We start from the raw sequence: 57,671 nt of genomic DNA, 5'->3' as shown, positions 1-57,671 counted from the left end.
CTCGGCGCAGGAAATCCAGGACCTGCTGCATTATCAGATTGGCGCGCTCGATGGCGTCTGTCGTGCCCAGGGCGGGCGCGTCAGCTACGTCAAACCTCATGGCGCGATGTACAACGACATGATGGCCAACCCGGCTCAGCTGCGTGCGGTTGCCGAAGGCATCGCCCGTTATGACCCGCAATTGCCGCTAATGCTGCTGTCCATGCGCAACAACAGCGCAGCCCAAGCCATTGCCGATGAATTCGGCATCACGCTCTGGTTTGAAGCCTTCGCCGATCGAGCCTACGACAGTGTTGGCCGGCTGGTTTCACGGACTTTGCCAGGCGCGGTGCATCATGACCCGGCGCTGATCGTTGGTCAGGCCCTTACCTTGTCCCGTGGGCAGGCCCTGATTGCCAGCGACGGCAGTGAACTGCTACTAAAGGTCGATACCCTTTGCGTTCACGGCGACAACGCCAGTTCCATCGCGGCGGTGCAGCGCATACGCGAGGCCTTGAGCAAGACGTCCGGTTCATGAATCTGCGTATTGAAGTCGTCGCGATCGATTGCCTGATGGTGCGTCTGTTCGATGCCATCGCTGAGGCCAACATGCCGTGGATGCTCGCCGCCAGAATGCGCCTGCGCGAGGGCTTTGGTGCGCATCTGATCGATCTGGTACCGTCCTACACCACCTTGATGGTGCATTACGACTTGATGGCGCTGAATCCGCAGCATGCCCGTGAAATCATCGTCAAGGCGTTGCACGACCTGTCGCCCGACGCCTTGGCGAGCGGTAGGCAGCACGTGTTGCCGGTCTGGTACGACGTCAGCGTCGGGCCAGAGCTGAGCTTGCTCTGCGAACGCAGCGGCTTGTCAGTGGGCGAAGTGATCAAGCGTCACAGCCAGCGCGAGTATCAGGTATTCGCCCTGGGTTTTGCGCCGGGCTTCGCCTTCATGGGGCTGGTCGAAGAAGTCCTTGCCGCGCCAAGAATCAAGACCCCGCGCAAACGGGTCGCGGCGGGGAGCGTGGGCATCGCCGAACGGCAGACCGCCGCCTATCCGCTGGAATCGCCAGGCGGCTGGAATATCCTGGGCCGTACCCCGACCATATTGTTCGACCGCCAAATCGACGGCTACAGCCTCATGCAGCCCGGCGATACGGTGCGTTTCGCGGCCATCGATCACGGCGAATTCATTCGTTTGGGCGGCGACGACACGCCATTGGAGGCGCTGGCATGAGCCTGTTGACGGTCAAAAGCAGCACGCCGCTGTGCCAGTTGCAGGACGCCGGCCGCTTCGGCGTGCGTCATCTGGGCGTGACCCAAGGCGGCGCACTGGATTGGGTGTCGATGTCCTGGGCCAACAAACTGCTGAATAACCCGCTCGATGCCGCAGTGATCGAAGTAACGCTGGGCGGCATGACCCTGATTGCCGAAGACGACTGCTGCCTGGCACTGGCAGGCGCAGACCTGGACGTCATGCTCGACGACCGCCGGATCGCACCGTGGCGCAGCTTTTTCATGCGCAAAGGCCAGCAACTGCGCTTCATCCAGCCGACTTGCGGCGTGCGGGCCTACCTTGCAGCGCCCGGTGGTTTCGACGCCGTCGATGTATTGGGCAGCCGCGCTACGGTCGGCAGGGAAGGGCTGGGCGGATTGGAAGGTTCCGGCAAGGCGCTGCGTGAAGGTGATCAGCTCAGGTACTCGGGCACTTCATTCCAATTGCATGTCCTTTCCGATCAACTGATCCCCGAGCTAAACGACCATCGGCCGCTGGACGTCGTACTCGGCGCGCAAATCGGCCAGTTCAGCGGAATGAGCCTGTTCGACGCTTTTAACAGTGACTGGACCCTCGACAGCCGCGCCGACCGCATGGGCATGCGTCTGCTGGGGCCGGAGCTAATCTACCAGGGCAAGCCGATGATCTCCGAAGGCATCCCGCTGGGCGCCATTCAGGTCCCCCCGGATGGCCAGCCCATCGTCCTGCTCAATGACCGCCAGACGATCGGCGGCTACCCTCGACTCGGCGCAATGACGCCCCTTGCACTGACGCGCCTGGCGCAGAAGCTGCCCGGGGCAGTGGTGCGGATGAGAGCGGTGGTGCAGGAAGTGGCGCATCGGGAGCAGGCGCACTGTCTGGATCAGCTCCACCGGACATGGTAGAAGCGCGCTTGCCCGCGAGAGCGCCGTGCCAATCAGCCCGGCACTGACCGGACGCCATCGCGCGACGGTCTCACGTCACTTCGCCAGGTACCGCATCCCTTCCTCCAGCCCGCGCAACGTCAGCGGATACATCTGATCCTCGATCAGGTCGCGCACGATGTTGGTCGAGGTGGTGTAGGCCCAGGCATCCTTGGGGTAGGGGTTGATCCAGATGATCTTCTTGAACTTGGCCATGAAGCGCTGCATCCAGACGTAGCCCGCTTCTTCGTTCCAGTGCTCGACGCTGCCGCCAGGTTGGGTGATTTCATAGGGCGCCATGGCGGCATCGCCGATGAAGATCACTTTGTAGTCGGCGCCGTATTTGTGCAGCAGATCCTGGGTGGAGGTGCGCTCGGAGGTGCGGCGCAGGTTGTTCTTCCACACCGATTCGTAGATGAAGTTGTGGAAGTAGAAATACTCCATGTGCTTGAACTCGGTCTTGCAGGCCGAGAACAACTCTTCGCAGATCTTCACGTGGGCGTCCATCGAGCCGCCGATGTCGAACAGCAGCAACAGTTTGATGGTGTTGCGCCGCTCCGGGCGCATCTGGATATTCAGCAGGCCGGCATCACGGGCGGTATGGTCGATGGTGCCTTCGATGTCCAGCTCGTCGGCGGCGCCTTGGCGGGCGAATTTGCGTAGCCTGCGCAGCGCGACTTTTATATTGCGCGTGCCGAGTTCGACCTGATCGTCCAGATTCTTGTATTCGCGCTGATCCCAGACCTTGACCGCCTTGCCCTGGCGCTTGCCTGCGTCGCCGACGCGAATACCTTCAGGGTTATATCCACCGGAACCGAACGGGCTGGTGCCGCCGGTGCCGATCCACTTGTTGCCACCGGCGTGGCGTTCTTTCTGTTCTTCCAGACGCTTCTTGAATGCTTCGATGAGTTTGTCCAGACCGCCCAGGGACTGAATCTGCGCACGCTCCTCGTCGGTCAGCGAACGCTCGAACTCCTTGCGCAGCCAGTCTTCGGGGATCAACGCTTGCAGATGATCGTCGAGCTTCTCCAGCCCATTGAAATAGGCGCCGAAGGCGCGGTCGAATTTGTCGAAGTGGCGCTCGTCCTTGACCAGAATGGTGCGCGCCAAGTAATAGAACTCGTCCATGTCGGCGAAGGTGACGCGCTGTTTCAGCGCATTGATCAGGTCCAGCAGCTCGCGCACCGAGACCGGCACCTTGGCTGCGCGCATTTCATTGAACAGGTTGAGCAACATGGCAAACGCCCTTATCGACTGCCGCGGCGGCTCATGAACGCCAGACGTTCCAACAGCTGGACGTCCTGTTCGTTCTTGACCAGCGCCCCGGCCAGCGGCGGGATGGCCTTGGTCGGATCACGTTCGCGCAGTACCGCTTCACCAATGTTGTCGGCCATAAGCAACTTCAGCCAGTCCACCAGCTCGGAGGTCGAAGGTTTTTTCTTCAGGCCCGGCACCTTGCGCACGTCAAAGAACACGTCCAGTGCTTCGCTGACCAGATCCTTCTTGATGTCCGGGTAGTGCACATCGACGATCTGCTGCAGTGTGTTTCGATCCGGGAAGGCGATGTAGTGAAAGAAACAGCGACGCAGGAAGGCATCCGGCAGCTCTTTCTCGTTGTTTGAGGTAATGATGATGATCGGGCGTTTTTTGGCTTTGATCGTCTCGTCGATCTCGTAAACGTAGAACTCCATCTTGTCGAGTTCCTGCAACAGGTCGTTGGGAAACTCGATGTCGGCCTTGTCGATTTCATCGATCAGCAGAATCACCCGCTCTTGGGCCTCGAAGGCCTCCCACAGCTTTCCTTTTTTCAGGTAGTTGCGTACATCGTGGACCTTGTCGACGCCCAGCTGTGAATCACGCAGACGGCTGACCGCATCGTATTCGTAGAGCCCCTGGTGCGCTTTGGTGGTCGACTTGATATGCCAGGTGATCAGCTTTGCGCCAAAGGAAGCGGCCAGTTGTTCGGCTAGCATGGTTTTGCCTGTGCCCGGTTCACCCTTGACCAGCAGTGGACGCTCAAGCGTGATGGCGGCATTGACGGCAAGCTTCAGGTCGTCAGTGGCGACGTAGGCGCGGGTGCCTTCGAACTTCATCGAAAAATCCTCGAACAGGGCGTGCGGACACGGGCCGGACGCCGAAAAGAATGCAGCGACTATAACGCGCACGCTGCTCGGCTGTGAACGCACACGCTTTATTCAGTCGCTGAATGGCGGGTCGCGATTTGACTGCCGGGAAAATCGTGACGATCGTTGCTGCGCAGTGGAGTGAGCCTGGATATCCAGATCGGTGCCGAGACGCTTTATCTCGACGCACAGGCATAGGCGGCGACGGCTGAGAATATTCAGTTGGCCTGGGCGTGTATCGGATGGGAATCGCTGCAGAACCAAGGGCAGGGCGGCAGTCTTGGTGAAGAAAGCCGCCTCGCTTATAGCGTTGAATCACAGAGCAAGACGCAATGACAGGCGGTCACTTCGCCTCGCCTTTGCCACTGTCATACCGCGTGTTGAAGGCCTGGACGAAAGCGTTGCGCAGAATCTGCAGGAATGCCTGAAAGGCGCTGATGTCCTGCTTGTGCACACTGCCGCTGAGCTCGACGCGGGTGGCAAACTGGTTCTTGCTCTGATTCTTCAAGAGGGTCTGGCTGCCGCCGACGATGGCTTCCCAGACCGAGCGGAAGAAGCCCTTGTTCTGATTCTCGACGTCTTGTTGCCAGTTAAAGATATCCACATCGCGCAGCAGCGGTTTGATGTAACCGCTGAGCTGACCTTTGTTGGCCTGGGCTTCGATGATGAGGTCGCCGTTGCCTGCGTTGAAGTCGAACTTGCCGTAGGCCGAGGCGAAATCGTTCATGCGTTTGAGCTGCAGACCGGTCACCCGCAGTTTGAAGTCGAAGTCCTCGAAATTGCTGAACGGGTCGAACGTGGCATTGGTTTCCAGCGGTGCATGGCCCAGTAAGAGGGCCTTGCCCTCGAACCGTGCGTCGCGCTTGCCAGCGGTGTCGACGACGTTGGTCAGGTTATAAAGACTGGCGTTGATCTTGTCGGCCTCGATTTTTACCTTGGGCGTAGACGTGAAGTTGCTGAAGGTGATTTTGCCGTCGTCGATACGGACTTCGTTGAGGGTAATCGGCAGCAGCTTGTTCAACTGCTCGCGCCAGTCGGTACCGGCACCGGTCTGCGATTGTTGCTTGTTGGCGCCCCCGTCGACGAAGTTAAGTTCGGGACTGATGAACGCGACCTTCGCCACCACCGCATGGTCGTACCAGAGTGAATGCCAACTGACTGCGATGTCGATGACCGGTGCCTTGAGCAGCGGAACAGGCACTTTGCCGTCAACCTTGACGATGTTCAGGCCATTGATCTTGTAGGCGCCGCGCCACAATGCCAGATCTACATCCGTCACCTGACCGCGGTAGTCGCCCATGTCGGCAAGTTTTTCGTTGAGGTAGTTGCGCACCACGTAGGGCAGCGCAATGTGCAGGACAATCAGCAACACAACCAGACCCAGGACTGTCCACAGTGGCCAGCTATAGCGACGTTTCATGGCGGTACTCTCCGGTATTCCTACGTTTGTTGACTACCGTCGCCGGCGTCCGTTCGCTATGACTGGACGCAATATGTACCCAAGGCATAGGCTTTGCGTTTTTCCATACCTGCACAAGGACCCGGTCATGAGCCGTATTTACGCAGACAACGCCCATTCCATCGGTAATACGCCGCTGGTGCAGATCAACCGTATCGCGCCGCGCGGGGTTACGATTCTGGCCAAGATCGAAGGGCGTAATCCGGGGTATTCGGTCAAGTGTCGCATCGGCGCGAACATGATCTGGGACGCCGAGAGCAAGGGCAAACTCAAGCCGGGCATGACCATCGTCGAGCCGACCTCGGGCAACACCGGCATCGGTCTGGCGTTCGTTGCCGCCGCCCGCGGCTATAAACTGGTACTGACCATGCCTGCGTCCATGAGCATCGAGCGGCGCAAGGTGCTGAAGGCGCTGGGCGCCGAACTTGAGCTCACCGAGCCTGCCAAAGGCATGAAAGGCGCGATCGCCAAGGCCGAGGAATTGGTGGCTAGCGACCCGGGTCAATACTTCATGCCATCGCAGTTCGAAAACCCGGCCAACCCGGCGATTCACGAAAAGACCACTGGCCCGGAAATCTGGAACGACACCGACGGCGCGGTCGATGTGCTGGTGGCGGGCGTCGGCACCGGCGGCACCATCACCGGCGTGTCGCGCTATATCAAGCACACCATGGGCAAGCCGATCACCTCGGTAGCCGTCGAACCGCTGGTTTCACCGATCATCACCCAAACGATGGCCGGCCAGGAGATCACGCCAAGCCCGCACAAGATTCAGGGGATCGGGGCGGGATTCATCCCGAAGAATCTTGACCTGTCGATAGTCGACAAAGTCGAGTTGGTCAGCGATGAGGAAGCCAAGGCCATGGCGTTGCGACTGATGCTAGAGGAGGGGATTCTTTGCGGCATCTCCTGCGGCGCGGCGATGCAGGCGGCGGTGCGTCTAGCCGAGAAGCCGGAAATGCAGGGCAAGACCATTGTCGTGGTCCTGCCGGATTCTGGCGAACGTTACCTGTCGAGCATGCTGTTCAGCGACCTTTTCACTGAACAGGAGCTGACCCAATAGCCCCGTTGGCAGATTCTTCGGCTTTTTACCTGGCCGACGAAGGCTTATGATGGCCCACATCCAGCCCTGCCGAAGATGTGACGTATGTCATTTGGCTGGGCGTTGTAGTGATTAGAATGCCTGGCCTCGCGCTGCCCCCGACGCCGGGCGCGGCCCGCAGGCGTGGTATTAAGCGCTACAACGGTTATTTGCCTGTTCCAAGGAGAGCTTCATGACCTTTTCCTTCGCTGCCAAGGCGGCGATTCTGCTCGTGTTCATCGGCAGTACGTTGTATGTACACCTGCGCGGCAAGGCGCGTCTGCCGGTGCTGCGCCAGTTCGTGAACCACTCCGCACTGTTCGCGCCGTACAACGCCTTGATGTATGTGTTCTCCAGCGTGCCGTCCAGACCCTACCTGGACCGCAGCAAATTTCCCGAGCTTGATGTGTTGCGCGACAACTGGGAGACCATTCGCGACGAGGCCATGCACCTGTTCGACGAGGGTTACATTCGCGCCGCCGCCAAGGACAACGACGCCGGCTTCGGTTCTTTCTTCAAAAAGGGCTGGAAGCGGTTTTACCTCAAGTGGTACGACAAACCGCTGCCGTCGGCCGAGGCCCTGTGCCCGAAGACGGTCGAGCTGGTCAGCCGGATTCCCAACGTCAAGGGCGCGATGTTCGCGCTGTTGCCCGGTGGCAGTCATCTCAACCCGCACCGCGACCCGTTCGCCGGTTCATTGCGCTACCACCTGGGGCTGTCGACGCCCAACTCCGACGACTGCCGGATTTTCGTCGATGGCAAGGTCTACGCCTGGCGCGACGGTGAGGACGTGATGTTCGACGAGACCTATGTGCACTGGGTCAAGAACGAAACCGACGTCACCCGCGTGATCCTTTTTTGTGACATCGAGCGTCCGTTGAGCAACCGCTTCATGACCTCGATCAATCGCAGCGTCAGTGCCTTCCTGGGCCGAGCCACCGCGCCGCAAAACACCGATGATGAGCGTGTCGGCGGCATCAACCAGGCTTACGCGTTCAGCAAGCGTTTCAGCAACGCATTCAGCGGTCAGGTCAAACAGTTCAAGCGCGCCAATCCCAAGGCCTATCGCATCCTGCGTCCGGTACTGGCAGTCATCGTGCTGGCCCTGCTGGGCTACTGGCTGTTCGGCTGATAACTAAACGTTGCATCCTGCACCGCGCGCTGGTTATATTCAGCGCCGGTGTTCTGAAACAAGTCGAAACATTCCTCCTCATTCCGAAGAAGATCAGTGCATGCCTGCTTGCCATTCGCCAATCGTGTTCGCTGCCGCAGCGTCTGCTGTGGGTGAGCCGTGCGGGTGCCAGCAAGCGTTCTACATCACGCGCTATCCACCTCCCTCTCCTGTGACCGGCCCGGTTGCGTGCGTTGTTTCGCCGCCAGCCGCGGTCGTGCTGGGCTGATCGACTGCGCTGACGCCGTCGAATCACGCCTGCAAGCCCCAACAAAACATCAGTGAATCCGGTTTTGCGCCGGGTCCGATTTTGTCTGAATCACAGGTGACACCATGTTTGCTAACAAAGCCCTGGCCTCGATGGCCACCACTACCCTGTTCGTATTGCTCTGGAGCAGCGGCGCGATTGTCTCCAAGTGGGGACTGGCCCACGCTTCGCCTTTTGCGTTTCTACTCTTTCGTTTTTTGCTGGCGCTCATGGCGCTGGCAATCCTTATCCCCGCTCTGGGCTACAAGCTTCCCGCCACGCGCCAATCGATGCGCTATGCCCTGGCCACCGGCGCGGTCCTGCTGGGCGCTTACCAAATCTGTTACTTGCTTGCGCTTAACATGAAAGTCGCACCCGGGGTCATGGCCACCATCATGGGTGTGCAGCCGATCCTCACGGCTGTCCTGGTCGAGCGCAGCCGCGCCTGGTCGCGAATGTTCGGACTGGGCTTGGGGCTGGCAGGGTTGGTGCTGGTGGTGTTTCAAGGGATCGGCGATGGCGGCTCGCTGGCCGGAATGCTGTTCGGAGTGTTGGGCATGTTGAGCATGACCGGCGGTTCGATCATGCAAAAGCGCATCACCGATAACCCCCTCGGCACGCTGCCGGTGCAGTATTTGGCCGGTACAGTCGTGTGCGCGGTGTGCCTGCCCTTTCAGCCGTTTCACTTCGAGTACAGCCTGGGCTTCTATGTACCCGTTGTGTATATGGGATTGGTGGTGTCGGTGCTGGCGACCTTTCTACTGTATCGGCTGATCGCTCAGGGCAATCTGGTCAATGTCACCAGCCTGTTCTATCTGGTGCCAGCGGTGACCGCGATCATGGATTACCTGATCTTTGGCAACCGCCTAGCATGGCTGAGCATGCTGGGGATGGTGCTGATTGTGGTGGGCTTGGTGTTTGTGTTCAGAAAAATCAAATAGCAGCAGCGGCGATATTTATAGCCTGGAACACTGGCCTGCAGCACACGGTTGGTCGGCAGCAGCGCCCATGGGGGCGCCGCTGCCAGCAAGCCGGGCTGCTGAAGGGGGCGCTTTGGCTCGTGCGTTTTAAAGTACGAACCGGGTGACCAGCCCGTTCAGATCCATCGCCAGCCGTGACAGTTCCTGGCTGGCGGCGGAGGTCTGGGTCGCGCCCGCTGCAGTCTGGGTCGACAGATCGCGGATGCTTACCAGGCTGCGGTCCACTTCCCGTGCCACCAGCGACTGCTGTTCGGCGGCACTGGCGATCACCAGGTTGCGCTGGTTGATCTGGGAAATCGCTGCTGTGATCTTCTCCAGCGCCTGGCCTGCGCTGCTGGCCCGTTGCAGAGTGTGTTCGGCCTGACTGGCGCTGTTCTGCATGGCGCCAACCGTGTCCTGAGTGCCGCTCTGGATACCGCTGATCATCTGCTCGATTTCCTGGGTCGAATCCTGCGTCCGCAGGGCCAGGGAGCGCACCTCATCGGCGACCACCGCGAACCCGCGTCCTGCCTCACCGGCCCGTGCCGCTTCGATGGCCGCGTTAAGCGCCAGCAGGTTGGTCTGCGCAGCGATGCCACGAATTACCTCCAGCACCTTGCTGATGTCCTGCGCCTGACTCGCCAGGCCCTGAGCCTGTGTCGACGCGTTCATCACTTCGCCCACCAACCCTTGAATCGAATCGATCGTCTCGCTCACCTGACGCTGCCCGTGCTGGCTGTCGGTATCGGATGCTTTTGATGCCTCGGAAGTGGCCACAGCGTTGTTCGCCACCTCATCCACCGCCGTGCTCATCTGCGTCACGGCCGTTGCGGCCAGTTCGATTTCGTCGTTCTGCGCCTGCAAGCTGCGCGTACTTTGCTCCATCACCGAGCTCATTTGCTCGGCGGCCGATGCCAGCTGCTGCGATGATTCACTGATGCCGTGAATGGTCGAGCGCAAATTTTGCTGCATGGCTGACAAGGCTTTGAGCAGGTGCGCGGGCTCGTCACTGCCCTGATGCTCAAAGGCGACGGCGAGATTGCCGCCGGCGATGGTTTGCGCCACCTTCAATGCCTGACTGATGGGCTGGACGATGCTGCGGGTCAGCGCCCAGGCGAGCCACAAGGTCAAGAGCAGCGAGAGAACGATGACGCAGGCCAGTATGGTTTGCGACCGGTCATACAGGCTCGCGGCATCTTTGGCGGCGGCGTCAGCGCCTTGCTGATTAAGGGTTATCAGCGATTCCAGCGCGGAATTGAGCTTGCCGCCAATCGGTGCCAGTTGCGTGTTCAGCAGCGTATTGGCCTGGTCGGCCTGACCGGCGTCGACATGGGCGATGACCTGATCGAGCACGCGCTGATAGTCGTCGAACACGCGCTGCACGCCGGTAAGTATTGCCAGTTCCTCTGCGGAATTGCCCAGGCGCTTGTACTCGCCAAACTGCTTGCTCCAATCGGCGCGCTCCTCGGCGATCACGGCCTGGCTTTTTCGGTGGCTGGCAGGGTCATTATTGGCGATCAGGCGCAAAGCTTCGATGCGGATGGTCATGACATTGTCCGCAGCGTCATGCACAGCCTCGATCTTCGGCATCCAGGACTCTTCGATCACTTCGGCGCTGGTGCGCAGCGCGGCCATCTTACCCAGGCTGAATACACCGACCGACGCCAGCAACAGGCCAATCACTGCGAAACTCAACCCGGCTCTGATTCCAATACGCATCTTTCTGATGAACATCTGCTGCTCCTTTGGCATTCAAAATTCAAGGATCTCCACGTCTTTTTATTGTTCAAGGAGTGGCGGTGCCGGCCTGTATATCAAATGGCTATTATCTAAAAAAGGGCGTTGTCGCTGCACTGGAAAGGTTTTACAGGAGGCAGGCGGATCCGGAAATGCCACGCAGCAGCACGTCACCCACGCGATATTTCCGCAGACGCCAGCAATAGCGGGTGCGGGCAGCGTATTTATTTAACGCGGGGTTGACGAAACGAGCGTTTATTCCTGGCCGAACGGTCGAGCAAAAATAAATGTCTGGACACACATTTTCGCCAAGTGGCGCCGATACGATGCCTGAAGGGTGCTGACCCGCACGCCGCTCGGCCAAACGGCGGTGACAGCCTTGGTGTCGAAACCGCTGACCGCCAAAACGCAGTTGTTGATGAATCCTCGCTTCGGGCTAATTCAAACTCACATGGCGACTCAACAATGCCCGCAATGCAGCGGGCTTGACAGGTTTAGCCAGGTATTCCAGCCCCGCCGCGTGCACCTGCGCCACCAGTTCGGGCCTGCCATCGGCGCTGATCAGCACACCGGGCACCGGTTCAGCCAGTTGGGTGCGCAGCCAGGCCATCAGCTCAGTGCCGATCTCGCCGTGGTCCAGATGGTAGTCCACCAGTGCCAGATGCGGACGAACGCCGTCGTCGAGCAACGCTTGGCATTCCTGGCGATTGCGCGCCGTCCATACCTGGCAACCCCAGCGACTGAGCAGGCTGTTCATGCCAATCAAGATGCTGTCCTCGTTGTCGACACACAGCACCTGCGTCCCAGTGAGCGCGGCACGGTGTGGCTCCACGCTGGCGGGCGGCGGCAGGGTCTGGCTGCGGGCCAGCGGCACGGTGACACTGAATACGCTGCCCTTGCCCGGCCAGGAACGCACCTGCAGCGTGTGACCGAGCACTCGACACAGCCCATCGGCAATTGCCAGGCCCAACCCTAAGCCTTTTTCGGCACGGGTCTGGTGACTGTCCAGACGTTTGAACTCCTCGAAAATCACCTGGCGCTTGTCTTCAGGAATGCCCGGCCCGCGGTCCCACACCTCCAGGCTCAGATTCGCCCCTCTGCGCCGTACCCCCAAAAGGATCGGGCCTTTGGCATAGCGAAATGCGTTCGTCAGGAAATTCTGCAGCACCCGGCGTAGCAGTTTTGCATCGCTGGCAATGCGCAGCTGGCTGCCCCGCACGCGAAAGCTCAAACCCTGTTCCTGGGCCAGCGCCTTGAACTCGGCGCCCAGGGTGTCGAACAGATTGTTAAGGGGAAATGGTGCGATGGTTGGAGTGAATTTTCCGTTTTCCAGGCGGGAAATATCCAGCAGGTCGCTGATCAGGTCCTCGGCCGAGCGCAGCGAACTGTCCAGGTGTTGGATCAGCTTTTGCGCTTCGTCGGGGATGCTGTCGTCCACATGCAGCAGCGCGGCAGAAAACAGCCGCGCGGCGTTCATGGGCTGCATCAGGTCATGACTGACCGCAGCCAGAAAGCGTGTCTTCGACTGGTTGGCGGCTTCGGCATGGGCTTTGGCTTCGGTGAGCGCAACGTTCAATTGCCACAGCTCGCGAGTACGCTCGGCGACGCGCTGTTCCAGGCTTTCGTTGACGCCCTTGAGGGCTTGCTCGGCCTCGCGGAAGGCAGTGATGTCAGTGAAACTCATGACGAAACCACCGCCGGGCATAGGGTTGCCGATCAGCTCGATCACCCGGCCATTGGGGAACAGCCGTTCGGAGGTGTGGGCACGGCCCTGGCGCATCCAGTGCAGGCGCCGGGCGACGTGCACCTCGGCCTCGCCCGGCCCAAGCAGACCACGCTCGGCGTTGTAGCGAATAATATCGGCGATGGGCCGGCCCACGCTGATCAGCCCTTCGGGATAATTGAACAACTCAAGATAGCGGTCGTTCCAGGCCACCAGTTTGAGCGACTGATCGACCACGCTGATGCCCTGGGTAATGTTCTCGATGGCGCCTTGCAGCAGGGCGCGGTTGAACTGCAACACCTCGGAGGCTTCGTCGGCGATGCGCACCACATCTTCCAGCTGCATGTCGCGACCCTCGATGGCGGCCTTGACCACGGCGCGGGTCGACGAGGTGCCCAGCACACCGGCCAGCAGGCGCTCGGTGTGCGCAATCCAGTCGCCATTGGCGTTCTGGTTCGGGTTGAAGCCCTTGCCTTGCCGATAGGCGAAACGGATGAAGCTCTGCTGCGCGCGTTCCTCGCCGACAAAGCGCGCAGACAGTTTGAGCAGGTCTTCGATCTGCACTGCCAGCAGCGAACGGTTGTTGTGCCGGGCCTGCAGTTCCTGACCGATGAAGCGCCCGGCTTGCCAGTGCTCCGAAACCCGCGTGCGCGACAGCAGCGAGACCCAGACGAACAGGATAAAGTTGCCCGCCATCGACAGCACCACACCCTGGGTCAGCGGGGTGATGGGCAGGTTGAGCGGATTGCCGTGCAGCCACGCCAGCAGCGGAAAACTGCTCAGCGACCAGCCCATGCTGTGGGCGGTCAGCGGCAGTACCAGGGTGTAGAACCAGATGAACACGCCAGCGGCCAGGCCGGCGAATACGCCTCGGCGGTTGGCCGGTTTCCAGTACAGGGCGCCAATCATCGCCGGGGCCAGTTGAGTGATGGCGGCAAAGGCGATCTGGCCGATGGTCGCAAGACTCGCCGTGGAGCCAAGCAACCGGTAGCTGACATAGGCCAGCAACAGGATCGCCACGATGCTGACCCGGCGCACCGAGAGCATCCAGTAGCGGAACACTTCGAACGGACGCTCGGCGGTTTTGCGTCGCAGCAGCCACGGCAGCAGCATGTCGTTGGAGACCATGGTCGACAGGGCAACGCTGGCGACGATCACCATGCCGGTGGCCGCCGATGCGCCACCGATAAACGCCAGCAGCGCCAGCGCCGGGTGAGCATGGGCCAGCGGTACACTGATCACGAAAGAGTCCGGCAGCACCGAGCCGGGCAGCAGCATTTGCCCGGCCAGCGCGATGGGCACCACGAACAGCCCGGCCAGCAGCAGATAGGTCGGGAAAACCCATTTCGCCAGGCGCAGATCCTGTGGCTCGATGTTCTCGACCACGGTCACGTGAAACTGTCGTGGCAGGCAGACGATCGCCATCATCGCCACACCGGTCTGCACCACCATCGAGGGCCAGTTGATGGTCTCTTTCCAATATTCCTCCAGACGCGGTGCGAGCATCGCCTGATTGAACAGGTCGTCGACTCCGTCATACAGGCCGAAGGTCACGAACACACCCACCGCCATGAACGCGAACAGCTTGACCAGCGCCTCGAAGGCAATGGCCAGCACCATACCGCGATGGTGTTCGGTGGCGTCAAGGTTGCGCGTGCCGAACACGATGGTGAACAGCGCCAGCACCAGCGACACGATCAGCGCTGTGTCTTGCGCACGGGTGCCGGTAGCGTCCGCGCCCGCGCCGATCAGAATGTTCACCCCCAGGACAATGCCTTTGAGCTGCAGCGCGATGTACGGCAGTACACCAATCAGACAGATCAGCGCGACCACGACCGCCAGCGTCTGCGATTTTCCGTAGCGGGCGGCGATGAAGTCGGCGATGGAAGTAATGCTTTCCTGCTTGCTGATCAGCACCATTTTCTGCAACACCCAAGGCGCCAGCACCATCATCACAATGGGCCCCAGGTAGATCGGCAGGAACGACCACAATTGCTCGGCGGCCTGACCCACTGCGCCGAAGAAGGTCCAACTGGTGCAGTACACCGCCAGCGACAAGCTATACACCCACGCACGCAATCGCGGCGGCAACGCGCCGCTGCGACGATCACCATAGAAGGCAATCGCGAACATGATGGCCATATAGGCCAGGGCGACGGCAGCGATCAGCCCGCTGGACAGCGACATGGGAACTCCAGACTCTAGCGAATAACGGTTCGGCTGCGATCCGTCGCAGGCCACACAGTCTCGCACGCCCACTCTCGTTCGTCTTTGTCGACCAAGGTCTGAGCGGCGTGGTGTCGAAGTGCGATTTCGTCCACGGGCGCGCTTGCCTGCAATTGCTTCAGCTCCGTGCCGTTAATGGAGAGCGCGCTAGCGTCATCGCGGGCAATCGCGCTCCGGGAGGTGTAATGCTGGACGCGTTCTTATATCGGCTAAATCTATTATGCATAGCGAAATTACCCGCTTAATAGATATCAGATCCCGCCATACCATGAGCCTCACCTCATACGAGGAGAGGAGCACGCCATGAACCCTTTTCATTTCATCCCCAATAAACCCTTTAGCCGACTGACTCATTCCCGGGAAGTCATTCGCCAATTCACGCCCAATTGGTTCGCCGCAACCATGGGAACCGGCATTCTGTCCGCCGTTCTGCCCCAACTGCCAATGCACATTCCTGGCCTGTATCAAGTGGCCGAAGCCCTGTGGATGCTCAACATAGTTCTGTTCCTGACGTTCAGTTTTCTGTACGCCGCTCGCTGGGTAATGTTCTTCGAGCAGGCGCGGCGCATCTTCGGGCATTCAACGGTTTCGATGTTCTTAGGCACGATCCCCATGGGGCTGGCCACGATCATCAACGGCCTTCTGACCTTCGGCCTGGCGCGCTGGGGCGAGGGCGTACTGCCCCTTGTCGAGATGTTGTGGTGGCTGGATGTTGCGATGTCGATGGCGTGCGGGGTGCTCATTCCGTTCATGATGTTCACCCGTCAGACGCACCGCATCGACCAGATGACCGCTGTATGGCTGCTGCCGGTGGTGGCGGCAGAGGTGGCGGCGGCCAGCGGAGGTTTACTGGCCCCGCATATGGCTGACCATTACAGCCAGTTCAGCATACTGATTACCAGTTTTGTGCTGTGGGGATTGTCGGTGCCCGTGGCGTTCAGCATTCTGACCATCCTGCTGTTGCGCATGGCCTTGCATAAACTGCCTCACGAAAGCATGGCGGCATCGAGCTGGCTGGCCCTGGGGCCGATCAGCACCGGGGCCTTTGGCTTGATGGTGCTTGGCGCCGACTCACCGACGATCTTCGCCGCACATGGGTTGCGCGCGGTAGGGGAGATTGCGTCCGGGTTGGGCTTGATCGCGGGCATCGTGCTATGGGGCGTAAGTATGTGGTGGCTGCTGATGGCCGGGCTGATCACAGCGCGCTATTTGCGTGACGGCATTACGTTCAACCTTGGCTGGTGGGGTTTCACCTTCCCGCTGGGCGTCTTTGCCTTGACCACGCTGAAGCTGGGCGCTGCGCTGGATCTGGCATTCTTCGCTGTGTTCGGCAGCCTGCTGGTGGCAGGATTGGCTGCGCTGTGGCTGGTGATCATGAAACGCACACTGGCAGGTGCTTATAAAGGAGAGCTGTTCGTTTCCCCCTGCATCGCCAGCGCAAAGGGTTGATAAATCATCTGCAGCAGTCCGGCTTGCCAGCGGTGGCGACCAGTAAGGTGCCACCGCTGGCAGGCCGTGTTGCTATTGGAGCCTGCACAAAAGTCCGTACGGGATATCGACATCTGCGCCTTCAGCGTCTTCAATGTCGCTCGGCGTCGAGGCGCCAGCGTTCCAATTCCAAAAGCCGATAACGGCGTCATTCAGGGACACGTTTGATGAGTCAGTCGCAATTCAGTCTGTTGGGCAAACGGCGCTTTTTGCCGTTTTTCGTGACCCAGTCCCTCGGGGCGTTCAACGACAACATCTTCAAGCAATCGCTTATCCTCGCCATTCTCTACAAGTTGGCCATCGACGGTGACCGCTCGATCTACGTCAACCTGTGCGCTCTGTTGTTCATCCTGCCGTTCTTCCTGTTCTCGGCGCTCGCCGGGCAGTTCGGCGAGAAGTATCCCAAGGACCGGCTCATCCGCATGATCAAGATGCTTGAGATCGGCATCATGCTGCTCGGCGCGGTAGGTTTTCTGTTCAATCACCTTTCGCTGATGCTGGCGGCGTTGTTCGCCATGGGCACGCACTCGGCGTTGTTCGGCCCGGTGAAGTACTCGATCCTGCCGCAGCACCTGCACGAGGACGAGCTGGTGGGCGGCAACGGGTTGGTGGAAATGGGCACCTTCCTGGCGATTCTGGCCGGGACCATCGGCGCCGGCATCATGATGTCCGCCACGCATTACGCACCTATCGTCTCCGGCGCCATGGTGCTGGTGGCATGCCTGGGTTACCTGGCCAGTCGCGGCATTCCCCCGGCCGCAGCCGCCAGCCCGGACATGCGCCTGAACTGGAACATCTTCAGTGAATCCTGGGCCACGCTGAAACTGGGCCTGGGTCAAACCAAGGCGGTGTCGCGCTCCATCGTCGGCAACTCGTGGTTCTGGTTCGTTGGCGCGATCTACCTCACGCAGATTCCGGCGTACGCCAAGGAATTCCTCTACGGCGATGAAACGGTCGTAACGCTGATCCTCACCGTTTTTTCCATCGGCATCGCGGCAGGTTCGATGCTCTGCGAGCGGCTGTCGGGGCGCAAAGTGGAAATCGGACTGGTGCCGTTCGGTTCGATGGGCCTGACCGTATTCGGGCTGTTGCTGTGGTGGCACTCGGGGGATTTCCCGCAGAGCGTCCAGGCCAATGACTGGCTGGCGGTCCTCGGCCACGGCCAGGCCTGGTGGGTGTTGCTGGATATTCTCGGCATCGGTGTTTTCGGCGGCTTCTATATCGTGCCGCTGTACGCACTGATTCAGTCGCGCACGCCGGAGAAAGAGCGCTCCCGGGTGATCGCGTCGAACAACATCCTCAATGCGCTGTTCATGGTGGTATCGGCGGTCGTGTCGATCATCTTCCTAAGCTTAGTGAAGCTGTCGATCCCGCAGCTGTTCCTTGTCGTCTCGGTGATGAACATCGCGGTCAACACCTACATCTTTAAGATTGTTCCCGAGTTCACCATGCGCTTCATGATCTGGCTGCTCAGCCACTCCATGTACCGCGTCAAGCACCGCGATCTGGAGCAGATTCCCGACGAAGGCGCGGCTTTGCTGGTGTGCAATCACGTGTCGTTCGTCGATGCGCTGCTGATCGCGGGGTCGGTGCGTCGGCCGATCCGTTTCGTCATGTACTACAAGATCTTCAACCTGCCGGTGCTTAACTTTATCTTCCGCACTGCCGGAGCCATACCGATTGCCGGGCGCGGCGAGGACCTGCTGATCTATGATCAGGCGTTCAGGCGCATTGCCGAGTATTTGAAGGACGGCGAACTGGTGTGCATCTTCCCGGAGGGCAAGTTGACCACCTCCGGCGACATTAACGAGTTCAAGAGCGGTATGACCCGGATACTGCAAGAAACCGAGGTGCCGGTGATTCCAATGGCGTTGCAGGGGTTGTGGGGCAGCTTCTTCAGCCGCGACCCCGATAAGGGCTTGTTTCGTAGACTGTGGTCACGGGTAACGCTGGTGGCGGGGCCTGCGATCACAGGCGATCAGTCGCGGCCTTCGTTGGTGCGCGAGCGGGTGGCAGCGTTGAGGGGGACCGTGCGCTAACTGACGTGTGCATTGAACCACCGATGCACCGTCTCCCCTGCAGCAGTTGGGCGCGTCAGCGGCGGCGACCTTGAATCGCTACCGCCGACAAGCCGAAAGGCTACAGGCATTCGAGGGCGGCGTGTTCGCTTAGCCCACCGCCGGCTCGTCTTCCGCTACCACTTCATCCGGCGTCATCTTCCTGAAGTACGTCGAAAGCAGCGCACCGGAAATGTTATGCCAGACGCTGAACAGTGCGCTTGGCACTGCCGCCAGCGGTGAGAAATGCGCGGCGGCGAGCGCGGCGCCCAGGCCTGAGTTCTGCATGCCGACTTCCAGCGACAGCGACTTGCGCTGGGCCAACGGCAGTTTGAACAGCTTGCCGGTGAAGTAGCCCAACAGGAAGCCGAAGCTGTTGTGCAGGATCACTACAGCCATGATCAGCAGGCCGGATTCGGCGATCTTCGCCTGACTGGCCGCGACCACTGCGCAGACGATCATCACGATGCTCACCACCGAGATCAGCGGCAGTACGTCCACCGCGTACTGCACCTTTTCACCCAGCAGCCGCTGGGCCACCACGCCGAGCACGATCGGCAGCATGACGAATTGCAGGATCGACCAGAACATCTCCATGAAAGAGACCGGTAACCACGCCGACGCCAGCAGCCAGATCAGCGTCGGGGTCAGCAGCGGGGCGAGCAGGGTGGTGACAGCGGCGATGGCCACTGACAGCGCAAGATCACCTTTCGCCAGCCAGGTCATCACGTTGGATGACGTGCCGCTTGGGCAGCAACCTACCAGAATCACACCCACGGCAATTTCGGCTGGCAAATGGAAAGCCTGGCACAGCAACCAGGCCACGCCCGGCATGATCACGAAATGCGCGACCACGCCCAACGCCACACGCCACGGATGACGCACAACTTCAGAGAAGTCATCCAGTTTCAGGGTCAGCCCCATGCCGAACATCACCAGCCCCAGCAGCGGCACGATCAGGGCCTTGAGGCTGATGAACCAGCTTGGGAACAGGAACGCCAGCACCGCAAACAGCAGCACCCAGTACGCAAAGGTATTACCGACAAAACGACTCAATGCAGCCAGCGCACGCATGGCTTGCTCCTTCTTATTGCGATTACATGAATGTGCGGCGTTCACTGAGAAGCCGGCGAACACCGCAGTTGTAGCCGTCCGACTTGCCGGCGGGTGCGATCTTGAGCACGCCACCGCCGACAAGCCGCGCTGCTACAGGCTCCATGCTGCCAGACAGGTTTGCGTTCAGGATCAGATTCCCTGCGGAATCTCTTCGCCGCCCAATGCTTCGAACAGCTCGGGCAAGAACTCGCCGAAGGTCAGCATCATCAGGGTGAAGCTGGCATCCTGCTGGCCCAGTGCATCGTCACCGCCATCCTGTTCGGCCTGATCCTGGAGCAGGTCTTCGAACTTCAGACGCTTGACGCCCAGTTTGTCGTCCAGCACGAAAGACAGCTTGTCCTGCCAGGCCAACGACAGTTGCGTCACGACTTTGCCGGTGCTCAGGTGCAGCTGGATTTCATCGCTGGTCAGGTCCTGACGTTTGCATTTCACGATGCCGCCGTCTTCATGGGTATCGCGCAGTTCGCATTCATCGAGAACGAAGAAATGCTCGGCGGTCTGACCGGACTTGACCCACTCGGTCATGACTGCGGTCGGTGCGGTCTTCACCGTGACCGGGCGTACGGGCAAGGAGCCAACCACTTCACGCAGCGTGGAGAGCAGGTCTTCGGCGCGTTTGGGGCTTGAAGCGTTGACCAGAATCACGCCTTGCTTGGGCGCGATGGCAGCGAAGGTCGACGAGCGACGGATGAAGGCGCGCGGCAGGAAGGCCTGGATGATTTCGTCCTTGAGCTGGTCGCGTTCCTTCTTATAGACCTTGCGCATTTGCTCGGTCTCGATCTCTTCGACTTTCTCTTTAAGCGCATCATTAACCACGCTGCCCGGCAGGATACGTTCTTCCTTGCGCGCCGAGATCAGCATGAAATCACCGCTGACATGCACCAGCGGCGCGTCTTCGCCCTTGCCGAACGGGGCGATAAAACCGTAAGTGGTCAACTCCTGGCTGGCACAGGCGCGTGCGGGCTTGGTCGCCAATGCGGTTTCCAGCGCCTCGGCGTCAAATGGCAGGTCCTGGGTAAGGCGATAGACAAGCAGGTTTTTGAACCACATGGGGTACATCTCTCCTTTATACAAAGGGGGGCATTATTCGCTGCCCGGACCCTGCGGCCAACCCTGATGTAAGCCTTTGGTTGGATTATAAAAATTATTTGAAAAAGTGCTTGCCAGAGTTTTGATCGCTCCGTAGAATGCGCGCCACACCGAAGCGAAGGGTGATTAGCTCAGCTGGGAGAGCGTCTGCCTTACAAGCAGAATGTCGGCGGTTCGATCCCGTCATCACCCACCATTCGTTTCAAGTGTTACGCGCAGCGGTAGTTCAGTCGGTTAGAATACCGGCCTGTCACGCCGGGGGTCGCGGGTTCGAGTCCCGTCCGCTGCGCCATATTAAGTTACGAGGCCTTGAACTCCCCGTAACGACAAAGAGAGCGACCTTAGGGTCGCTTTTTTTGTGCCTGGAATTTGTGAAGACGCATTATCGGATTTCGATTCCGAGAGACCGGATGCTTCGTTTGACCATGTGAAATCCATATCGATTGTTGCAGCAGTGATTTTTCTCGGTAATGTATGAGCCATGAAAACACTCGACATTGATGCGGTTCATGCGTTTGTTCTGGTCGCTGAGCTCAGGAGTTTCACGCGTGCTGCCGAGGCGATCAACGGCACGCAATCGGCCGTGAGCCTGAAGATCAAACGCCTGGAACACACCCTTGGGCGCCGCCTGCTCGAGCGCACCCCGCGACGCGTTCAATTGTCTGCCGATGGCAGCGCGTTTCTTGCCTCGGCGCGTAACCTGGTGGCAGCTCACCAAGGTGCGATCGGCTCGTTCGACATGCCGCAACGGCGTCTGGTGATCGGCATCAGCCATCACATCGTCGGCGCCGAACTGCCGACCCTTCTTAAGTACCTGAAAACCGCGCACCCCAATCTCATCGTCGAGCTGCGTGTTTCGACGTCTCGCGCTCTGCTGGATGCTTTCGATCAGGGCGACATCGAAGGGGTCCTCGTATTGCGTCACGACAATCGGCGGCTCGATGGCGAAGTGCTGTTTCAGGAAGGTTTCGGCTGGATGGCCTCCAGAGACTTCATTCATCAGCACGGTCAACCCTTGCACCTGGCGACTCAGGCAGCGCCTTGCAGTGTGCGCAGCATGGCGATCACTGCGCTGGACGAGGCAGGCATTGCGTGGACGGAAGTCTTCGTCGGCGGTGGGGTGATGACCATTGGTGCAGCGGTATCCGCAGGGTTGGCGGTCGCGGCAATGGCTCGGCGGGTGGCCCCTGAAGGGCTGATCGACGTCGGACCACAGCTTGGACTGCCAGCGCTGCCGTTGCGTGAGGTGGTGCTGCATTCCAGCGCATCCAGCGCGCAAAGCCGCACCGTTCTCGCCACGCTGGCCGCTGCCCTGCGTTCGACAGCTCTCTGAGCGTGTCAGACAGAGCCAAGCCCGTGCAGGGCCATGGCCATGGCGATCGTCAGACTCATGATCAGCGCCGCGCCGATGGCCAACCCCATCAGATGCGCCGCGAGAACATCGACCGCGGTTTGTGCATCCGATAGATGAGTCACCTCTTGCGCCGAGAGCGCGCTTCTCACGACAAATGCTCCAGCCCCGGTGCTGCCAGATGCAGCACTTGATAAACCGTAGCGTCGGACGATGTTTTCACCGGACCGGCAGACAGCCGAAAACGCACCAGTCGCCATTCTTTCGGATCAAGCACGCTCCACGCTGCCACGGTTTCGGGCTGCGCAGTGTGGTGCCGGTTATGGGCTGACTCCTGGATGCCTAGCGCTGTCACATCGGCCCCTGCGCTCAGCAGCATTTCTTCACGATACAGCCAGGCCGCGGTGATGGCCGGGCCACGCCGAGCATCCAGGGGCAGCCAGGTTTCGATGGCGGGGCGACCGAACGAGTCGATGACGCCGACGAACTTGTCGCTAGTCAGAAAGCTGGCTGCCGCCGTCGGGTTTAGCCAGAGATAGACCGAAGCATAAAGGTTGCCCAATGCGCCGTTTTGACCCCGCTGCTGTGACACGAATGCCTTGAACACCAGGCCCTCGGCGACGTCCCAGATGGACGCGCGTTGGCGTGCGCGATCGCGAATGACCTGCATGTCGTAGTCCGATGGAAGTCTGTGAAAATACTGCATGGCGAACATGGCTTGCTCCTGTTTCTCGGGGGACAGGTACAAGCTTGCGTTGCAAGGTGCCTGGCAAACAGACCGGCAACAATATAGCTGTGATGGGGTTCGGCAATGATGGTCATCGCGAAGCTGTCTGTACCAAAACTGAACGAGTTTCTCGATAGAACGAGAAAACCTTTGGATACCTGAACTTATCTGCCTTTTCCCCCTCTCATGCCGGTAGCCATTGATCGCGGCGGCCTGATAAGCTCGCGGCTTTACTCGTTTGCCCTATTGGCGCATGAACAAGGAAACAGGATGAAACAGCATCGGTTGGCAGCGGCGATTGCCCTGGTCGGTCTGGTACTCGCGGGCTGCGATAAGCAAGCCAGCACCGTTGAGCTGAAAACCCCGGCACAAAAAGCCTCTTACGGCATTGGCCTGAACATGGGCAAGAGCCTGGCTCAGGAAGGCATGGACGATCTGGATTCCAAAGCCGTAGCGCTGGGTATCGATGATGCCGTCAGCAAGAAAGAGCAGAAACTCAAGGACGACGAGCTGGTAGCGGCGTTCGCTGACCTGCAAAAGCGCGCTGAAGAGCGCATGGCCAAGCTGAGCGCAGAGTCGGCAACCGCAGGCAAGAAATTCCTGGAAGAAAACGGCAAGCGCAAGGAAGTCACCACCACCGCTTCCGGTCTGCAGTATGAAATCATCAAGAAAGCCGACGGCCCGGTGCCCAAGCCGACGGATGTCGTGACCGTTCATTACGAAGGCAAGCTGACCGATGGCAAGGTGTTTGACAGTTCTGTCGAGCGCGGCAGCCCGATCGATCTGCCGGTCAGCGGTGTGATTCCGGGTTGGGTCGAAGGCCTGCAACTGATGCACGTTGGTGAGAAGATCAAGCTCTATATCCCTAGCGATCTGGCCTACGGCGCACAGAGTCCAAGCCCGACGATCCCTGCCAATTCGGTTCTGGTTTTTGATCTGGAACTGCTGGGCATCAAGGATCCGGCCGCAGCTGGCAACGATGCCGCTGGCGCTGCTGGCGCGGACGAGGAAGAAGAGGCTGCACCGGCAGCTGAACCTGCCAAGCCTGCTGCCAAGAAGTAATCGTTACGCCGATTATCGCTTGCAGGAAAATGCCCCGTTTCGACGGGGCATTTTCATTTCTGACGAAAAAAATCGAACCGGGCAAGGCAGTTACAGTCCCAATACCGTTAAGACTCAGCGCTAAAGTCGGGATTTGTCAGTGTCACCTCAGCGTCAGCTACCATGCTCATCTCGGAACGGGTAGCTCCGACACGCGCGCGAGTCAACGCAATTTTGCGTTTTTTTTAGTGAGTAAAAAACGCGCGATCTAAGTCAAACCCCGACGGTACGGGTGTTTCAGAGCCCTGAGCTCGCTCTGTTCACAAGGTTATCCACAATTTGTGTGGATAACCTTTCGCGTAGGCAGGGTATGGCCACCGGCCGGGTTCTTCCATCAATGGCGATTGACCGATGGGTCGATTTTTATCGAATATCGCTGGAGCGAATATGAAAGCACCCTGGAGTTTCATTCGGTATCTCCCGATGGCCAAACGGCTGATAGCTGCAGGTCGGTTACCTGCCTTGCTGTTTGCGGTAGCGGGGAAGGCCGCAAGTGAAGGGAACCGGCTGGGCAAGCTCAAGGACGATCTCAAACTGCTGCAGGCCTTGTGCCTGGCATACTGGCGCGGAGAGTATCGTGCCATTAGTGGCAAGGCCATCTTGTCGGTGGTCGCAGGTCTGATGTACTTCCTCAGCCCTTTGGACGCCATTCCTGATTGGATTCCAGGTTTGGGCATGCTCGATGACATCGCAGTGCTGGCGTGGGTGATGAAGACTCTTGAGGCCGAGCTCAGTGCTTTTCGCGCTTGGCGTGAACAGCAGAATCCGGAGAAGCTGGCCGTTGTCGAGCGTTTACCCGATACGCCGAAGTTGCTGGAACACGAAAAAGCGCTGATTCCCGTAGACACAAACAAACCGACACCGTAGCCCTCGCAGGCCTCATTCGTGCCCGGCGTTTGCACTGCTTTCGCTGAAGGGCATCTGCGCGGGCTTGCCTGCAGCACCCTCGACGGAGCAGGGCAGGTGTCTTGAACCACCTGCTTCGATTCCCCGTAAAACCAATTGCTTTGGAACTCCGTTCTTGCGGCGTACGCCCTTGCCCTTCATCCGCTGGTAAGATGGCCCCAATTCAAGAAAAAAAGACTCGAGCGGCGGCTTTTTGTCTTACAGGGGGTGGTATGGATCTTCAGGTTATTTCTCGCGATGGAGAGCCGGAGTACGCGGTGTTGCCGTGGGCGCAGTATCAAGCGTTGTTGCAGTTGGCTGGTATGACTGACGTGCATCACGCAGCGCCCGCTGTTGAGTCAGCTGAGGCCAGCGCTGCTTGCGACGATTTTCCCCCGTTCGGCCAACTCGGTTCATTGCGTCAAGCCAAAGGGATCGAAGGGGCCAAGCTGGCCCGGGCGGTCGGCATCAGCCCTACCTATCTTGAATTGATCGAAAATGGCACACGGCAGCCCGATGCCGCGATCCGTAGAAGTCTGGCCTGGGAGCTGGGTGTGCCTGGCTGGCGGGGTGAGCCATGAGCGTGCGGATCAGCCGTCAGCATTGGGAAGCGTTGCTGGCTGAGCTGGACCTGGCTCGTCGGCAGCGTCATCTGGTGACCTACCGCGCGCTGCTCGAACGCCTTCAATTGCCCACCCCGGCGATGCAGACCCTGACTGCCGCACTCGAACACCTCGCCGCCCTCGATGCCCGCGCCGAACGGCCGCTGCGCAGCTCGCTGGTCATCAGCCAAGGCGCCAGCCGTTTACCGCGCACCGGGTTCTTCGAATGCGCCGAGCGCCTGAACCGCTTCAGCGGCCCCTCCGACGGCATTGCTGCCGCCTCTTGGCACGCCGCCGAAGTGGTGCGGGTGTTTGAGTTCGAATACCCGAAAGAAAACTAACGCAGCGTAATCAACTCGTCGCCTGGGAGGTGAAGGTGACGGCTGCGGTATCGATCACATGCACGCTCGTGCCGCTGACATCCTTGGCGCAGTGCTTGGCCTTTGATGCCAGTTCGGCCAATTGGCTGGCGTCCAGCGTATTACAGGCTTGCGCATGCAAATGCACCACGCCCACCGACAGCGACAGCAGGGGGAACTCCTGGCGTTGACCCTGGCGGTTCAGTGCGATGAAGCAGCCTGCCTCCAGGTGTTCGGCACGGTAAAAACGGCGGCATTGGTGCTGGAAGTCTTCCAGCAGCATGTTCAACCTTTTTTGCCAGTCCTCGGAGCCCAGTACCATCAGGAAATCATCTCCGCCGATGTGGCCGACGAAGTCGCGCGTGGGGTCGATTCGATCGTTCAGGCATTGCGCCAGGCACAGCAGCACCTCATCACCCCGGCCGTAGCCATAGATGTCGTTGAAGGGTTTGAAACTGTCGATGTCGACATAGCAAATCATCGACTCTCGCTCCTGTTGCAGCAACCGAGTGAGACACTGCTGAATGGGCACGTTGCCCGGCAGCAGCGTCAGTGGATTGGCATAACGCGCTTGTTGAATCTTCAATTCGGTGATCAGTTTAAGCACATCGATCACCCGGCCCAGCCCGAGGTAGGTGCCGTTTTGCATGATGATGAAATCCTCCTCGATGCGCTGCCGTGCGCGGCTGGTGATCAGGCGGCTGACCTGCTGCAGCGACTGGCTTGATTCGACCGCGAGGAAGTCGTCGCTCATCAGGCGGCTGATGGGCTTGCGGGCATAAATTTCGGTGGCGAACGGCTGCAGCAGCACGTCTGACAGCGAATGGCGATGGACGATGCCGATGGGCTGCTGTTGCTCATCCAGCACCGCCAGCGAGTTGAGGTTGACTTGCTTGCGAAAGGCCTCAAGTACGTTGGCAGTGGGGGTTGTCTGCACTACGGCGGGCGAGGTATTGAGCAAGGCGCTAAGGTCGCTGCCTTCTTCGTTCAGCATCACGGTGCCCGGATCGATTGCCGGCAACAGGGCGTTGGCATCACAGGGCGCCTGTTCCTGGGGCCGACACAGCAGGTAGCCCTGAACTAGCTCGATACCCATTTCGATCAGCACAGCCAGTTCTTCCTGCAATTCGATGCCTTCGGCGATCACCCGTGCCCGGGAGGCCTTGGCCATTTGCAGCATGGAGCCGACGAACTCTCGCTTGACTGCATCCTGATGAATACCATCAATGAAGTGCCGGTCGATCTTCACGTAATCCGGACGCAGTTCGGACCATAGCCGCAAGCTGGAATAGCCGGCGCCCAAGTCGTCCAGAGCGATGGAAAAACCCATGTCGCGATAGTGATACAACGCGTTGTACAGCAGCGCGAAGTCGTCGGTGGGCGTCTGCTCGGTCAGTTCGATGACCACCTGGCTTGGCGCAATGCCGTAGCGTTGCAGCAATTGCAAGGTACGCCCGGGAGGGTGCGAGGGTTCAAGAAGCGACTCGGGCGAGATATTCATGAATAGCTTGCCCTGCAACTGCTGCTCGCTAAAGCGCCGGCAGGCCGACTCGCGGCTGGCCAGTTCCAGCTCGCTCAGGCGACCGGCCTGGCGTGCGATGGCAAACAGGCTGAGAGGGGAATGCAGGGCGCTGTTGGATGGGCCCCGGGTTAGGGCTTCGTAGCCGAGAATGCGGCGATCAGGCAGCGATACAATCGGTTGGAACAGGCTGTGCAGGTCGCGTCGAGCGAGAATCGCACTCAAGGCGCTCAGCTGTTCAGTCACGGTCATGGCGATCTCGGAGCAAGAATAAAGGGGCTGGACGCTTGGCGCCCAGCCCCTTTATTTCACTACCGATTCATGACTGCTTGATGACGAATGGCCATCACTTCTTCGTATTTTCTCACGCGCTGTACGGCTGTCGTTATCTAACTTGCTGGCAGTGGCAATTTAAGGCTTCCACTGCCCGCCAGCCTTTCTGCTGTCTGATGATTTCACTTCTTCGCCACCGACCCGCTCAAGCCCAGGTAGTCGATGAGAATCCGGCCCGTTTCTGCCAGATACGCGTCATCTTCCGGTTTGGTCTTGTCGTCGTCCGCTGGCAAGGCGTCTTCATCTTCTTTCTTCAGCTCTTTAAGCGGCTCTTCGCCCTTGGCCTTGCGGCGGGTGTTTTCCATCACCAACTGCTTGGCCTCGATATCGGCATGCTCGCTACGACGCGCCGCTTCGTTAAGGCTGACGGTTTTCTCGCTCATCAGTTTCTTGGCCAGCGCCAGCTTCTGCTCGACGAACACGAACTCGGCGTCTTTGGCCGAACGTACGTCATGACGCGATTGCAGCTGGGCCAGGAACAGTTTGAACGGATCCACCGCCGGCTTGATCGCAGGCTTGATGGTGTCGTAAGCCATCGCTTCGGGCAGGGCGCTTTCGCCGATTTCCTTGGTGTCGATGATCGACGGGTAGGCGATATCCGGCAGTACGCCCTGATGCTGGGTGCTCTGCCCGGAAACCCGGTAGAACTTGGCAAGGGTCAATTTCAGCTCGCCGTGGTTCAGTGGCTGAATGGTCTGCACGGTGCCTTTGCCAAAAGTCTGGCCGCCGATGATCAGCGCGCGGTGATAATCCTGCATGGCGCCGGCGAAAATCTCCGAAGCCGAAGCAGACAGGCGGTTGACCAGCAACGCCATCGGGCCTTTGTAGAAGGCACCGCTGTTTTCATCCTCTAGCACATCGACCTTGCCGTCAGCATTACGCACCAGCACGGTCGGGCCTTTGTCGATGAACAGGCTGGTCAGTTCGGTAGCTTCCTGCAGCGAACCGCCGCCGTTGTTACGCAGGTCGATGACCACACCGTCGACTTTCTCGGACTGCAATTCGGTCAGCAGCTTCTTCACGTCCCGCGTCGTACTTTTGTACTGCGGATCACCGGCGCGGTAGGCTTTGAAGTCCAGATAGAAAGCCGGAATCTCGATTACGCCCAGCTTGTAATCCTTGCCTTCCTGATTCAGGTGCAGGATCGACTTCTTGGCCGCCTGTTCTTCAAGTTTTACCGCTTCGCGCGTGATAGACACGATCTTGGTGGTCTGGTCATTCGGCGCATTGCTCGCCGGGATGATTTCCAGCCGCACGACAGAGCCTTTGGCGCCGCGAATCAGCTTGACCACTTCATCCAGACGCCAGCCAATGACGTCGACCATTTCCTTATCGCCCTGGGCGACGCCGATGATCTTGTCAGAGGTCGAGACTTGCTTGGTCTTGGCCGCAGGGCCCGCTGGCACCAGGCGCACAATCTTGACGTTGTCGTTGTCGCTTTGCAGGACAGCGCCAATGCCTTCCAGTGACAGGCTCATGTTGATGTCGAAGTTTTCCGCGCTGTCAGGCGACAGGTAATTGGTGTGCGGGTCGTAGGACATTGCGAAGGTATTGAGGTACGCCTGGAAGATGTCCTCGCTGCGGGTCTGACCCAGACGCGCCAACTGGTTTTTATAACGCTTGGTCAGGGTTTCCTGAATCTTCGCCGGGTCTTTGTCCGCGATCTTCAGGCGCAGCACCTCGTCCTTGACGCGCTTGCGCCACAGGTCATCGAGTTCGGCTTCGGTCTTCGCCCATGCCGCGTCTTTGCGATCAACCAGCAAGGTTTCATTGGTGGTCAGGTCGATTTTGTCGACGCCTTTATCCAACTGGGCCAGTGCGAAATCCAGACGCGATTTGATGCGGTCCAGATAGCGCTTGTAAATAGTGAATCCCGGGTTCAGATCGCCGCCCTTGAGCAAATCGTCGAACTCAAAGCGCCACTTATCGAACTCGGCGATGTCGCTGGCCAGAAAGTAACTGCGCGCAGGATCGAGCAGCTTGAGGTAGCTCTGATAGATAATCTCCGAGCGTTTGTCATCCAGCGGCGGCTTGCTGTAATGGTGGCGCTTGAGCAACTCCACGACATTCAAGCTGGCGATGACCTCATCGCGATCAGGCTGAAGATTGTCCCAGCTATTGGCTGCGAACGAACTGGCAGACATTGGCAGGGCAGCCAGGCCAATGAGTAATGCAAGGGTGGTGCTGGGTAGTAAATGCTTCATGCTGATTCGACGCGGGGACAATTGATAACGCATATTAGGCCGTCTTTGAGATCGCCGGTTCCTTTCAGGTTCCGTGAAAACGACTGCGCTTGGCTAACGTGTATTGCCTTCGCTCGCAACGTATTTCACACAACCTGGGGCGAAACCCGGTCGCATAATGCAAAAAGCCCGCGTGCCATGGAACACATCGGGCTCAGTCGAGACTCACTATGGAGGCACCGTGAAAGCATTGCAAGGCGTTGAAGGTCATGTGGAATGGGTTGAACAGCCAGCACCGGCGCTCGATGTAGGGCAAGTTCGCATCAAGGTCGCTGCGGCAGGACTCAATCGGGCTGACCTGCTGCAGAGGGCCGGCTTGTATCCGCCGCCACCTGGAGTGACCCAAATACTCGGCATGGAGTGTTCCGGGGTGATCGCCGAAGTCGGCTCCGGTGCCGCCTGGGCAGTGGGCGACCGCGTTTGCGCGCTGGTGGCAGGTGGGGCAATGGCCGAAGAAGTGGTGGCCGACGCACGACATGTATTGCCGGTGCCAGAGGGCGTGTCGCTGCATGAGGCGGCGGGCCTTCCTGAAGTCTATGCAACGGCCTGGCTCAATCTGTTTCAGTTGGCGGGTCTGAAGCCTGGCGAGAAGGTGTTGCTGCACGCCGGAGCAAGTGGCGTTGGTTCAGCCGCCATTCAGCTGTGTAGGGCGTTCGGCAGCCCATGCTGGGTCAGCGTCGGTTCGGCCGAGCGGCTGGCGTACTGCGAAGAACTCGGCGCGCAGGGCGGGGTGATCCGCAACGAGAGTCTCGACGGGCTAAGTGATTTCGGACCTTTCAACGTGATTCTCGACCCGGTCGGCGCCAACTACGCCGCACTTAACCTAAAGGTGTTGGGCACTGACGGACGTCTGGTACTGATCGGCCTGATGGGCGGGCGCCAGGCCGAACTGGATTTCGCTCAGGTGCTGAGCAAGCGTATTCACATTCTGGGTTCCACCCTGCGCAGCCGCGACGATCAATTCAAGGCCGACCTGCTGGCCGACCTTGGGCAACAGGTATGGCCGTTGTTCACCGAAGGCCGGCTGAAGCCACAGTTGGCGCGCAGTTTTCCGATCAGTGAAGCCGAAGAGGCTTACGCGGAACTGGCGACCAATCAAGTGTCGGGCAAGGTGGTCCTGGTGATCAATCCAGCGCTGGACTGAGCTCATCGTCAGTCCAGCCCGGCCACGGTGACCTGGCGCTGCATGGCACCGTGCTAGGTATCGCTTACCACCACCAGAAATCCATGTCTACTGTCAAGGTTGACAGTAGACATGGATTTTGCAGGCGCATCTAATGAATCCAGTTCTTCTGTCGGCGGTATATCCGTCCTGACACCCGGCAGACAATTCCTTTCCATGGACTGGAGTGGCATCTAATGGTCAATGACGACGCTTCAACCGTCAGCGGGCTGGGTCTGAACCTCGGACTTGACGCCGACTTCTATCTCGATGTCAATTTTGAACCCGTCCCCATGGACCTTGGAGAAGTGGAGGTGGTCGGGGTAATCGATGCGAATGACCCTGAGGGGTTAATGCCTGTCGGCAGTCATCTCAGGGATCTGGAAGTCAGAGTGCCGCTCTGGCCAGTGCCTGCCCCGCCAGGACTTAATGATCAGTTGGTGCTGTATTTCAAAACCGGGCCAGGTGACTATGAAGTCCGCAGCATGGCGTTTCCGGGACCGCTCGATCCCGGGGACTTTCCGTACCCCCTGTTCATCGAAAAATCCGCTTTGCCGACTGACGGACGATGCGAAGTCCGTTACGTGGTCAAAAGTTTCAACGGCTATTTCAGCGGATCGAATATCCGCAATGTTACATTTGACAGCCTGCCGCCGAGTTTCGACAAGCAGCTCCAACCGCTGCTGCTGCCGGATGATCTGGCGGACGGCAGGATCACTGAAGAATACCTGGCCGGTCATGGCGACCATGTTGAATTGCGCGTCCCACAGCCGTTGTATCTGGATGCCCGTGAGGGCGACGTCATCAGTCTCTACTGGTCGCAGAACAATCCACCGACGTCTAGCCCAATCGATACGAAAACCGTGACGGCGCAGGAGATCGTGTCCGGGGATATTCGATTGAATCTATCAGGGGATGCCATTCGGTCTTCCGGCGAAGACGGCACGTTTTACCTGACGTATAAAGTCCGTGATCGGGCAGGAAACGAAACCCCTTTTTCGTTGCAAACCGCCGTCGATGTGCAATTGGTACCTATTCCAGAGTTACCCGACTTGCCAGAACCGGAATTTCCGGATGCCACTATTTATGGATACATCAATTGCGCAAATGAACCCTGGAACGGTATCAGGGTCCGGCTGCCTTTCCCGCCAGGGGAAGTCGCTGTGGGCGACGAAATCCTCCTGTCCTGGCAGGGTTATGAAACCCTCAATGGTATAACACCCATCGAGGGCACCGAGGGTGAGTTTCCGGGCACCGTGAGCGCGGCAGACCTGTCGGCAGGTTCCAAGGACATGTTGATTGAACCCTATGTGCCGCACATCGAACCCATCCTGGAAGGTTCTGCGATCGCTCGTTATCGATTGAAAAAAAGTAACGGGCAATCGGCTATTTCTTATGAAGGGCTGGTGAAAATCACTCGTAAGTTAGCGGCCGGTGGAACATGCGAGCCCCCCAAGGCTATTTAATCCCGTGAGAGATGCAGCGCTATTTGGAACCCGTCCGCTGCTTGTCAAGTTGCTTAACAGCAAAGTATCAATTGCACTCACCGGTGGTCATTTTTTCAAGTAAACCCGCGTGCTCAGTTATTCCCCGTTTGTGAAGCCCTGCAGTTATTGCGGGAACAGTGAAATGGAAGTTTATATATCTATATACAAGGAGAGTTGTCATGGACGCTCAGCAAAAAACAATCGCTCAATACTATGTAAACAAGTATGTGGAAAAGGGAAATCGCTCACGCAGTGGCGCTGGGGTTCAGGAACTCAGTGCCCCCAAATTACCGGTATGGTGGGGAGGTGATCCAGACTTCGCCGGTCTGGTCCCTCGCGAGGATCAGGTAAAGGACATGGTGATCCAGATTCCCGCCTGGCCTAATGGTTCTCCCCTGCCAATATTTTCCGACATCCTCACATTCCAATACCGACTCCGCGATGACCTGAGCTGGAGAACGGCGCAGGAGCTTTTGATTCCCGGCCCGACGCTTCCGGATGGACCCGACAAGCCGGTCACCTTCAGTCAAGAGAACTTTCCCGGTCATGGTCAATACCTGCTGCGCTACAGGATCAGGACCTACAACAATATTGAGGAGGAATCTGTTGAGGTCGCGTTCATCATTGACCAACAAGCGCCTCACTATGGCGGCCAGTCCCCCGACGCACTGACGTTCCGCGATGACGCGCTGATCAGGGCAGAAGGCGTGACCGATGCATATCTGGCCGCCAATGGCGATATGCTGGCAGTGGTTATTCCGGCCTATAACGATGAGCAACTGGGCGATACGGTGCAGGTTTTTGTGGGCGCAACGACGCCCGACCCCGACGGGACACCCGCCTATGAGGGGTCATTGGATTCTGTGACTCGCGAAGTGCTCATTCCCGGTGACCGTCTGCGCGCTCTGCCGGACGGGAGACTGTATATAACCTACCGACTGTTGGATAAGGTGGGTAACCGCGGACAGGCGTCCGATGCGGCTGTGGTCGATCTGCTTATCATGCCGTTGCCCATTGAGCCGTTGCCAGCACCCCGTGTACCCGGGATCGAAGACAGCGATACACAGTTCAATCTGGACGATATACGCGAGGGGCGCGATAGCGTAATGATCGAGCGGTATGCGAACTGGCAAAACAACGATCGTATCGTGGTGACATGGGGAGGCGTCGAAATTGCCCCTAATATTGTTATTAACCCGGGCGATACGATCCAGGTGAAAATTCCTTACAGTGCTCTGGCGCAGGCTTTCGGAGCTTCCACGACTCCCGTGCCCACACAGGTTGGTTATCGGGTGGAGCGCGGTAGAAGGAGATTCGACTCCGATCTCGTCACCGTCGAAGTGGATCTGTACGTGCCTGGCCCGGTCAACCCCGAAAGGCCCGATCCAATCAACCCGAACCTTAAACCGGTTACCGTTCGCGGGGGCGGTGCCAACGCCGAGGACAACAAGATCAACGCCGACGATATTGGTTTGGATGCAACGGCGGTTGTGGAGCTGCATGATCCTATCGACACGGGTTCTCGGCTGAGATTGTATTGGGGCAATTTCGATAACCTGGCCGATGAATATGAGCCAGACGCGGCAGACGCCGGTCTGCCTCACACCTTCACCATCGCTTGGGACACCATCGACAAAGGGCCGGTCAGTACTGATGTGCCGGTTTTCTACACTCTCGATCAGGTCACAGGGGGCAACTATGAGATGTGCCCTCCGACCGGGGTAGATGTCAGTGAGGCGGTGATTGTCGAGTTATCTGCGCCGGATTTCCCGGATGCAGATTTGATGAACGACGGCGTCACCCCCATTCTCAATTGCAGATCTTTCGTCGGTTCAGATCATCATTTGAATGTAGCAATTCCACCTAATCCAGGAGCATTGGAAGAAGGCGATGAAATCGAGGTGATCGTTCAAGGGTACAGCGACTATCTAGGGAATGTGCCGGCCGGTGATGAGTGGAGCGATACCATTACATTAACGGCTACTCAGATCGAGGAGGGTTTTACGCTGCAAGTGGAACCTTATGAGGATCATCTCCTTCCTATCGGAGCGTTAGGTCTTGTCAAAGTGACCTACCGGACCAGCGGCGCGCCGGTCAAAATTGGCAGCGCACAGATCTATGCATCGACAACCACGCCAGGAGGCACATGCTTCCCGCCTTTCCTTAACAGGAACTAGGCACTAAACAGTAAAGCCGGATGATACATCCGGCTTTGCTTATACGGTCGGAGTTAGAAAACGTTGCACGCACAGTTCGCTGTTTTACGCATGTGAAATTCAACTTCCTTCCGTCGCTGTAGGATGCTTCGCTCATAGACCACGGAAATATCCTACATCTTACTGGCAGTGAGGTCGGTAGTCTTCGCGCCAGTTTCCTTCGACCCTTATTTTTTTCTTGCAGTCGGAGGCCCTCCACTTACTCAAGGAACTCGTTATGCCCGTATTCAAGGCAACACGGATGTCTTTGCTCGTTCGCTCTGCCGTTGGTTCTTTTGTGCTGTTCGGCATCAGCCCCGTCGTTCATGGCTTATCGATCGTCGCCCCTGGGGAAACCCGGACACTGCGTCCTGGAGAGCTGCTGGACAGTTGGGAGGTGCAAAGCGGTGCAACACTCAATGTCAATGGCGCCAACACCCAGTCCATCAGGACCACGGCCGCGACTTTAAATATGACGGACGGCAGTTCAGCGGAAAACATCACCCTCGGTATCGGCTCGCAGGCTGATATCGCAGGCGCGAACATTACCGGTGGTGCCGCCAGTGCCGGACTTAGACTTACTGCCAGTAGTGCACAAATTCTCAATTCCGATATCAACGCCACAACTAATGCATTCGCCACAGGTCTGGAATTGAACTCGGCCGGTTCTACTGGCCAAGGCTCCGCTGTAACGATGAGTGGTGGTTCAGTAACGGGCAGCCTGGGGGGAGTCAGTACCTCGGTCCACAGCACGCTCATTTTGAACAACGTTCAGGTCAGTGGCGTGCGCGCCGACGGTTTTGGGCTCAGGGCTTTTTCTTCCGAAATCGGCGTGACGGGCGGCTCGGTGCATGGCGGCCTCAACGGCATCCAATACTTCGCTGATCCCACCGCTCCGCGCGAAGGGACAATGAGCCTTTCCAGTACGTCAGTTACGGGCGACAACGGTGCAGCCATCGCCTTCGACGGTCTCGGCCTGGGTCTGGTTGCCAACCTCCAGTTGTTGGACGGCACTACGTTGAAGGGTGGCAACGGCAATGCGCTGGAAATCAACGGTGACGCCACGCTCAACGCCCTTGTACGCAACAGTTTGCTCAACGGCACATTCGCTGTCACCAACGGCAGCACGGGCAACTTTACTTTCGATAATGCTTCGCTGACCGGCGACATTAGCGCTGACCAGACCAGCAGCGCGCACGTGACGATGGCCAATAACTCCAGCCTGACCGGCAACCTGATCAATGTCGACAGTGCGGCGCTGGACGGCAGCTCGTTCACCGGAGAATACATGGTCAATGATAGCCGTACTGCCAACCTGACCCTTCAGAACGGCTCGCAGTTCACGGGCAACCTGACCAATGTCGACCGCGCCACGCTGGACGGCAGTTCGTTCGAGGGTAATTACGCCATTGGCGACACCCGCACTGGCGACCTCACGTTGCGCAATGGCTCGCAGTTCAATGGCAACGTGAACAATGTTGACAGCGTTGCGCTGGAGCGCAGTGCGTTCACAGGTGATTACACGATCACCGACGGTCGTAACAGCACTCTGACGCTGCAGAACGGCTCGCAGTTCACCGGTAACCTGATCAATGTCGACCGTGCCAGGCTGGACGGCAGTTCGTTCGACGGTGATTACACCATCAGTGACATCCGCACGGGGGACCTCACGTTGCGCAATGGCTCGCAGTTCACTGGCAACGTGAGCAACGTTGACAGCGTTGCGCTGGAGCGCAGTGCGTTTACAGGCGATTACACGATCACCGACGGTCGTAACGGCACTCTGACGCTGCAGAACGGCTCGCAATTCACTGGCAACCTGATCAATGTTGAAGGCCTCACGCTGGCTGGGCAGTCACTCTGGAACATGGTTGCTTCCAACAGTGTCGGCGTGCTGTCCATCAACGACGGTACGGTGAAGTTCGGGGCCCCCGATGAGTTCTTCCAGCTGGATGTCGGAACCCTGGCCGGTAACGGCACCTTCGTCATGGATGCTGATTTCGCCACCAACCAGCATGACGTTTTGAACGTGACAGGGTCTGCCACAGGCACCCATTCCCTGCTGATCGCCGGTTCCGGTGTCGACCCGGTGTCGCCCGAGCCACTGACGGTGGTGCGCACCGGCGGCGGGGATGCGACATTTGCCCTGGCGGGGGCAGGCGTGGTGGACGTCGGCACTTTTTCATATGCACTGAATTCAGTGGACAACGGTTCCAGTGGCACTGATTGGTTCCTCGATCCGAGTACCAAGACTATCAGCCCCGGTACGGCTTCGGTGCTAGCGCTTTTCAATACCGCGCCGACCGTCTGGTACGGCGAGCTGACCTCGTTGCGCAGCCGTATGGGTGAACTGCGCTTTAACGGTGGCAAGGCCGGTGGCTGGGTTCGGACCTACGGCAACAAGTACAATGTAAGTGAGTCGTCGGGCGTTGGTTATCAGCAGACGCAGCAGGGTTTCTCCCTGGGTGCCGATGCGCCGCTGCCGGTCGGCGACGGTCAGTGGCTGGTCGGTGTGCTTGCTGGCCACAGTAAGTCTGATCTTGATCTGAATCGCGGTACGTCAGGCACTGTAAAAAGTTACTACGCAGGTCTCTATACCACGTGGCTGGATCAGGCAAGCGGGTACTATTTCGACGGCGTCATCAAGGCCAACCGCTTTCGCAACGACTCGAAAGTGAGCATCAGCGACGGTACACGCGCCAAGGGTGATTACGACAACTCCGGTGTCGGTGGTTCGGTCGAGTTTGGCCGCCACATCAAACTGGACGACGGTTATTTCGTCGAGCCTTTTACCCAGCTCTCCGCAGTCGTCATTCAGGGCAAGGATTATCATCTGAACAACGACATGCAGGCCGAAGGCGATCGTACGCGCTCACTCCTGGGTAAAGTCGGCGCCACGGCAGGCCGCAATTTCACGCTCAGCGACGGTAAGGTGGTGCAGCCTTACGTTCGGGCAGCCGGTGTGCATGAGTTCGCGAAAAACAACAAGGTTCAGGTCAACAACAACACGTTCAACAACGATCTGTCCGGTTCCCGTGCGGAGCTGGGCGCCGGTGTTGCGGTTGCCTTCTCCGATAACCTGCAGTTGCACGCCGACTTCGATTACTCCAATGGTCAGCATATCGAACAGCCATTCGGCGCGAACGTCGGTTTGCGGTATAGCTGGTAATAGAAAAGCCCACTGAGCGATGAATCGCTCAGTGGGCTGTTTTCTAGATGGCGACCACATTGGCGTAGTCCCCGCCGACCTGGAATACCCTGGTCGACAGGTCCTGCCAGCCCCCCGTTACCAGGTTCTTACAACGTACCGTCGATAGGCCTGAGCCTGGTGTGGTTGACCAGTAAAGCCTGTTACCCATCGGCCAACGGCCCAGATACGCAGCATAAATCTCATTCAACTCAGCCAAACTGGGTATCCGCTTGCTCCGGCTGGCCGCGGCACTCACTGCATCGCGATAGAGGCTGTTCCCAAGTCCTATGACGTGAATGACGTTGCTGACGTTGACCGGGTACGAGCCTGATCGCCCCTGGCTGTCCGTGACCGTGATCGTGGCACTGCCGTTTCCTCGTGAGTAGATCGTGCCGTTGGCATCGACGCGTATCACCGCTGGATTGCTCGAGGTGTAGGTGTATGGCGCCACACCACTGCTGGGCACTCGGGTGTAAGTAGTGCCCGCAGGCCAACTGACAGGATCGAGGTTTGCATAATCTGGAAGCAGATAGATCCTGCCACTCAAATTAACCGGTGTGGGATCCAGCACAAAGTCGGGCACCGGTGACCTGACAGCGAAGGTTCGAATGTTGGATTCAGGTCCGCTCCCATACTGGGCCACGGCCTTGAGACTGTGCGCCCCTATGGCAAGCCCCGCTACTGGAAGACTCCAGTCGCCGTTGCCATTCACCGATGCATTACCCTTGGGCGCTGTCCCGTCGAGCACCTGAACCTGCTCGTTAGGCGCGGCTTTGCCGGAGGCTGTGACCGTGGTGTCCGTGGTCGAGCCGCCATTGGCGACTTCTCCTCGCGAATCCCGCACGCTGAGCAGCGTCGGCACCGTTGCCGCCTTGACCGTAAAGCTCCATGGCGCTGATACAGGGTTGTTCGCGTACAGCGCTTTGGCAGTCAATGCGCGAGCTCCCACGGCCAGGCCGCTGACGACGTGAGACCATGCACCGCTGGCGTTGGCGGTAGCCGTGCCTTTGGAGACCGTGCCATCGAAAACTTCCACCATTTGATGAATCGATGCCTGCCCCGAGGCGGTCGCGCTGCTGGCAAAGGTTGACCCGCCATTGGCGATGGGTGCGTTCTGCGGATCGACCACGCTTGTGATGCTTGGATTGACCAACGCGACAATGGTGAAGTTGCGCACCGATGATGTGGCACCGTTGCCGTACAGGGCCTTGGCCGTCATCGAATGTGAAGCAACAGAAAGGTTTTCGAGCGTCGATGTCCAGACGCCGCTGCCATTGACCGTGACCCTGCCTTTGGAGGCGGTGCCATCGAATATCTCTACCTCAAGATTGGCATTGGCATTGCCCGTGAGGGTGAGTCGGGTGTCGACGGTGAAGCCATTCGGGGCAATTTCGTCGCCGTCGCTGTCCCGGATACTGCTGATGGTTGGCGCGATTGCGCTGGCAACGACCACGTTCCAGACCGTCGATTCGGGGCGATTAGCGTATAGCGCCTGCGCCTTAAGACTGTGCGTCCCTACGGCAAGCCCCGTTACTGGAAGACTCCAGTCGCCGTTGCCATTCACCGATGCGTTACCCTTGGGCGCTGTCCCGTCGAGCACCTGAACCTGCTCATTAGGCGCGGCTTTGCCGGAGGCTGCGACCGTGGTATCGACTGTCGTCCCGCCGTTGCCCAGAGCGCCGCGAGAGTCCCGCACCTGTTCGATAGTCGGGGTTATGTTCGCAAGCACTTCGTACGTGCGCTGTTGCGACACCAGGCCGCTGCCGTCCAGTGCCCTGGCCGTGATGCGGTAGCCTTTGGGACGTTGGTTGGTCAGATCGACTGTCCACGCGCCGTTAAGGTCGGTGTGGGCAGTGGTCAGGCGGGTCGGCCCATCGAGCATTTCCAGTTCAGTGTCCAGGGTTCCGGTTCCGCTAAGGGTCAGGTTTATGTCGAACGTCGTCCCGCCCTCAGTCACTTCACCTTTGGAGTCCTTCACGCTAACGATGATCGGGGTGACCCAGTCGTGGTGCAGCTTGAATTCATATACCGACATGGGGAGCGGCAAGGCGCTGTACTCATCGGCCACGCCGTTGAACGCCACCTTGCACACCACGGTGAGCGTCGTGTCTTGCCCCAGTTTCTCAAGCGCCGTGCGCAGGACGCTCTCGGACAGGCCGGAGCCGATTTGCGCGCCGGTCAGTTCGGCGCCGTCAAGTAGTACGATGGCGTGCGGCCCGCCGCTCTCGGTTACGCCTTCGAGCCGCAGCCACACCCGCTGGCCTGTTGCGATGAAGGGCCATTTCGCCACCGTCGTGGTCGCGTTGCCGACAAAGGTCGCCAGGTTCAAGACCTTGGTTTGCGCATTGGCCTGAGCAATGAGCGGCGTCGGCAGTTGGCTGTCGGGAATGGGCGTCACGTCGAGCAGCAGAAACTCGGATTGCTTCTCTGTCGTCGAGCGCTTGACCTTATAGACCACGCTGACCCGCTGACCGATGTTGGCGCCGATGACAGACGCAGGAATCGGGAAATCGACCTGGCCGGTCGCTGACCCCGTCACTTGCTGATCTGCCGGCGAACCCGCTCCAGGGCTGCCTAGCCAGGTCAGGGTGATGACGTCTTGGAGGTCCATGCTGGCGTAGCGTACACGTACCGTCGCGCCGTTCAGAGCCTGCATCGGGTCCAGCGCCGTGCCGGTGGCCTCAAGCACTTGCGGCGCAGGCAATTCGCCGATCAGCTTGCCGATGGTCAGGTCCAGCACCTGCGAATACTGGAATTGGCCGGTGCTGGCGAGTTCGAGGCTGTAAAACACTTTTACAATAGTGTTCAGGCTCGGCTCGATCAGCGCCCGCGGGATGAAGAAGGTGACGGGTTGCCCGGCGATGGGGTAGGTGATGGGGATCGAATCCTGATCGGTGCCATCAGGCGATTCCGCCTGCCAATACCAGGTTAAAAGATCGCCCACGGCAGTACCGGTGTAAGGCACTCGTAAGGTGGCATGAATCGGTACCTGTTCAGGATCCAGCACGCCGTCGGGTGCCTCGTCCACCGAGGGAGCGGGCAACTCGGCACGGCGTTGAGCGATGGTCAGGTTCAGGTGGTCGGAGACACGAACATCCAGTGGCCTGAGTGTGTCGTTGGACACCCGATAACTGACATCCAGCGTGCCGTTGGCCAGAATGGCGATGTCGTGTTCGGGCACCGGAATGTAGATCACATTCCCCACTTCACTGGCCGAAACGATGTGCTGACCTTCGTAGAGGTGCGGCGCGCCGTTCTGCTGGGTGCCCAGCCAGATCATGTCGATGAGGTCGCCGTTGGCCATTTTATCGTAGACAGGAATCTGCACGTGGGCGCGGTCCAGCGTCGGGTCCAGCGTGTTGCCGACCGCTTCCAGCACGGCGGGCGCCGGCAGTGGAATCTGCCCGGTGACCCTGGCGGTTGCGCGTTTGGAGGACTGAGGCGGATCACCATTTGCCTTGGTCAGCACATAGGTGGCCCGACCATTGCCGCCATTGATTGCGCGGATGTCGGCGTTGGGTACTGATATCTCGAGGACGGCCGGAACACTGGTCACCGCCACCACTTTGGTATAAATCACCGGCTCGCCCGTGGCCGGAGTGCCTAGCCAGGTCAGGGTGACAGTGTCATTGCGCTCGAACGGAGCGCCAATCATCACGATTTGCACAGTGACGTCGTCTGCCCCCAGGCGGCCCAGATCGATTACGCCGTTGAATGCGTCCTTGATCACCGGCGCGTTGAGGCGTTGAGCGCCTGCTTCGACATCCACATAGGTACTTCGCGACCAGTCCGAAGAGAAATTCCAAACCTCGTCGTACACCTGATAGCGCACCAGCAGGTTGCGGGCATCCCCCGCCGCGAGAACGGTTGCCTGATCCACCGTGATGACAATGGGGTCCCTGCCAGCGGCTTCGGCAGGGGTGACTCGATGGTTCAGGGGCACATCTCCCCAGACCAGTCTGATGGTGTCATAGGCCGCGCGGCCGGGGTAGGCAGCGATTTCTGCCGGTATCCCGCGCGCCGCCCAGCTGGCATCCACGCCGTTGTCGATCACCTCTTGGGGCAGGCCTGGGGCCGCGAGTTCCGAATGGCCAGGCAGATGCGGTTCCCTGTCCAGCCCCCCTGGGAAATCGAGTTTGACCCTGATCCGCAGACCTACTGAATCTTCCGGCGTACTCGACCCCTGTCGTGTCAGCCGGTAGTGAACATTTTCGGCCCAGCCCGCTGTGATTGGCTGGGTGTCCAACAGGAAAAACATGCGTTCGTTGACATCGTCAGGGCCCACGTCCCCTTGCGCGACGCGCTCGGTGTCCCAGTAGATATCGACATGATCTCCCACTGCCATGCGCGACCAGGGGTCCACAGCGGCCAACATGCCATACGGGTCGTTAACGATATTGAAGTTGACGCCGCCATCGCCGTCCTCGACCGGCGTCACGAGGCCAGCGATCAATACTGGGCGCAGCGCCAGGGTCGAGGGTTCCCGGTTGACCGGGGGAAACAAGGTTGAGGTGTAACGTTGCATGGTCAGGTTCCTTATGGGGTGCGAATCCTTGGTGTGACCGGCTCATTGCTTTCGTGTACCGGCGGGTGCAGGGCAGAGAGGGGCAATTGCTGCCCCCCATTCGCTGCCTGATGGTTCCTTTATTCAGGAATAGGTGACGGTGCCTGAGACGGTAACCGTTGTGTCAGTGGTACTGCCTCCGGCGGGTATCGACACGCCACTGGAGTCCTTGACATCCCTAATGGCAATGGCCGAAACGCTGATCACCGTAAAGCTGCGCACGGGCGATTGCACGCCACTGCCATACTGCGCGACCGCCTTGATGGCATGATTGCCTGCGGTCAGCGTGGTCAGCGCTTTGCTCCAGGTACCGCTGGCACTGACTGTGACCGTGCCTTTGGAAACCTGGCCATCGAACACCTCGACCTGTTGATTGGCCGCTGCCGTGCCGGTAACGGTGACGCTGGTATCGAAGGTGGATCCGTTGGCGGGAATTTCGACGCTAGCCGAATCTTTGATGCTGCTGATGGTGGGTGTCACCGCCACAGCGACCGTAAAGCTGCGCACGGGCGATTGCGCGCCGTTGCCGTATTGCGCCACCGCCTTGACGGCATGGCTGCCCGTGGCCAGGTCGGTTAGTTGTTTGTTCCAATCGCCGCTTGAGTTGGCCGTGGCCTTGCCTTTGGTGACATCCCTATCGAAGACCTCAACTTCCTGGTTGGGCGGTGCGGTGCCTGTGACAGTAACGCTGGTATCAAAGGTGCTGCCCATTTCCGGAATTTCGGTGCCGTTTGAATCTTTAACACTGCTGACAGTGGGCGGATCGACTCCTACAGGCGCTCCCACATTGAAGACGGTCAAGTCCGAATCACTGCGCCGGTTACCTTCTTTGCGAATCACCCAATAGGAGGCTTGGACACTGCCGCCTTCGTTTGGCTTGATCAACGACCCACTGATGGTGAACGGGGTAGGAAGGTCTTTCGTATACTCGTTGACTGTTACCCAGTCTGCGTCCTGGCCGCTTTGACTGCCATTCCACAGGCGGTGCACCTCGTCGCCGACGGCTTTGTGGGTGTAAACCGGTACGGTCAGTGTGGCCAGCAGCAGGCCCGGGTCCATCACGCCATCGACCACGCCAGAGACAGTGGGTGCTGGCAATTCGGCTCTGGGTTCGCCCACGTGTAATAGCGGGAGGCGGAGTGATTCGCGAATGACGGTAGAGCCATCGACGTACGATCCCAACTGGTAATACAGCTCCAGCGTGCCGCCTTCAATAGCTTTCAAATGCCTACCCTCGACCAGCAAGAGGAGGGGTTGTTTGCTGGCGGCCTCTCCATTGGTGATGGTTTTGATAGGTAGCTGCGGATCATAGACGGTAAGATCCGGACGGGTGCCCACCCACTTCAGGATGATCACATCACCGGCAGCCATGCTGTCGTCCCACGGCACTTCGACGATAGTGCTTGTCAAGTCGGGATCGATGGCGCCCTGTGCCGCGTCCTTGGCAATCGGTGCCGCCATGCGCACAGGCTCGCCGATGACCTGAATGAACGCGCCTTTTGATTGGGCTTCAGAATTGTCCTGGTGGATCACGCGGTAAGAAAACACGACCTGAGTTTTGGCCAGTTGCCGGACGATGGAATTGGGAATCGGTATTTCGTAAATGGATGGCAAGTTATCCACGATCTTTTCCGGCGCTTCGTGATCGACCTCGATGCCTTCAAGCGTCGTACCCCTTACTCTCACGACGATTTTGTCGCCTATATTGAAGTCGGCGTTGACGGTGAGCACACTGTCCAGCGTTTCCCGGCCCAAGGACGCACTGGAGATCGACGCTTCAAACTGGCTCTGAAGCTCTGCGCTCAGCACACCGCGTCTGCTCAATGCGATGATCTGAACGACTGCAGGCTGATCGCCCAACTTGTCCAGGTCCAGAACGTTGTTCATGGTGTCTTTGACCAATGGGATTGTCAGGCGCGAATTACCCGCGTCGACGACGATGCGAACCTCCGCCGCCCAGTCTTCCGAGCGGTTGTGCACCACGTCATACACTTCATAGGTCACGGCCAGGCCGTTTGCCCCCGAGTCCCCCGCTTGCTTGATAGTGTCTTCATTGGCGATGATGACGATCGGCTCGCCGACTTGCTCCTTTTGCACCAGGTGGTAGACGAACACGCCACCCCAGGACAGTTTACCTCGTCAAGCTCAGCCATGTTCGGATAAGGCTGAACAGTGATTTGCACGCCTTTTTTCGCAGCGTCAGCGTCTACGCCATCGTTGACTATTTCGTCGGGCAGCGAAAATCTCAGTTCGGAATGCCCGGGAATATCTCCGTCCTGATCTTGTCCTCCGGGACGATCGAGTTTGACGTAAATGTTTCTCTCGGCAGAGTTTTCTGGGTTCTGAGACAGGCGTATCAGGATGTACTGAAGGGTTTTTTTTTGAGGACCTCCCTGCAGTAACCCAGCAGGAATAAAGGTGGTGACACGCTGGTCTACCTGGCCGGGCATAACGCGTTCACCGGCTACCTGTATGTTGTCCATCCACACAGTGAAGCTGTCCCCTGCGGCCATGCGGGCCCAGGGCGGGATGTATAACTGCAGCCCTTGCTTGGGAAAGTTATCCAGCGCCGCTCCATGGTTGACTCCCCACAGATCTTCACCAGGGTCGGCAGGCGGGGTGCCCAGGCGGATGCCACCAGGAATTTCGGGCGGGACTGCGACGTAGGTCGAAGCGGAGGAACTCGAGGTGTTGCGGGGGGTGGTTGCCATTGCGGTGGACTCCTGTCGGTTGATCGCAGAAATCATTGAGCGCCGCTTACGGAAGTTTGCCTACTGTCAGAAATGACAGGTTTTGCTGCCGTTGGTCGGCTGGGTCAATTGAACGGGACAGTCCAGGACGCTGATGTTCCTCAAATGTGCAACCTCGGTGTGGTGATTGCCGTCGCTTCCCTGAAACCTCTGTGGTGCGTCGGCTATGTAAAATCCGCCCTGTCTGGTCCAGGAAGCAGCCATTGACCACAGTGCGCGTGGCTCGGAACGGTAGCAGCTGGGCGAGGCCATGGATTCAGTTGGTCGGTCGATGCCTTAAGCGCCTCTGCCGGCGGGAACCAGGGCTACTTTCAGCACAATGGTGCAAGTACCTTTTGAAGCTCGGCAGCCAGGCTTATGCCGCCAAGGTCGCATCAGTGGGCAGCGAGGGCAGTTTGAGGCGCCGAGCTTTTGAAGCTGCGCGCGAAGATCGAACATCTACTGCAACCGATACTGCGCGACGTCATGTGTTTTTGGGGAACACGGAAAATACCGGGAATACGCCATTAGTCAGGTTGGAGGCTTCCTGCCCCGTCGTCGGGTGCCTAAGCCAGTAGTAAGAGCCAATGGCACTTGAGCCGGCTAATTCGCTGGTCCAATACAGCTTGGCCGGCGCACCAGTGGCCTCCCATCGTCCTGTAAACTGAGCGCCGATTGCCGCGACTTCGGCTCGGGTCGGTAGATGCCCTCCTGGTTTTTGGTAGCCTGTGGCACCTCTGTAGATAAAGTCACCGATGTATTCGGCCTTCCAGACGTTAAGCACCGTGACGGAGTAGCTCTTGGACTGCCCAACGCCATCGCGGGCGGTGATCGTGGCGGTGCCATTGCTGCGAGGGCTGACCAGTCCATTTGCAGAAACGTCTGCAACCGCACTGTTGGATGAAAGGTAGGTATAACTTGGCCGCCCGCCCGAGGCGGTGCGAGTGACTGTTGAGCCACTTGGATAGGTTGGAAGAGTGGATACGCTACCACTGGTGATTACATAGAGCATTGTCTGCAGTGTGACCGGCGAAGTATCCAGTACAAGCGGCGGTATGGCCTCCTCGACGGAGAAGATTCTTGGCTCGGAAATAATCTCGGCAATTCTGGCCGTCAATACATGGCGCATCACAGACAATGCCGAAAGTGTTGCCGACCATGTGCCGTCGGCATTGACAGGCACCCGTTGCTGGAATGTGTCGCCTTCAAAAATGTCCACTTCGGTCGCCGCGCCGGCGGCGTTGGAGAATCGGGAAAGTTGCGTGGATGATGTGACCATGGCATCTGACTCCTGTCGATTGCTCGTAGAAGTCATTGAGCGCCGCTTCGGGAATTTTGCCTACTGTTAGAAATGACAGGTTTTGCTACCGTTGGTCGGGCCGTTTTCTGCGCAACCGGTTCAGCCTTGGCGCGCTATTTCCAGTGATGAATCGGCCATCCGGCCTCTTCTGCAGCCTCGCGCAACGCAGGGTCGGGATTGACTGCATGGGGAAAGTCCACCTTCTGCAGCAGCGGTAAATCATTGCGCGAATCGGAATAGAAACTCGCGCCTTCGAGGTTTTCGCCTTCCTGATCCAGCCACTGCAGCAGGCGAGTGATCTTGCCTTCGCGGTAGGTCAGCACGCCTGTGGTCTTGCCGTTGTAGACACCGTGGGTGGTGTCCAGGTCGATGGCCAGCACGTCATCGACGCCGATGCGCTCGGCGATGGCTTTTACCAGATGCACGCCGGAGGCGGAAATGATCAGGATGCGGTCGCCGGCGGCACGGTGTTGAGCGATGGCTTTGGTCGCGTCGCTGAAGATGATCGGCTCGATGAAGTCCTCGACCCACGGGCCCACCAGGAACTCCACCTCCTGCGGCGTGCGGCCAATCATCGGATCCAGGCTGAAGACCATGTAGTCCTCCATCGCCAGCTCGCCCTTGCTGTAGGCCTCCATCAGCTCATGGTCTTTGTTCATGAACGACTCGGGATCGACCCAGCCCAGCCGGCCCATCTGCTCGCTCCAGAGGCTTGAGCAGTCGCCGTGAATCAGGGTTTCGTCCAGGTCAAAAATGGCTAGCGCCATGCGCGCGCTCCTTAAAACATTGTCGATGGGGCCGGTGTACGGCGCACAGTGGCAGGTTTCGAGCGGCGAGCTGCAAGAGGGAACCGCAGTTATCCGGCTTTTTCTTGTGGCTTGCAGCTCGTCACTCATCGCTACTCTTTTTAAGCGACTTCACACAGCGCCGACGCTTCGATGTACAGGGTGACGCGTCGACCGTTGGGGTGCAAGTCGTTGGCCGAACGGTTGAGCACGTCGACCACCAGTTCCACGCCATGTGCCTGCACGCGATAGCGAATCACATTGCCCAGCAGGCTGTGGCTGCGCACTTCGCCTTCCAGGGCGCCGGTCAGGCTCAGTTGAATCGCTTCCGGGCGGATCGCCACGCGGCTGTTGATCGGGCGCTGCATCAGGCGGCTGGCGTCATCCGGTTCGAGCAGGTTGTAGTTGCCGATGAAGCCTGCGGCAAATGCATCGACCGGCGCGGTGTACAGGGTTTCCGCGTCGCCGCTCTGCACGATCCGGCCCTGGTTCATCAGGAAGATGCGGTCGGACAGGGTCAGCGCCTCTTCCTGATCGTGAGTCACGAAAATGGTCGTCAGGCCCAGTTCCTGCTGAATGGCGCGAATCTGTTCGCGCAGGTGTTTGCGAATCCGCGCGTCCAGTGCCGACAGGGGCTCATCCAGTAGCAACAGGCGAGGGCGAGTCACCAGTGAGCGCGCCAACGCTACGCGCTGACATTGCCCACCGGACATCTGGTGCGGATAACGCTTGGCCAGTTCATTCAGCTCCACCATCTTCAGCACTTCGGCGACGCGTTGCCTGGTTTCTTCGGCGCTGACCTTTTGCATGCGCAGTCCGAAGGCGACGTTCTGCTCCACGTTCATGTTGGGAAACAGCGCGTAGCTCTGGAACACCATGCCGATGCCACGTTTTTGCGCTGACACCGGAACGATGTTTTTGCCATCGAGAAAGATCCTGCCGCGGGTGACCGAGGTCAGCCCGGCGATGCAGCGCAGCAGGGTGGATTTGCCGCAGCCGGAAGGACCGAGCAAGGTGACGAATTCGCCCTTGTTGATCACGCAGTTGATATCGCTGAAGACGGCGGTGCTGGCGTAGTTCTTTTGCAGGTTTTCGACAGTGACGAAGCTCATGTCAGTCTTTGTCCTTGTTCAGTCGGTTGGCCGCCCAGGTCAGCAGCAACACGAAGAGGAAGTAGGAAATCACCAGCGCACTGTTGAAATGGCCGCTGCTGTTACGCATGTTGTTAAGGTAGACCTGCAGCGTCTCGTAACGCGTGCCCACCAGCAGGTTGGCGAACACGAACTCGCCGAACAGGAAGGAGAACGACAGCAGCAAGGCGATCATCAGGCCTTTGCGCAGATTCGGCAGCACCACCAGAAACGCCGCCTGAAACGTGTTGGCGCCGAGCAATTGCGCGGCGTCCATCAGGTCGACGAGGTTAATTGCCTGCAAATTGTTGGTGATTGCCCGATACATGAATGGCAAGGCGATGGTGAAGTAGCAGCCGATCAGAATCCAAGGCGTGCCGACCATCGCCAGCGGCCCGGAACCGTAAAGCTGCAACAGGCCCACTGAGGACACCACGGGCGGTACGGCGAACGGCAGCAGGATCAGGATGTTCATCAGCGCGTCGAGTTTCGGGAAGTGATAGTGCACCACAAACAGCAGCGGCAGAATTAGCACCACCGACAGGATCAGCGCGCCAACGCAGACCAGCAGCGATTGGGCGAAGGCCATCAGAAAACGCGGATCGCTCCACAACGCCACGTACCATTTATAAGTCAGCCCGGCGGGGAGAATCGTTGCCGACCAACTGGTGGCGATCGAGTACACGAAGGTGCCCAGCAGCGGCGCCAGCAGAATCAGGAACAGGATGTACACCACCACGCGGTGGTACAGCCCGACGGGGCCGTGTTCAGCGCGAGACATGGTAGCTCCTCTTCAACAGCCACTGATGAACGAGGGTCACCAGGGTCATCATGCCCACCAGAATCATCGCCAGGGCGCTGGCCATGTTCGGGTCCAGCGTAATGTCGCCAGCGACCATGGCGGCAATGCGGATCGGCAATACGTTGAAGTTGCCGGTGGTCAGCGCATACACCGTTGCGTAGGCGCCCAGCGCGTTGGCCAGCAGTATGACGAAGGTGCCGAGCAGGGCCGGGGTCAGTACCGGAATCCCGATATGCCGCCAGAAGTCCCAGCCGCTGGCGCCCAGCAGCGACGCCGATTCGCGCCAGTCTTCACGCAGCGCATCGAAGGCCGGGTATAGCAGCAACACGCCAAGGGGAATCTGGAAGTAGGTGTAGAGGATGATCAAGCCAGTTTTCGAATAAAGGTTGAAGTCGTCGATAATCCCTGCCTGTTTGAGAATCAGCGTCAGCGCGCCGTTGAAACCCAGCAGAATGATGAAGGCGAAGGCCAGCGGTACGCCGGAAAAGTTGCTGGTCATGTTGGCGAAGGCGCTGACGAAATCCCGCAGCCGCCCAGGCACTTTACGCAGTGAGTAGCTGCCAAGTATCGCGATCACGATGCCAATCAGGCTCGACCAGAAACTGATTTCCAGGCTGTACTGCATCGCTTGACGATAGAAGCGCGAGTTGAACGCCTTGATGAAGTTCTCCAGACCCCAGCCAGCGTCCGAATGCAGACTGTTGATGGCGACCCACGCCAGCGGCGCGATCTGGAACGCGATGAAGAAAATCGCAAACGGCACCAGGCACAACAGCCCCAGCCATTTGCCACGACTGTGTGAGTTCACTTGAGCACCTCTGTGCAGACAGGTTTGTCGTGGGGCACGCCCAGCAGTTCGCACACCATTCCGCAAATCTCTGTCTGTTTGGGTTTTGCCCCCGGATCGAGACTGAATGCATCACCGATGACGAACAGCGGTACTTCACGTTCCTCGGGGAGGATGCCGTTATGCGAGCGGTCGTCGTTCATGCCGTGGTCGGCGGTCACCAGCACTTGATAGCCCGCATCAAGCCAGCGCTGCAGGTACTCGGCGAGGATGACATCAGCCGAGCGTGCGCTGTTGCGGTATTGCGGGCTGTCCAGGCCGTGTTTGTGGCCCGCATCGTCGATGTTCATCGGGTGAATGAACAGGAAGTCCGGCTGGTGTGCTGTTCGCAAGTGCTCGGCATCGTCGAACAGATGGGAATCAGGGTAGTGATCGAGGTAGTAGAAGTGAGCGTGCTGGATCGGCAGCTCGGCGTCGTTGGTGTGCCGGTCGCGGGCCGCGATGAACGGACTGCGGTTGTACAACTCGCTGACCCAGTGATAGGCCGCGGCGGCGGTCGTGAGCCCGGCGCCGGTGGCGTAATGAAAGACGCTGCGCTGAGTGGAAAGGCGCGATACGTGGTTATGCACAATGCCGCTGTCGATTGGTGCAACGCCTGTGAGGATACATTCGTAAAGCGGTCGGGACAGCGCTGGCAATTCGCATTCCAGCTTGTACAGGGCGGCCCGGCCTGCGTTCCGGTAAGCCAGCAGATGCCCCATCGCATGCTGCGCCACGCTGTAGCTCAGGCCGTCCAGCAGGATCAGGATGACGTTGTGTTTCATGGCCTCTCCGAGGAGCGTTCAAATTCCGTGCTGCAAGGCTTGGACAGCGCCGTGTAGCAGCCCGATCGGGCGGCATGCCGGCCTCGGCACGCCACCCGATCGGCCTGCGACAGGCTCATTTCAATAGGCTTAACAGCGGCGTGTCATCCGTGACACGACCGGCGCAAATTACTGCATCTCGACGATGACTTGCTCGTTCCACTGCTGCGGCAGGGCCTTCGAAGTTTTTTCCCAGGCATCGGCGTTTTTGATCGGCGTTACACCCTTGTACTGCTCGTTGGGCAGCAGCTTGGCCTGTACTTCAGGCGCCAGCTTCAGGTGTTCGGCACGGATCGGGCGGGCGTTACCGTTGGCCAGGTTGATTTGTCCCGCATCGCTGAAGATGTATTCACGCGCCAGTTTGGCGGCACTCGGATGCTTGGCGTATTTGTTGATGATGGTGGTGTAACCGGAAATCACCGAGCCGTCGGAGGGGATCAGTACTACATAGTCATCCGGGTTGTTCATCTTGGCCTTATAGCTCAAGCCGTTGAAGTCCCACACCACGCCGACTTCAACTTCGCCTTTCTCCATGGTCTGAATGGTTGGGTTGTTGATGCCCAGGCGTTTTTGTTTGGCCAGTTCCGTGAACAGCTGCAGGCCGGGTGCGATGTTGGTTTCGTCGCCTTTCATGGCAATCGCCGCGGCCAGCACGCCATTGGCCGCTTGAGCTGCGGTACCGACGTCGCCGATGGTGACTTTGTATTTACCGGTTTTCAGATCAGCCCAGGATTTGGGCACTTCGGAGCCGTGCAGCAGCTTCTTGTTGACGATGAAGGCAATGGTGCCGGTATAGGCCAGTGCCCAATGGCCGTCCTTATCCTTGGCCCAATCCGGAATCTGGTCCCAGGTGGTCGGCTTGTAAGGCTGGGTCACGCCCTTGGTCGTGGCGATAGGCCCGAAAGCGGCGCCCACGTCACCGATGTCGGCGCTGGCGTTGTCTTTTTCCGCGTCGAACTTGGCCACTTCCTGTGCCGAGCTCATGTCGGTATCCATGTGCACCAGGCCGTATTTGCTGGTCAGGTCCGTCCAGGTGCCTTTCCAGTTGGCCCAGTCGTCGGGCATGCCCACGCTGTTAATTGCCCCTTCGGCCTTGGCCGCAGTTTCCAGCGTCTCAAGGTCGGTATTGGCGGCCATGGCCGATGTGCTCAGCGCAATGGCCGAACCCAGGAGTGATGCCAGCAAAAGGTTTTTCATCCGAAGCTCCTTCGTGCACTTCCCGACGATTGATGTGCAACGGGTCGGGGTAGTGTTCGTTGCGGGTGGGTATATCTGGTGGGTTGGTCTAGGTCAGCAATACCTGAGCCAAGTTAGGCCAGTTACATGACATTTTCGTGTCTGGACCGACTTTTGCTGGTGCAATCGCAAGCGTCGGCTGCGGCTGTGAAGTAAGCGTAGACCATGCCCAAGTCCCTGATCCGAAAAGGCTAATGTCTTTTGGACGGCAGGCCTCTAGAGAAGACCAATCTGGCTTGTCATCTAACAGTCATCTAGGCTGCCTAGGCTCTAGAGCGCTGAAACGGGTCATTCGGTTGTGCACCTTGCCCCCGAATAGCGCTGGTCTAGTCCAGATAGGTAACGCAATGCGCCAGGATGTGCCTCGAGCGGTGACGATGATCTCCAACGCCCTGCAGGAACAGATCGAGCACGGTCTGTTGCCGCCGGGCAGCAAATTGCCTGCCGAGCGCAGGCTCAGTGAACTGTTCGATACCACGCGCATTACCCTGCGCGAGGCATTGGTGCAGCTTGAAGCCCAAGGCCTGATCTACCGGGAGGAACGCCGAGGCTGGTTCATATCGCCACCACGGCTGGCCTATGACCTGATGCGCCGCAGCCATTTCCACGCCATGGTTCAGGCGCAGGGCCGGGTGCCAGCCACTCAGGTGATCTCGGCACGGCTGCAACCTGCGTCAGCGGCGATCTGCGGTTTGCTGCAACTGCCCGCACTGTCCAGCGTGATCCAGATCTGTCGCGCACGGCGGATCGATGAGCGCCTGGTGCTGTATGTCGAGCATTACCTGAACCCGGAATATTTCCCGCACATACTGACCTTCGATCTCGATCAGTCACTGACCGAACTGTATGCCAGTCATTACGACATTCGTTACGGCCAGGTGCGTTTCGAGATGGTGCCCACGGCGTTGCCTGTGGAAGCGGCGGCGGCGCTGAAAGTGTCCATCGGCAGTCCTGGCCTGCGCATTGCCCGGGTCAACCACGATCAACGCGGGCGCCTGATCGATTGTGATCTGGAGTATTGGCGACATGACGCAATTCATGTGAGTGCGGTGGTGGGGTCTGATGGTGAAAAATGATCCTACCCGTCAGCCTGATGTACACGGTTGTACAAGAATCAGGCGCGTACAGTTCGCTCACTCACGCTCTAACAAAGGCGACATCACATGTCGGTATCTGGCAGGCAACCACGCAAACCCCAGCAGTGCGGTTGGCGGGGGGCGCCAGAGGGCAGGCTGGAGGCCGCCTACGATGCCTTGAAGGAGTCGGGTGTCGACGCGGTTCGCGTCATGTCGCTGGCCTAGCGCCTGAACCTGTCTCGCACCAGCTTCTACTGGTTTTTCAGGACCGCGAACAATTGCTCGCCGCGCTGCTGGCGCGATGGAAAGACAAGAACACCGGCGGCATGGTCAAGCAGTCTGAGAGCTACGCGGAAAACATCACCGAGGCGATTCTCAACGTGTTCGAGTGCTGGCTGAACCCTGAACCCTGAACCCTGAACTCTTCGACTCGCAATTCGAATTCGCCGTGCGCAGTTGGGCCTTGCAATCCGTTGAGGTCGCGATCGAGATCGCCGCCGCTGACGATGCGCGGATCAATGCACTGTCAACCCTGTTCCGGCGCTTGGGCTACGATACAGAGGGCGCTGATACGCGCGCGCGTACGAAGATGATGATGGATGCGCGTGCAAGCTCTGCCGACGAGGTGGTGGCGGCGTATTATGCGGCCAACAAGCCGCGCTTGCAGCGAGGCTCAAACAAGGCTCTGCCGCCTCGGCGACGCCGTGATGCCGGATGGCTTACGTTAAACACCTGTAGCGGTTAAGCCGGACCATTACAGGGTTTGGCTCTACGCTTAACCCGCCGACTCATCCTTTTTCCCGCGAACGTTACTGACACGTGCGGCACTGGTGCTGACTTGCACGTTCAGGCGCGGTGTTGCCAGGTCCATCCCGGCTTCGTCCATGTAACGCTTGAGCGACAGGTTGAATGCACGGGACACCTCCCACTGCTTGATCGGCGCGGTCTTGAAGCGTGCGCGCAGGATTGCGTTGCCCGCATCGAAACTTTCCACGCCCTGAATCTCCAGCGGCGACCAGATATTACGGCGTTGCAGGGGATCGGTGCGCATCTTCTGACCCACGTCGCGAATCATCTTCAAGGCGTCGTCGATGTTCATGTTCGACGGGATCGCGATGCGGAAGATCGCGTAGCCAAACTCGCGCGAGTAGTTCTGGATGCTCTTGATCTCGCTGAAGGGAATGGTATGCACGATGCCGTCGATGTCGCGCAGGCGGACCGTGCGAATGGTCAGCCCTTCGACCGTGCCCAAGTGCCCACCGACGTCCACGTAATCATCGATGGCCAGCGAGTCCTCAATGATGATGAACAGCCCGGTGATCAGGTCCGCGACCAGCGACTGCGCACCGAAGCCGATGGCCAGACCGATCACGCCGGCACCGGCCAGCAGTGGGGTCACGTTCATGCCCATGTTCGCCAGCGCGACGATCACGGCGATGATCAGGATTGTTACGAACAACACGTTGCGGATCAGCGGCATCATCGTTTGCGCGCGGGCGTTGGCCAGGCCTTTGCGCGAACGGGTCAGGGCGTGATGAATCGCGGTGTCGGCGAGAATCCAGACCAGCCAGGCGAATATCAACGTGGTCGCCAGCCCTGCGATGCGCACGCTGATGTCATGGCCGTCGCCTTCCGAGAAGCGGATCAGCGACAGGCCCCAGACCCGCAGGCCCAATTCAATGAACAGCAGCCATACCAGCAGATGCGCAACGGTGTAGAAGAAGTTTTTCAGGCGCTCGGAATACAAGGCATGACGTTTGTGGCCATGGGCCGGTTTTTGCGAGTGCCGCCGCACCAGACCGTTGATGACCATGCACAGCACCAGCAGCACGGTGCAGATCAGCGACTGACGCAGGGCGGTGCTGGTGTCGCCCGCCGAGAAGAAGGTCGCGAACAGCGACACGCCCACCAGCACCAGCGCGGGCAGATACCAAAAGCTGCCCAGGATCTCGATGGTGTCACTTAGCGCCCGGCGTTTCAGGCGCCGCGACAACGGCTGGTTGCGGATCAGATGGGCGATCGGCCTGCGGAAGCGGATGATGAACAGCCCGGTGGAAATCGCCGCCATGACGTTGGCCAGGGTCGCTGCGGTGTGCGCCAGATGCACGCCAAGGCTGGCGACCAGGCGTGGATCGCTCAGCGCCTCACCGAATGCGGCAAAGCTGCCGATCCACCACAGCGGGCGAAACGCCTGATGCCGCAGGATGTACAGCGCCTGATGGCGATGGGGGCCGTCGAGCAGGGAGAAGGCGATCACGCAGATGGCCGAAAACAACGTTCCAACCACCAGCGCGTAAGCCAGCACCATGGCCAGGTCGCGACCCAGTGATGGCGGCAGGGAATAACTGAGGTAGATCGTAATGATCAGCGCGATCAGCCATGGGCCCAGTTTGCGCAGGGCAAAGCGCAGCATATCGGTAGGCCGCGGGTGTTGCGGTAATTCTTCCGACAGCCCGAACCGCACCCGCAACCGGTGGCTGAGCCAGATCAACGCGGCGGCCAGCAGACTCCATAGGGCGATGACCACGGCAAAACTGAAGATGATCGGCCACCACTGGCTGGCGGGCAGCAGCAGCGCGACCAGTTCCTGCTCGGCCAGCGCTACCTCGTCGCCCCAGCGGCTCAGCGGGCTGTCTTCGCCGGTGAACTGCTGTTCGAACTCGGACAGCGTGCCACCGATCAATCCCAGCACGCCTTGCTCGGCATTGGGCTGGGCCTTCTTGGTGGCGTCGCGCAGTTTCTTCAGGTCGTCCAGCAGTTTGCTGCGCTGCTGATCGTTTTCCAGCGACGTGATGACTTCATCCAGCGACTGGCCCAAAGGCTCCTGCGCCTGGGGCTGGGCTTTCTGGCCGTTGAGCAGGCTGGGCAGGCCGGCAGCCTGGGTCAGCGCAACGGGAGACAAGACCAGCAGACATATCAACAACACACGCAGCAGGGAGCAGGAACGGGAAGGGACAATCACCGGGCAGTCGACCTCGATTCGGCAGAGCCTTTAATAGTAGCTAGCGTCTGGCGGATACCGCGAGCGCTGGTCTGTGGCAGACCGGTCTGCCGGCGTTGGCGTGTTCTAGCACGTTACCGCCGGCAAGCTGTACCGCGACAAAACGGTACGTCAGTCAGGGCAATTCGGCGCTCGCATAGAACGCCGTCAGCACCTTCACCAGATGCGCCAGGTCCTGGCTGCCCGCCAGCTCGCGGATCGAGTGCATGGCGAAGGTGGGCAGGCCGATGTCCACCGTACGAACACCCAGGTGGCCAGCGGTGATCGGCCCGATGGTCGAGCCGCAGGACATGTCGCTACGTACCACGAAGCTCTGCACCGGTACTTCTTCGGCCATGCACAAATGGCGGAAGAAGCCGGCGGTTTCGCTGTTGGTGGCATAGCGCTGGTTGCTGTTGACCTTGATCACCGGGCCGGCGTTGAGTTTCGGGCCGTGGTTGCCGTCGTGCTTCTCGGCGTAGTTGGGGTGTACACCGTGGGCGTTGTCAGCGGAGATCAGCAACGACTTCTGGACGGTGCGCACGTAGTCGTCGCCCTCGGGAAGCAGGCGTTGCAGCACCTGTTCCAGCATCGGGCCGTCGGCGCCGCAAGCCGAAGTCGAGCCCACTTCTTCGTGGTCGGTGCAGATCAGCAGGCAGGTTTCATCGCCATCGGCGTTGAGCAGGGCCTGCAGGCCAGCGAAGCAGGACAGCAGGTTGTCCAGGCGTGCACCGGCGATGAAGTCGGCATTCAGGCCGATGACCGCTGCACTCTGGGTGTCATAGAAGCTCAGCTCGTAATCGAGTACCACGTCGGCGTTCAAGCCATGCTCGCGTGCCAGCTGGTCAGTCAGCAGGGCGCGGAAGTCGGCGCGCTCGTCGCCGGCCACTTGGGCGAGGATTGGCGGCAGCTCGTTCTGCGCGTTGATCGGCCAGCCTTCGTTGGCCGTGCGGTTGAGGTGGATGGCCAGGTTAGGAATGATCGCGATGGGCAGCTTGAAGTCGATCAATTGGCTTTCGACTTTGCCGTCACGACGGAAGGTCACTCGGCCGGCCAGCGACAGGTCACGGTCGAACCACGGGGCGAGCAGGGCGCCGCCATAGACTTCGACGCCCAGTTGCCAGAAACCCTGGCGTTGCAGTTCCGGCTGGGGTTTGACCCGCAGGCAGGGGCTATCTGTGTGAGCGCCGACCAGGCGAATGCCGCCGATCAGGGGCGACAAACGGCCCAGTTTGAAGGCGATGAGAGAGGAGTCGTTGCGGGTGACGTAGTAGCGCCCGCCGGGTTCGGTGTACCACGGCTCGCGTTCGTCAAGGCGCTGATAGCCCGCGCCTTCAAGGCGTTGCACGAGGGTAGCGGTGGCGTGGAACGGGGTGGGGGAGGCCTTGAGGAAGTCGATCAGGCCTTGGTTCAACTCTTCGCGCATAAGTTACTCCAGACAGCAATCGCGCGAGTTTACAGCCCTATCCTCGCGGGAGCGAGCTTGGTTATATGATCATTCCCATGCTCCGCGTGGGAATGCCGATCTGGATGCTCGGCGTCGAGTATCACGGGCGTGGCGTGTGAGTCGCTGATTACGGGTGAATATATGATCGTTCCCATGCCCCGTATCACTAGTGTCCGGTAAAAA

Annotated in this window: 40 protein-coding genes, 2 tRNA genes and 3 pseudogenes (1 of these 45 running past the window's edge); 22 read left to right on the top strand and 23 right to left on the bottom strand. The window is 59.2% G+C overall.

The features are described from left to right. The 3 genes in view from B3I26_RS00220 to B3I26_RS00210 are tightly spaced (each overlapping or abutting the next) and all read left to right on the top strand, a layout consistent with a single transcriptional unit that may run on beyond the window. Positions 1–517 carry the 3' portion of a 5-oxoprolinase subunit PxpA gene (locus tag B3I26_RS00220; RefSeq protein ID WP_296254165.1) on the top strand. 239 nt of this gene lie to the left of the window's left edge, so only the last 517 of its 756 coding nucleotides appear in the window; its start codon lies beyond the left edge, outside the window; its stop codon occupies positions 515–517. Beyond that, positions 514–1,218 carry a 5-oxoprolinase subunit B family protein gene (locus B3I26_RS00215; RefSeq protein WP_296254164.1) on the top strand — a complete coding sequence of 235 codons (705 nt, stop codon included), beginning with the start codon at positions 514–516 and terminating at the stop codon, positions 1,216–1,218. The genes B3I26_RS00220 and B3I26_RS00215 overlap by 4 nt, the downstream gene beginning before the upstream one ends. Then, complete coding sequence (locus tag B3I26_RS00210) at positions 1,215–2,141, top strand: biotin-dependent carboxyltransferase family protein (protein WP_296254163.1); 927 nt, start codon at positions 1,215–1,217, stop codon at positions 2,139–2,141. The genes B3I26_RS00215 and B3I26_RS00210 overlap by 4 nt, the downstream gene beginning before the upstream one ends. Positions 2,142–2,216: 75 nt before the next feature. Here B3I26_RS00210 and B3I26_RS00205 read toward each other — a convergent pair whose 3' ends face one another. The 3 genes from B3I26_RS00205 to B3I26_RS00195 form a co-directional block, all read right to left on the bottom strand. Continuing rightward, positions 2,217–3,395 (bottom strand): vWA domain-containing protein, encoded by a 1,179-nt coding sequence (locus B3I26_RS00205; protein WP_296254162.1) that lies wholly within the window; start codon positions 3,393–3,395, stop codon positions 2,217–2,219. An 11-nt stretch (positions 3,396–3,406) separates the two neighbouring features. Further along, complete coding sequence (locus B3I26_RS00200) at positions 3,407–4,252, bottom strand: AAA family ATPase (RefSeq protein WP_296254161.1); 846 nt, start codon at positions 4,250–4,252, stop codon at positions 3,407–3,409. A 373-nt stretch (positions 4,253–4,625) separates the two neighbouring features. After that, on the bottom strand, positions 4,626–5,702 hold the full coding sequence (locus tag B3I26_RS00195; RefSeq protein WP_296254160.1) for a DUF748 domain-containing protein: 1,077 nt from the start codon (positions 5,700–5,702) through the stop codon (positions 4,626–4,628). A gap of 127 nt (positions 5,703–5,829) precedes the next feature. On the opposite strand from B3I26_RS00195, the gene cysK reads away from it, so the two are divergent. From cysK to B3I26_RS00180, 3 genes are all read left to right on the top strand, one after another. Further along, on the top strand, positions 5,830–6,804 hold the full coding sequence (gene cysK / locus B3I26_RS00190) for a cysteine synthase A (protein ID WP_296254159.1): 975 nt from the start codon (positions 5,830–5,832) through the stop codon (positions 6,802–6,804). Positions 6,805–7,015: 211 nt separating this feature from the next. Continuing rightward, complete coding sequence (locus B3I26_RS00185) at positions 7,016–7,954, top strand: aspartyl/asparaginyl beta-hydroxylase domain-containing protein (RefSeq protein WP_296254158.1); 939 nt, start codon at positions 7,016–7,018, stop codon at positions 7,952–7,954. Positions 7,955–8,326: 372 nt separating this feature from the next. After that, positions 8,327–9,181, top strand: coding sequence for a DMT family transporter (locus B3I26_RS00180; protein WP_296254157.1), 855 nt, complete (start codon positions 8,327–8,329; stop codon positions 9,179–9,181). A gap of 126 nt (positions 9,182–9,307) precedes the next feature. Here the strand turns inward: B3I26_RS00180 and B3I26_RS00175 are convergent, their stop codons facing one another. Together B3I26_RS00175 and B3I26_RS00170 are read right to left on the bottom strand one after the other, a co-directional pair. Next, positions 9,308–10,918, bottom strand: coding sequence for a methyl-accepting chemotaxis protein (locus tag B3I26_RS00175; RefSeq protein ID WP_409522010.1), 1,611 nt, complete (start codon positions 10,916–10,918; stop codon positions 9,308–9,310). Between the two features lie 454 nt (positions 10,919–11,372). After that, a complete protein-coding gene (locus tag B3I26_RS00170; protein WP_296254155.1) occupies positions 11,373–14,846 on the bottom strand; it encodes a hybrid sensor histidine kinase/response regulator in 3,474 nt (1,157 codons plus the stop codon). 342 nt (positions 14,847–15,188) lie between these two features. Between B3I26_RS00170 and B3I26_RS00165 the strand changes: the two genes are divergently transcribed. Both B3I26_RS00165 and B3I26_RS00160 read left to right on the top strand, forming a co-directional pair. Then, complete coding sequence (locus B3I26_RS00165) at positions 15,189–16,334, top strand: TDT family transporter (protein ID WP_296254154.1); 1,146 nt, start codon at positions 15,189–15,191, stop codon at positions 16,332–16,334. 203 nt (positions 16,335–16,537) lie between these two features. After that, positions 16,538–18,412 carry an MFS transporter gene (locus B3I26_RS00160; RefSeq protein WP_296254153.1) on the top strand — a complete coding sequence of 625 codons (1,875 nt, stop codon included), beginning with the start codon at positions 16,538–16,540 and terminating at the stop codon, positions 18,410–18,412. Between the two features lie 129 nt (positions 18,413–18,541). On the opposite strand, the gene B3I26_RS00155 is transcribed toward B3I26_RS00160, so the two are convergent. Both B3I26_RS00155 and rdgC read right to left on the bottom strand, forming a co-directional pair. Next, positions 18,542–19,504, bottom strand: a complete 963-nt coding sequence (locus B3I26_RS00155; RefSeq protein ID WP_296254152.1) for a bile acid:sodium symporter family protein — start codon at positions 19,502–19,504, stop codon at positions 18,542–18,544. A gap of 171 nt (positions 19,505–19,675) precedes the next feature. Then, entirely contained in the window at positions 19,676–20,596 is a 921-nt protein-coding gene (gene rdgC / locus B3I26_RS00150; protein WP_296254151.1) for a recombination-associated protein RdgC, read from the bottom strand. A 159-nt stretch (positions 20,597–20,755) separates the two neighbouring features. Between rdgC and B3I26_RS00145 the strand changes: the two genes are divergently transcribed. The 3 genes from B3I26_RS00145 to B3I26_RS00135 all read left to right on the top strand — a co-directional run bounded on the left by B3I26_RS00145 (position 20,756) and on the right by B3I26_RS00135 (position 21,968). Further along, positions 20,756–20,831 (top strand) — tRNA-Val (locus B3I26_RS00145). A 19-nt stretch (positions 20,832–20,850) separates the two neighbouring features. Then, positions 20,851–20,927, top strand: a tRNA-Asp gene (locus B3I26_RS00140). A 189-nt stretch (positions 20,928–21,116) separates the two neighbouring features. Beyond that, entirely contained in the window at positions 21,117–21,968 is an 852-nt protein-coding gene (locus B3I26_RS00135) for a LysR family transcriptional regulator (protein WP_296254150.1), read from the top strand. A gap of 5 nt (positions 21,969–21,973) precedes the next feature. Here B3I26_RS00135 and B3I26_RS00130 read toward each other — a convergent pair whose 3' ends face one another. Further along, entirely contained in the window at positions 21,974–22,138 is a 165-nt protein-coding gene (locus B3I26_RS00130) for a hypothetical protein (RefSeq protein ID WP_296254149.1), read from the bottom strand. Continuing rightward, complete coding sequence (locus B3I26_RS00125) at positions 22,135–22,701, bottom strand: DUF4865 family protein (protein WP_296254148.1); 567 nt, start codon at positions 22,699–22,701, stop codon at positions 22,135–22,137. Before B3I26_RS00125 ends, B3I26_RS00130 begins: the two co-directional genes overlap by 4 nt. 282 nt (positions 22,702–22,983) lie before the next feature. On the opposite strand from B3I26_RS00125, the gene B3I26_RS00120 reads away from it, so the two are divergent. The 5 genes and pseudogenes from B3I26_RS00120 to B3I26_RS00105 all read left to right on the top strand — a co-directional run bounded on the left by B3I26_RS00120 (position 22,984) and on the right by B3I26_RS00105 (position 25,642). Then, positions 22,984–23,775 carry an FKBP-type peptidyl-prolyl cis-trans isomerase gene (locus B3I26_RS00120; RefSeq protein ID WP_296254147.1) on the top strand — a complete coding sequence of 264 codons (792 nt, stop codon included), beginning with the start codon at positions 22,984–22,986 and terminating at the stop codon, positions 23,773–23,775. Positions 23,776–24,201: 426 nt separating this feature from the next. Beyond that, a complete protein-coding gene (locus B3I26_RS00115; RefSeq protein WP_296254146.1) occupies positions 24,202–24,681 on the top strand; it encodes a YkvA family protein in 480 nt (159 codons plus the stop codon). Between the two features lie 251 nt (positions 24,682–24,932). Next, positions 24,933–25,023 (top strand): annotated as a pseudogene (locus B3I26_RS28710) (transcriptional regulator); the annotation flags it as partial. Positions 25,024–25,091: 68 nt separating this feature from the next. Further along, positions 25,092–25,280, top strand: a pseudogene (locus tag B3I26_RS28705) (helix-turn-helix domain-containing protein); the annotation flags it as partial. Next, positions 25,277–25,642: a hypothetical protein gene (locus tag B3I26_RS00105; RefSeq protein ID WP_296254144.1), complete on the top strand. Its 366-nt coding sequence runs from the start codon at positions 25,277–25,279 to the stop codon at positions 25,640–25,642. The pseudogene B3I26_RS28705 and the gene B3I26_RS00105, both read left to right, overlap by 4 nt. A 10-nt stretch (positions 25,643–25,652) precedes the next feature. Here the strand turns inward: B3I26_RS00105 and B3I26_RS00100 are convergent, their stop codons facing one another. Together B3I26_RS00100 and B3I26_RS00095 are read right to left on the bottom strand one after the other, a co-directional pair. Beyond that, positions 25,653–27,431, bottom strand: coding sequence for a bifunctional diguanylate cyclase/phosphodiesterase (locus B3I26_RS00100; RefSeq protein ID WP_296254143.1), 1,779 nt, complete (start codon positions 27,429–27,431; stop codon positions 25,653–25,655). A gap of 203 nt (positions 27,432–27,634) precedes the next feature. Next, complete coding sequence (locus B3I26_RS00095; protein ID WP_296254142.1) at positions 27,635–29,716, bottom strand: carboxy terminal-processing peptidase; 2,082 nt, start codon at positions 29,714–29,716, stop codon at positions 27,635–27,637. 220 nt (positions 29,717–29,936) lie between these two features. Between B3I26_RS00095 and B3I26_RS00090 the strand changes: the two genes are divergently transcribed. The 4 genes from B3I26_RS00090 (at position 29,937) to B3I26_RS00075 (ending at position 37,768) form a co-directional block, all read left to right on the top strand. Beyond that, the gene (locus tag B3I26_RS00090) at positions 29,937–30,899 is read left to right on the top strand and encodes an NAD(P)H-quinone oxidoreductase (RefSeq protein ID WP_296254141.1); all 963 of its coding nucleotides are present in this window, start codon (positions 29,937–29,939) and stop codon (positions 30,897–30,899) included. Between the two features lie 215 nt (positions 30,900–31,114). Next, complete coding sequence (locus B3I26_RS00085; protein ID WP_296254140.1) at positions 31,115–32,383, top strand: hypothetical protein; 1,269 nt, start codon at positions 31,115–31,117, stop codon at positions 32,381–32,383. Between the two features lie 200 nt (positions 32,384–32,583). Beyond that, positions 32,584–34,581, top strand: coding sequence for a hypothetical protein (locus B3I26_RS00080; protein WP_296254139.1), 1,998 nt, complete (start codon positions 32,584–32,586; stop codon positions 34,579–34,581). Positions 34,582–34,861: 280 nt separating this feature from the next. Then, on the top strand, positions 34,862–37,768 hold the full coding sequence (locus B3I26_RS00075) for an autotransporter outer membrane beta-barrel domain-containing protein (protein ID WP_296254138.1): 2,907 nt from the start codon (positions 34,862–34,864) through the stop codon (positions 37,766–37,768). 43 nt (positions 37,769–37,811) lie between these two features. On the opposite strand, the gene B3I26_RS00070 is transcribed toward B3I26_RS00075, so the two are convergent. The 10 genes from B3I26_RS00070 to B3I26_RS00025 all read right to left on the bottom strand — a co-directional run bounded on the left by B3I26_RS00070 (position 37,812) and on the right by B3I26_RS00025 (position 51,946). Further along, complete coding sequence (locus tag B3I26_RS00070; protein ID WP_296254137.1) at positions 37,812–42,314, bottom strand: hypothetical protein; 4,503 nt, start codon at positions 42,312–42,314, stop codon at positions 37,812–37,814. A gap of 123 nt (positions 42,315–42,437) precedes the next feature. Beyond that, a complete protein-coding gene (locus B3I26_RS00065) occupies positions 42,438–44,468 on the bottom strand; it encodes a hypothetical protein (protein ID WP_296254136.1) in 2,031 nt (676 codons plus the stop codon). Then, complete coding sequence (locus B3I26_RS00060) at positions 44,354–45,064, bottom strand: hypothetical protein (protein ID WP_296254135.1); 711 nt, start codon at positions 45,062–45,064, stop codon at positions 44,354–44,356. The genes B3I26_RS00065 and B3I26_RS00060 overlap by 115 nt, the downstream gene beginning before the upstream one ends. Before the next feature lie 502 nt (positions 45,065–45,566). Beyond that, entirely contained in the window at positions 45,567–46,361 is a 795-nt protein-coding gene (locus B3I26_RS00055) for an Ig-like domain-containing protein (RefSeq protein WP_296254134.1), read from the bottom strand. Between the two features lie 134 nt (positions 46,362–46,495). Continuing rightward, positions 46,496–47,149 (bottom strand): HAD family hydrolase, encoded by a 654-nt coding sequence (locus tag B3I26_RS00050; RefSeq protein WP_296254133.1) that lies wholly within the window; start codon positions 47,147–47,149, stop codon positions 46,496–46,498. Between the two features lie 140 nt (positions 47,150–47,289). Beyond that, the gene (locus B3I26_RS00045; RefSeq protein WP_296254132.1) at positions 47,290–48,279 is read right to left on the bottom strand and encodes an ABC transporter ATP-binding protein; all 990 of its coding nucleotides are present in this window, start codon (positions 48,277–48,279) and stop codon (positions 47,290–47,292) included. Between the two features lies 1 nt (position 48,280). Further along, entirely contained in the window at positions 48,281–49,078 is a 798-nt protein-coding gene (locus B3I26_RS00040; RefSeq protein WP_296254131.1) for an ABC transporter permease, read from the bottom strand. Beyond that, positions 49,065–49,907, bottom strand: coding sequence for an ABC transporter permease (locus tag B3I26_RS00035; RefSeq protein ID WP_296254130.1), 843 nt, complete (start codon positions 49,905–49,907; stop codon positions 49,065–49,067). The genes B3I26_RS00040 and B3I26_RS00035 overlap by 14 nt, the downstream gene beginning before the upstream one ends. After that, on the bottom strand, positions 49,904–50,710 hold the full coding sequence (locus B3I26_RS00030) for an alkaline phosphatase family protein (protein WP_296254129.1): 807 nt from the start codon (positions 50,708–50,710) through the stop codon (positions 49,904–49,906). The genes B3I26_RS00035 and B3I26_RS00030 overlap by 4 nt, the downstream gene beginning before the upstream one ends. Before the next feature lie 168 nt (positions 50,711–50,878). Continuing rightward, entirely contained in the window at positions 50,879–51,946 is a 1,068-nt protein-coding gene (locus tag B3I26_RS00025) for an ABC transporter substrate-binding protein (protein ID WP_296254128.1), read from the bottom strand. A 386-nt stretch (positions 51,947–52,332) separates the two neighbouring features. On the opposite strand from B3I26_RS00025, the gene B3I26_RS00020 reads away from it, so the two are divergent. Both B3I26_RS00020 and B3I26_RS00015 read left to right on the top strand, forming a co-directional pair. Next, positions 52,333–53,061: a UTRA domain-containing protein gene (locus B3I26_RS00020; RefSeq protein ID WP_296254127.1), complete on the top strand. Its 729-nt coding sequence runs from the start codon at positions 52,333–52,335 to the stop codon at positions 53,059–53,061. An 87-nt stretch (positions 53,062–53,148) separates the two neighbouring features. Next, positions 53,149–53,647, top strand: a pseudogene (locus B3I26_RS00015) (TetR/AcrR family transcriptional regulator); the annotation flags it as partial. 189 nt (positions 53,648–53,836) lie between these two features. On the opposite strand, the gene B3I26_RS00010 reads toward B3I26_RS00015, so the two are convergent. Together B3I26_RS00010 and B3I26_RS00005 are read right to left on the bottom strand one after the other, a co-directional pair. Continuing rightward, positions 53,837–56,023: a mechanosensitive ion channel family protein gene (locus B3I26_RS00010; protein ID WP_296254126.1), complete on the bottom strand. Its 2,187-nt coding sequence runs from the start codon at positions 56,021–56,023 to the stop codon at positions 53,837–53,839. Positions 56,024–56,177: 154 nt separating this feature from the next. Then, entirely contained in the window at positions 56,178–57,467 is a 1,290-nt protein-coding gene (locus tag B3I26_RS00005) for a M18 family aminopeptidase (RefSeq protein ID WP_296254125.1), read from the bottom strand. Positions 57,468–57,671: the final 204 nt, after the last annotated feature.

The organism is Pseudomonas sp. UBA5706 (genome assembly GCF_002419965.1).
GTDB lineage: Bacteria > Pseudomonadota > Gammaproteobacteria > Pseudomonadales > Pseudomonadaceae > Aquipseudomonas.
This window is presented reverse-complemented; position numbering and strand designations above follow the sequence as displayed.

Coding starts and splice junctions, on each gene's coding strand:
- B3I26_RS00215 (WP_296254164.1), top strand. CDS start 514: ATGAATCTGCGTATTGAAGTCGTCGCGATCGATTGCCTGATGGTGCGT.
- B3I26_RS00210 (WP_296254163.1), top strand. CDS start 1,215: ATGAGCCTGTTGACGGTCAAAAGCAGCACGCCGCTGTGCCAGTTGCAG.
- B3I26_RS00205 (WP_296254162.1), bottom strand. CDS start 3,395: ATGTTGCTCAACCTGTTCAATGAAATGCGCGCAGCCAAGGTGCCGGTC.
- B3I26_RS00200 (WP_296254161.1), bottom strand. CDS start 4,252: ATGAAGTTCGAAGGCACCCGCGCCTACGTCGCCACTGACGACCTGAAG.
- B3I26_RS00195 (WP_296254160.1), bottom strand. CDS start 5,702: ATGAAACGTCGCTATAGCTGGCCACTGTGGACAGTCCTGGGTCTGGTT.
- cysK (WP_296254159.1), top strand. CDS start 5,830: ATGAGCCGTATTTACGCAGACAACGCCCATTCCATCGGTAATACGCCG.
- B3I26_RS00185 (WP_296254158.1), top strand. CDS start 7,016: ATGACCTTTTCCTTCGCTGCCAAGGCGGCGATTCTGCTCGTGTTCATC.
- B3I26_RS00180 (WP_296254157.1), top strand. CDS start 8,327: ATGTTTGCTAACAAAGCCCTGGCCTCGATGGCCACCACTACCCTGTTC.
- B3I26_RS00175 (WP_409522010.1), bottom strand. CDS start 10,918: ATGCGTATTGGAATCAGAGCCGGGTTGAGTTTCGCAGTGATTGGCCTG.
- B3I26_RS00170 (WP_296254155.1), bottom strand. CDS start 14,846: ATGTCGCTGTCCAGCGGGCTGATCGCTGCCGTCGCCCTGGCCTATATG.
- B3I26_RS00165 (WP_296254154.1), top strand. CDS start 15,189: ATGAACCCTTTTCATTTCATCCCCAATAAACCCTTTAGCCGACTGACT.
- B3I26_RS00155 (WP_296254152.1), bottom strand. CDS start 19,504: ATGCGTGCGCTGGCTGCATTGAGTCGTTTTGTCGGTAATACCTTTGCG.
- rdgC (WP_296254151.1), bottom strand. CDS start 20,596: ATGTGGTTCAAAAACCTGCTTGTCTATCGCCTTACCCAGGACCTGCCA.
- B3I26_RS00135 (WP_296254150.1), top strand. CDS start 21,117: ATGAAAACACTCGACATTGATGCGGTTCATGCGTTTGTTCTGGTCGCT.
- B3I26_RS00125 (WP_296254148.1), bottom strand. CDS start 22,701: ATGTTCGCCATGCAGTATTTTCACAGACTTCCATCGGACTACGACATG.
- B3I26_RS00120 (WP_296254147.1), top strand. CDS start 22,984: ATGAAACAGCATCGGTTGGCAGCGGCGATTGCCCTGGTCGGTCTGGTA.
- B3I26_RS00115 (WP_296254146.1), top strand. CDS start 24,202: ATGAAAGCACCCTGGAGTTTCATTCGGTATCTCCCGATGGCCAAACGG.
- B3I26_RS00105 (WP_296254144.1), top strand. CDS start 25,277: ATGAGCGTGCGGATCAGCCGTCAGCATTGGGAAGCGTTGCTGGCTGAG.
- B3I26_RS00100 (WP_296254143.1), bottom strand. CDS start 27,431: ATGACCGTGACTGAACAGCTGAGCGCCTTGAGTGCGATTCTCGCTCGA.
- B3I26_RS00095 (WP_296254142.1), bottom strand. CDS start 29,716: ATGAAGCATTTACTACCCAGCACCACCCTTGCATTACTCATTGGCCTG.
- B3I26_RS00085 (WP_296254140.1), top strand. CDS start 31,115: ATGGTCAATGACGACGCTTCAACCGTCAGCGGGCTGGGTCTGAACCTC.
- B3I26_RS00080 (WP_296254139.1), top strand. CDS start 32,584: ATGGACGCTCAGCAAAAAACAATCGCTCAATACTATGTAAACAAGTAT.
- B3I26_RS00075 (WP_296254138.1), top strand. CDS start 34,862: ATGTCTTTGCTCGTTCGCTCTGCCGTTGGTTCTTTTGTGCTGTTCGGC.
- B3I26_RS00070 (WP_296254137.1), bottom strand. CDS start 42,314: ATGCAACGTTACACCTCAACCTTGTTTCCCCCGGTCAACCGGGAACCC.
- B3I26_RS00060 (WP_296254135.1), bottom strand. CDS start 45,064: ATGGCAACCACCCCCCGCAACACCTCGAGTTCCTCCGCTTCGACCTAC.
- B3I26_RS00055 (WP_296254134.1), bottom strand. CDS start 46,361: ATGGTCACATCATCCACGCAACTTTCCCGATTCTCCAACGCCGCCGGC.
- B3I26_RS00050 (WP_296254133.1), bottom strand. CDS start 47,149: ATGGCGCTAGCCATTTTTGACCTGGACGAAACCCTGATTCACGGCGAC.
- B3I26_RS00045 (WP_296254132.1), bottom strand. CDS start 48,279: ATGAGCTTCGTCACTGTCGAAAACCTGCAAAAGAACTACGCCAGCACC.
- B3I26_RS00040 (WP_296254131.1), bottom strand. CDS start 49,078: ATGTCTCGCGCTGAACACGGCCCCGTCGGGCTGTACCACCGCGTGGTG.
- B3I26_RS00030 (WP_296254129.1), bottom strand. CDS start 50,710: ATGAAACACAACGTCATCCTGATCCTGCTGGACGGCCTGAGCTACAGC.
- B3I26_RS00025 (WP_296254128.1), bottom strand. CDS start 51,946: ATGAAAAACCTTTTGCTGGCATCACTCCTGGGTTCGGCCATTGCGCTG.
- B3I26_RS00020 (WP_296254127.1), top strand. CDS start 52,333: ATGCGCCAGGATGTGCCTCGAGCGGTGACGATGATCTCCAACGCCCTG.
- B3I26_RS00005 (WP_296254125.1), bottom strand. CDS start 57,467: ATGCGCGAAGAGTTGAACCAAGGCCTGATCGACTTCCTCAAGGCCTCC.